The organism is Ruegeria sp. Ofav3-42 (assembly GCF_022347725.1).
GTDB lineage: Bacteria > Pseudomonadota > Alphaproteobacteria > Rhodobacterales > Rhodobacteraceae > Ruegeria.
On record NZ_JAKRGB010000007.1, the window covers coordinates 170,986 to 228,656 of the forward strand.

47 protein-coding genes, 2 tRNA genes and 2 pseudogenes (2 of these 51 only partly in view) are annotated in these 57,671 nt (G+C 54.7%); 24 read left to right on the top strand and 27 right to left on the bottom strand.

The window, feature by feature from the left end; genetic code table 11:
- Positions 1–303: the 3' portion of a DUF2794 domain-containing protein gene (locus MHN28_RS12495; protein ID WP_239340005.1), read on the top strand. 48 nt of this gene lie to the left of the window's left edge; 303 of the gene's 351 nt are visible here — the last part of the coding sequence; its start codon lies off the left edge, out of view; it ends in the stop codon at positions 301–303.
- Here the strand turns inward: MHN28_RS12495 and MHN28_RS12500 are convergent.
- From MHN28_RS12500 to MHN28_RS12510, 3 genes are all read right to left on the bottom strand, one after another.
- Positions 300–1,037: a C40 family peptidase gene (locus MHN28_RS12500; protein WP_239340009.1), complete on the bottom strand. Its 738-nt coding sequence runs from the start codon at positions 1,035–1,037 to the stop codon at positions 300–302. The two genes, MHN28_RS12495 and MHN28_RS12500, sit on opposite strands and share 4 nt — an antisense overlap.
- A complete protein-coding gene (locus tag MHN28_RS12505; protein WP_239340019.1) occupies positions 1,034–2,416 on the bottom strand; it encodes a M17 family metallopeptidase in 1,383 nt (460 codons plus the stop codon). The genes MHN28_RS12500 and MHN28_RS12505 overlap by 4 nt, the downstream gene beginning before the upstream one ends.
- A gap of 63 nt (positions 2,417–2,479) precedes the next feature.
- Positions 2,480–2,863, bottom strand: a complete 384-nt coding sequence (locus tag MHN28_RS12510) for a hypothetical protein (protein WP_370645709.1) — start codon at positions 2,861–2,863, stop codon at positions 2,480–2,482.
- 150 nt (positions 2,864–3,013) lie between these two features.
- On the opposite strand from MHN28_RS12510, the gene MHN28_RS12515 reads away from it, so the two are divergent.
- From MHN28_RS12515 to MHN28_RS12530, 4 genes are all read left to right on the top strand, one after another.
- Positions 3,014–3,664, top strand: a complete 651-nt coding sequence (locus tag MHN28_RS12515; protein ID WP_239340024.1) for a carbonic anhydrase — start codon at positions 3,014–3,016, stop codon at positions 3,662–3,664.
- Between the two features lie 103 nt (positions 3,665–3,767).
- Positions 3,768–4,304, top strand: coding sequence for an SRPBCC family protein (locus tag MHN28_RS12520; RefSeq protein ID WP_239340027.1), 537 nt, complete (start codon positions 3,768–3,770; stop codon positions 4,302–4,304).
- A gap of 112 nt (positions 4,305–4,416) precedes the next feature.
- Complete coding sequence (locus tag MHN28_RS12525) at positions 4,417–4,737, top strand: hypothetical protein (RefSeq protein ID WP_239340030.1); 321 nt, start codon at positions 4,417–4,419, stop codon at positions 4,735–4,737.
- A 224-nt stretch (positions 4,738–4,961) separates the two neighbouring features.
- Positions 4,962–5,159: a hypothetical protein gene (locus tag MHN28_RS12530; RefSeq protein WP_239340043.1), complete on the top strand. Its 198-nt coding sequence runs from the start codon at positions 4,962–4,964 to the stop codon at positions 5,157–5,159.
- Between the two features lie 204 nt (positions 5,160–5,363).
- On the opposite strand, the pseudogene MHN28_RS12535 reads toward MHN28_RS12530, so the two are convergent.
- Positions 5,364–5,621: pseudogene (locus tag MHN28_RS12535) on the bottom strand (Asd/ArgC dimerization domain-containing protein); the annotation flags it as partial.
- A 269-nt stretch (positions 5,622–5,890) separates the two neighbouring features.
- Here MHN28_RS12535 and MHN28_RS12540 point away from each other — a divergent pair.
- Positions 5,891–6,472, top strand: coding sequence for a hypothetical protein (locus MHN28_RS12540; protein WP_239340045.1), 582 nt, complete (start codon positions 5,891–5,893; stop codon positions 6,470–6,472).
- Between the two features lie 278 nt (positions 6,473–6,750).
- Here MHN28_RS12540 and MHN28_RS12545 read toward each other — a convergent pair whose 3' ends face one another.
- The 3 genes from MHN28_RS12545 to MHN28_RS12555 all read right to left on the bottom strand — a co-directional run bounded on the left by MHN28_RS12545 (position 6,751) and on the right by MHN28_RS12555 (position 10,127).
- The gene (locus MHN28_RS12545; protein WP_239340058.1) at positions 6,751–7,773 is read right to left on the bottom strand and encodes an aspartate-semialdehyde dehydrogenase; all 1,023 of its coding nucleotides are present in this window, start codon (positions 7,771–7,773) and stop codon (positions 6,751–6,753) included.
- A gap of 110 nt (positions 7,774–7,883) precedes the next feature.
- Positions 7,884–8,921 carry a glycosyltransferase family 4 protein gene (locus MHN28_RS12550; RefSeq protein WP_239340060.1) on the bottom strand — a complete coding sequence of 346 codons (1,038 nt, stop codon included), beginning with the start codon at positions 8,919–8,921 and terminating at the stop codon, positions 7,884–7,886.
- A 33-nt stretch (positions 8,922–8,954) separates the two neighbouring features.
- Positions 8,955–10,127 (bottom strand): MFS transporter, encoded by a 1,173-nt coding sequence (locus tag MHN28_RS12555; protein ID WP_239340062.1) that lies wholly within the window; start codon positions 10,125–10,127, stop codon positions 8,955–8,957.
- A 139-nt stretch (positions 10,128–10,266) separates the two neighbouring features.
- Between MHN28_RS12555 and MHN28_RS12560 the strand changes: the two genes are divergently transcribed.
- On the top strand, positions 10,267–11,409 hold the full coding sequence (locus tag MHN28_RS12560; RefSeq protein ID WP_239340072.1) for a DUF3095 domain-containing protein: 1,143 nt from the start codon (positions 10,267–10,269) through the stop codon (positions 11,407–11,409).
- 4 nt (positions 11,410–11,413) lie between these two features.
- Here the strand turns inward: MHN28_RS12560 and MHN28_RS12565 are convergent, their stop codons facing one another.
- Together MHN28_RS12565 and MHN28_RS12570 are read right to left on the bottom strand one after the other, a co-directional pair.
- Positions 11,414–12,184: an HpcH/HpaI aldolase/citrate lyase family protein gene (locus MHN28_RS12565; protein WP_239340074.1), complete on the bottom strand. Its 771-nt coding sequence runs from the start codon at positions 12,182–12,184 to the stop codon at positions 11,414–11,416.
- Positions 12,185–12,198: 14 nt separating this feature from the next.
- The gene (locus MHN28_RS12570; protein ID WP_239340078.1) at positions 12,199–13,611 is read right to left on the bottom strand and encodes a pyridoxal-dependent decarboxylase; all 1,413 of its coding nucleotides are present in this window, start codon (positions 13,609–13,611) and stop codon (positions 12,199–12,201) included.
- Between the two features lie 236 nt (positions 13,612–13,847).
- On the opposite strand from MHN28_RS12570, the gene hpaR reads away from it, so the two are divergent.
- On the top strand, positions 13,848–14,282 hold the full coding sequence (gene hpaR, locus MHN28_RS12575) for a homoprotocatechuate degradation operon regulator HpaR (RefSeq protein ID WP_239340081.1): 435 nt from the start codon (positions 13,848–13,850) through the stop codon (positions 14,280–14,282).
- 510 nt (positions 14,283–14,792) lie between these two features.
- Positions 14,793–15,485: a fumarylacetoacetate hydrolase family protein gene (locus MHN28_RS12580; protein ID WP_239340084.1), complete on the top strand. Its 693-nt coding sequence runs from the start codon at positions 14,793–14,795 to the stop codon at positions 15,483–15,485.
- 7 nt (positions 15,486–15,492) lie between these two features.
- Here the strand turns inward: MHN28_RS12580 and MHN28_RS12585 are convergent, their stop codons facing one another.
- Both MHN28_RS12585 and MHN28_RS12590 read right to left on the bottom strand, forming a co-directional pair.
- Positions 15,493–16,707, bottom strand: coding sequence for a winged helix-turn-helix domain-containing protein (locus MHN28_RS12585; RefSeq protein ID WP_239340094.1), 1,215 nt, complete (start codon positions 16,705–16,707; stop codon positions 15,493–15,495).
- 4 nt (positions 16,708–16,711) lie between these two features.
- Positions 16,712–17,737: a LacI family DNA-binding transcriptional regulator gene (locus MHN28_RS12590; protein ID WP_239340097.1), complete on the bottom strand. Its 1,026-nt coding sequence runs from the start codon at positions 17,735–17,737 to the stop codon at positions 16,712–16,714.
- A gap of 114 nt (positions 17,738–17,851) precedes the next feature.
- Here MHN28_RS12590 and MHN28_RS12595 point away from each other — a divergent pair.
- The 8 genes and pseudogenes from MHN28_RS12595 to MHN28_RS25010 all read left to right on the top strand — a co-directional run bounded on the left by MHN28_RS12595 (position 17,852) and on the right by MHN28_RS25010 (position 24,710).
- A tRNA-Arg gene (locus tag MHN28_RS12595) sits at positions 17,852–17,928 on the top strand.
- Positions 17,929–18,280: 352 nt separating this feature from the next.
- Positions 18,281–19,390: a tyrosine-type recombinase/integrase gene (locus tag MHN28_RS12600; protein WP_239340109.1), complete on the top strand. Its 1,110-nt coding sequence runs from the start codon at positions 18,281–18,283 to the stop codon at positions 19,388–19,390.
- 78 nt (positions 19,391–19,468) lie between these two features.
- The gene (locus tag MHN28_RS12605) at positions 19,469–19,984 is read left to right on the top strand and encodes a hypothetical protein (RefSeq protein ID WP_239340112.1); all 516 of its coding nucleotides are present in this window, start codon (positions 19,469–19,471) and stop codon (positions 19,982–19,984) included.
- Positions 19,985–20,145: 161 nt separating this feature from the next.
- A pseudogene (locus tag MHN28_RS25005) lies at positions 20,146–20,245 on the top strand (recombinase family protein); the annotation flags it as partial.
- Between the two features lie 858 nt (positions 20,246–21,103).
- The gene (locus MHN28_RS12615; RefSeq protein ID WP_239340115.1) at positions 21,104–23,206 is read left to right on the top strand and encodes a hypothetical protein; all 2,103 of its coding nucleotides are present in this window, start codon (positions 21,104–21,106) and stop codon (positions 23,204–23,206) included.
- A gap of 58 nt (positions 23,207–23,264) precedes the next feature.
- Entirely contained in the window at positions 23,265–23,726 is a 462-nt protein-coding gene (gene rnhA, locus MHN28_RS12620; protein ID WP_239340118.1) for a ribonuclease HI, read from the top strand.
- 304 nt (positions 23,727–24,030) lie between these two features.
- Positions 24,031–24,276 (top strand): hypothetical protein, encoded by a 246-nt coding sequence (locus MHN28_RS12625; protein WP_239340137.1) that lies wholly within the window; start codon positions 24,031–24,033, stop codon positions 24,274–24,276.
- Between the two features lie 38 nt (positions 24,277–24,314).
- Positions 24,315–24,710: an aspartyl protease family protein gene (locus MHN28_RS25010; RefSeq protein WP_370645712.1), complete on the top strand. Its 396-nt coding sequence runs from the start codon at positions 24,315–24,317 to the stop codon at positions 24,708–24,710.
- Between the two features lie 285 nt (positions 24,711–24,995).
- Here MHN28_RS25010 and MHN28_RS12630 read toward each other — a convergent pair whose 3' ends face one another.
- On the bottom strand, positions 24,996–27,905 hold the full coding sequence (locus tag MHN28_RS12630; protein ID WP_239340139.1) for a class I SAM-dependent methyltransferase: 2,910 nt from the start codon (positions 27,903–27,905) through the stop codon (positions 24,996–24,998).
- Between the two features lie 799 nt (positions 27,906–28,704).
- Positions 28,705–29,178, bottom strand: a complete 474-nt coding sequence (locus MHN28_RS12635) for a CmcI family methyltransferase (RefSeq protein ID WP_239340149.1) — start codon at positions 29,176–29,178, stop codon at positions 28,705–28,707.
- Between the two features lie 607 nt (positions 29,179–29,785).
- Between MHN28_RS12635 and MHN28_RS12640 the strand changes: the two genes are divergently transcribed.
- Entirely contained in the window at positions 29,786–30,451 is a 666-nt protein-coding gene (locus MHN28_RS12640; RefSeq protein WP_239340153.1) for a methyltransferase domain-containing protein, read from the top strand.
- A gap of 555 nt (positions 30,452–31,006) precedes the next feature.
- Here the strand turns inward: MHN28_RS12640 and MHN28_RS12645 are convergent.
- Together MHN28_RS12645 and MHN28_RS12650 are read right to left on the bottom strand one after the other, a co-directional pair.
- Positions 31,007–35,551 (bottom strand): glycosyltransferase, encoded by a 4,545-nt coding sequence (locus MHN28_RS12645; RefSeq protein ID WP_239340156.1) that lies wholly within the window; start codon positions 35,549–35,551, stop codon positions 31,007–31,009.
- A 363-nt stretch (positions 35,552–35,914) separates the two neighbouring features.
- Positions 35,915–37,714: an ABC transporter ATP-binding protein gene (locus MHN28_RS12650; RefSeq protein WP_239340159.1), complete on the bottom strand. Its 1,800-nt coding sequence runs from the start codon at positions 37,712–37,714 to the stop codon at positions 35,915–35,917.
- 613 nt (positions 37,715–38,327) lie between these two features.
- Here MHN28_RS12650 and MHN28_RS12655 point away from each other — a divergent pair.
- The 3 genes from MHN28_RS12655 to glf are packed head-to-tail and all read left to right on the top strand — an operon-like array spanning position 38,328 to position 41,165.
- Positions 38,328–39,128, top strand: coding sequence for a glycosyltransferase family 25 protein (locus MHN28_RS12655; RefSeq protein WP_239340166.1), 801 nt, complete (start codon positions 38,328–38,330; stop codon positions 39,126–39,128).
- Entirely contained in the window at positions 39,125–40,015 is an 891-nt protein-coding gene (locus tag MHN28_RS12660) for a hypothetical protein (protein ID WP_239340169.1), read from the top strand. The genes MHN28_RS12655 and MHN28_RS12660 overlap by 4 nt, the downstream gene beginning before the upstream one ends.
- A gap of 1 nt (position 40,016) precedes the next feature.
- Positions 40,017–41,165: a UDP-galactopyranose mutase gene (glf, locus tag MHN28_RS12665; protein WP_255732771.1), complete on the top strand. Its 1,149-nt coding sequence runs from the start codon at positions 40,017–40,019 to the stop codon at positions 41,163–41,165.
- 133 nt (positions 41,166–41,298) lie between these two features.
- Here the strand turns inward: glf and rfbA are convergent, their stop codons facing one another.
- From rfbA to rfbC, 4 genes are read right to left on the bottom strand one after another with little or no spacing between them, the layout of a single operon-like run.
- Positions 41,299–42,168 (bottom strand): glucose-1-phosphate thymidylyltransferase RfbA, encoded by an 870-nt coding sequence (gene rfbA / locus MHN28_RS12670; protein WP_239340175.1) that lies wholly within the window; start codon positions 42,166–42,168, stop codon positions 41,299–41,301.
- Positions 42,169–42,171: 3 nt separating this feature from the next.
- The gene (rfbD, locus tag MHN28_RS12675; RefSeq protein ID WP_239340178.1) at positions 42,172–43,050 is read right to left on the bottom strand and encodes a dTDP-4-dehydrorhamnose reductase; all 879 of its coding nucleotides are present in this window, start codon (positions 43,048–43,050) and stop codon (positions 42,172–42,174) included.
- The gene (gene rfbB, locus MHN28_RS12680; RefSeq protein WP_239340181.1) at positions 43,047–44,087 is read right to left on the bottom strand and encodes a dTDP-glucose 4,6-dehydratase; all 1,041 of its coding nucleotides are present in this window, start codon (positions 44,085–44,087) and stop codon (positions 43,047–43,049) included. The genes rfbD and rfbB overlap by 4 nt, the downstream gene beginning before the upstream one ends.
- A complete protein-coding gene (rfbC, locus tag MHN28_RS12685; protein ID WP_239340183.1) occupies positions 44,084–44,653 on the bottom strand; it encodes a dTDP-4-dehydrorhamnose 3,5-epimerase in 570 nt (189 codons plus the stop codon). Before rfbC ends, rfbB begins: the two co-directional genes overlap by 4 nt.
- Before the next feature lie 454 nt (positions 44,654–45,107).
- Between rfbC and MHN28_RS12690 the strand changes: the two genes are divergently transcribed.
- Entirely contained in the window at positions 45,108–46,922 is a 1,815-nt protein-coding gene (locus MHN28_RS12690) for a hypothetical protein (protein ID WP_239340187.1), read from the top strand.
- The gene (locus MHN28_RS12695) at positions 46,919–47,677 is read left to right on the top strand and encodes a hypothetical protein (protein WP_239340191.1); all 759 of its coding nucleotides are present in this window, start codon (positions 46,919–46,921) and stop codon (positions 47,675–47,677) included. The genes MHN28_RS12690 and MHN28_RS12695 overlap by 4 nt, the downstream gene beginning before the upstream one ends.
- A gap of 136 nt (positions 47,678–47,813) precedes the next feature.
- On the opposite strand, the gene MHN28_RS12700 is transcribed toward MHN28_RS12695, so the two are convergent.
- The 5 genes from MHN28_RS12700 to MHN28_RS12720 form a co-directional block, all read right to left on the bottom strand.
- Entirely contained in the window at positions 47,814–49,820 is a 2,007-nt protein-coding gene (locus MHN28_RS12700) for a hypothetical protein (protein ID WP_239340192.1), read from the bottom strand.
- Positions 49,821–50,085: 265 nt separating this feature from the next.
- Positions 50,086–51,114 carry an ACR3 family arsenite efflux transporter gene (gene arsB / locus MHN28_RS12705; RefSeq protein WP_239340194.1) on the bottom strand — a complete coding sequence of 343 codons (1,029 nt, stop codon included), beginning with the start codon at positions 51,112–51,114 and terminating at the stop codon, positions 50,086–50,088.
- The gene (gene arsJ / locus MHN28_RS12710) at positions 51,111–52,388 is read right to left on the bottom strand and encodes an organoarsenical effux MFS transporter ArsJ (RefSeq protein WP_239340195.1); all 1,278 of its coding nucleotides are present in this window, start codon (positions 52,386–52,388) and stop codon (positions 51,111–51,113) included. Before arsJ ends, arsB begins: the two co-directional genes overlap by 4 nt.
- Positions 52,385–53,383, bottom strand: coding sequence for an ArsJ-associated glyceraldehyde-3-phosphate dehydrogenase (locus MHN28_RS12715; protein ID WP_239340197.1), 999 nt, complete (start codon positions 53,381–53,383; stop codon positions 52,385–52,387). The genes arsJ and MHN28_RS12715 overlap by 4 nt, the downstream gene beginning before the upstream one ends.
- Complete coding sequence (locus MHN28_RS12720) at positions 53,380–54,213, bottom strand: helix-turn-helix domain-containing protein (RefSeq protein ID WP_239340210.1); 834 nt, start codon at positions 54,211–54,213, stop codon at positions 53,380–53,382. The genes MHN28_RS12715 and MHN28_RS12720 overlap by 4 nt, the downstream gene beginning before the upstream one ends.
- 224 nt (positions 54,214–54,437) lie before the next feature.
- Between MHN28_RS12720 and MHN28_RS12725 the strand changes: the two genes are divergently transcribed.
- Positions 54,438–54,513: transfer RNA gene (locus MHN28_RS12725), tRNA-Thr, on the top strand.
- Between the two features lie 86 nt (positions 54,514–54,599).
- Here MHN28_RS12725 and MHN28_RS12730 read toward each other — a convergent pair.
- From MHN28_RS12730 to MHN28_RS12740, 3 genes are all read right to left on the bottom strand, one after another.
- Positions 54,600–55,034 carry a hypothetical protein gene (locus MHN28_RS12730; RefSeq protein ID WP_239340213.1) on the bottom strand — a complete coding sequence of 145 codons (435 nt, stop codon included), beginning with the start codon at positions 55,032–55,034 and terminating at the stop codon, positions 54,600–54,602.
- Positions 55,035–55,206: 172 nt separating this feature from the next.
- Complete coding sequence (gene dxs / locus MHN28_RS12735; RefSeq protein WP_239340215.1) at positions 55,207–57,135, bottom strand: 1-deoxy-D-xylulose-5-phosphate synthase; 1,929 nt, start codon at positions 57,133–57,135, stop codon at positions 55,207–55,209.
- A 14-nt stretch (positions 57,136–57,149) separates the two neighbouring features.
- A protein-coding gene (locus MHN28_RS12740; RefSeq protein ID WP_239340217.1) for a polyprenyl synthetase family protein crosses the window boundary here: on the bottom strand, positions 57,150–57,671 show its 3' portion. 345 nt of this gene lie beyond the right edge of the window; the window shows 522 of its 867 coding nt (coding positions 346–867); its start codon lies beyond the right edge, outside the window — the gene reads right to left on this strand; it ends in the stop codon at positions 57,150–57,152.

The window sequence follows — 57,671 nt, forward strand, 5'->3', positions numbered from 1 at the left end:
CCAGTCGCGTTCGACCGGCGCGAGATGTCACATATCCTGTCCGTCTATGGCAGGATGGTCGCCGCCGGAGAATGGCGCGATTACGGCATTTCCAACCTGCGCGACATGGCGGTGTTTTCCATTTTTCGACGCACGGCAGAGCACCCGATTTATCGGGTCGAAAAGCACCCGCGCCTGCGATCAAGGCAGGGGATGTACTCGGTGATCGGTATGGATGGGCGCATCCTGAAGCGCGGCCATGACCTGCGCACTGTTTTGCGGGTCCTGGAACGCAAGCTGATCCGGTCCGTTGACCTTGATTAGAGCCTTTTATGGGCCGTCACAGGCCCGTCGCCCTGTTCGAGAATTCGCGTGATGGCCTGATCCATCGGCTCAAACGTCACGTCCATATGATAGGCATTGGCATGCAGCAACATGTTGTCGCCATAGACCCACGCCACGTGACCTTTCCAGAACAACAGATCGCCCCGCTTCGGTTCCGTCCCGGCGGGCAATGCCTCGCCCAGTTCTTGTTCCTGATCCCCGCTGTCACCGGGGCAGGCAACATCGCAGGCTAGCAACCCAGCCTGAACCAATCCCGAGCAATCGATACCGAAACGGCTGTTGCCGCCCCACAGGTAGGGCGTACCTACAAACAACTCTGCCACGGTGACCGGATCGGTGAGCCGCGTTGCGCTGAGTTTGGCGTGAATTGCCGGAATGAACCCCAGTTCTGTCTCAAGAAATTGATCCTGTTCGGACAGCACATGCAGTCTACTACCGAAACTCAGTGATACTCGGTCCGGGCTTTTCATATCCGGCCGTTCATAGGCATGGGTCGCCGGCGCGGTGACCCAGTGGGTCTCTGTTGCCTCCGGCCCCAGCTGTTCGGTCCGCACCCAACCGGGATAACCGTCCTTGTCCGAAGTTACCCGGCTCCATCCATCGGCTTCCTCGGCAACACCCACCGGGTCGCCAAACAACAGTTGCCGGTCCCGAGGCCCATTCGGACTGCGCAGCAGGTCCACAACCGGTGGTATGACGCGCCGGCGTGTCATAGGCCCAGAATCTCGGGCAGAGCGGTCAGCAATGCGCGCGGCCCTTGTCCCAGTCCGCCTTTGCTGCGTCCGGGGGCTTTGCTGGACTGCCAGGAATAGATGTCGAAATGCATATAGGCAGTATCGCCCACAAACCGGCGCAGGAACAGGGCTGCGGTGATGGAGCCTGCAAACCCGCCTGCCGGGGCATTGTCCAGATCAGCAATGCCGGGCTCTATCATCGTCTCATACGGTTCATGGAAGGGCATCCGCCAGACCGGGTCGGCGGCTTTCTTTCCCGCTCGTGCCAACGCCTCGGCCGCGCTGTCGATATCGGTGTAAAAAGGTGCCAGATCGGCGCCTACGGCAACCCGGGCCGCGCCAGTCAGCGTCGCCATCGAGATGATCAGGTCTGGCTCACCCTCGTCCGCCAGTGCCAAAGCATCTGCCAGAACTAACCGTCCTTCGGCATCGGTGTTATTGATCTCAACCGTCAGGCCCTTGCGTGAGGTCAGGACATCCCCAGGCCGGAACGCATTGCCAGACACAGAATTCTCGACCGCCGGAATCAGAACGCGCAATTGCACCGGTAGCTTCAGCGCCATGATCATCCGCGCCAGACCCAGCACATTGGCTGAACCACCCATGTCTTTCTTCATCAAAGCCATCGAGTTGCCAGGCTTCAGGTTCAACCCACCGGTGTCAAAGCACACCCCCTTGCCGACCAGAGTCAGCTTAGGGCCAGCGTTGCCCCAGGTCATCTCGATCAGACGCGGAGCTTGCGCGGCGGCGCGACCAACCGTGTGAATCAATGGGAAATTCTGATCCAGCAGGGCGTCGCCCGTAACCGTGGCGCACGTTGCACCGAATTCCTGCGCCAAACCCTCGGCCGCCGCTTGCAGCTGATCCGGCCCCATATCCGAGGCCGGAGTGTTGACCAGATCGCGGGTCAGTGCCTCGGCTGTGGCCAGAGCTTCGATCCGTGTGGCATCAACGCCTTCTGGCGCGACCAGTCCCGCTTTAGCAGGTGATTGCCTGGCATAACGGTCAAAGGCATACCCCGTAAGCAACCAGCCCAGGCACTCGGTGCTCAGCACATCTGCGGGTACGCCCGACGCGATGTGATAGGACCCTTTCGGCAATGCCTCGGCGGCGGCGGCCAACGGGAACCGTTTGCGCGCGCGCCCGCTGCTTTTGCCATAGCCGGCCAAAGCCATCTCGGGCGTGCCATCCGATTTCGGGATCAACAGCGCTTGCCCCATGGCCCCGGTAAACCCGCTGGCTTCGACCCATGACGAGACGCGTTCCGATTGATCTTTCATCCAATCGTCGAGATCGGGTTGCGAAATGACATGCAGCGGAACGGACGGTTTGGACGGGGAAGCAAAGGACAGAGTCATGAATATCTCGGCTGGTTCAATTTGCGACCAGCCTAGCCACCCACGGTCCGTCCGCAAGCCCTGTCACACGGAAAGATCCTGCTGATCCCAGATTACGGTTAGCGATTTCTCACCGACACGGATCAGCCGCGACAGGGTGGCACCGGTTGCAACGGCATCCCCTGCGTCAACGTTTTGCGCCACATCACCAGCGACGCGGGCCAGCGCGGTCATGCCGATCTGTTCGGCTATGGCCACCAGCGAACGCGCGCATTTGCGCAAGCCAGCCCAGTCACGTTGCCGCCAGTACCGTTCACAGTTCGACAGCCGCACGGCCAGTTCCTCGACGGTACGACACAATACGTCCAGAGCATTCTTGTCGCCCAACTGGTGATGCAACCCGCTCAGCCGGTCCGAATCCAGTCGCACGGTTTCTTTGTGTTCAAGCGTGATTATGTTATCCACCACATTTACCCCAATTCTTTACGCCCCCACGGCATAGCTGGACTTTGGTGGTATAATCCTTTGCAAAACCTTGCGTCGGTGTTTGAAAATGGGTCGAATTTTTCGCGAATTCAGTTTACAGCAGCCGACAGACACAAGAACAGGGATACGAGAATGGAATTAGCCAAACCTCTGCCGACCTATCTGGTCAAGCGGTACCACGGCTGGAAAGCCACCACCTATTCGGAAAACCAGGTCTGGTATCGCCGCCTGGCCACCGAAGGACAGCGCCCGCGTGCGATGGTGATTTCCTGTTGTGACAGCCGGGTTCACGTGACATCGATCTTCGGTGCCGATCAGGGCGAGTTTTTCATTCATCGCAATATTGCAAACCTCGTGCCACCGTATGCGCCCGATGGTGATCACCACGGCACCAGCGCGGCTATCGAATACGCGGTCACTGCGTTGAAAGTTGCGCATCTGATCGTGCTGGGTCATTCACAGTGCGGTGGCGTTCAGGGCTGCATCGACATGTGCAAGGGCAAAGCGCCACAGCTTGAAGCAAAGGAAAGCTTTGTTGGCCGCTGGATGGACATCCTGAAACCGAAATACGATCTGGTTGCCGATGTTGAAGACAGTGTCGAACAGGCGCGGCAGTTCGAACGACAGGCGGTTGTGGCCTCGCTGGAAAACCTGATGACATTCCCCTTCGTATCTTCGGCGGTTGAGGATGGCTCGCTCAGCCTGCACGGATTGTGGACCGATATCGGTGAAGGCGGGCTGCAGTGCTATGACCCACAGGAAAAGAAATTCGTGGTTGTCTAGACGACCCGATATCTGAGAGTTTTTTGTGGCGCGGGTCAGGTCCCTGATTTCGCGTCATTTTTTGTTATGGTTAGGGTATATCTTTTCGGATCAGGAGCGCACTATGCGAATTGTTAAACGTATTCTCGTTACTCTGCTTATCCTCATTCTGGTTCTGATCGGCGTGTCCTATCTGTTGCCCGGCAAGGCCGAAGTGTCGCGTAGCATCACGATTGACGCACCGGCCAGCGCGATCTTTCCGTATGTGAATTCGATGCAGGAAACCGAAAAGTGGTCGCCCTGGCTGTCGCGCGACCCGGAAACCCAACTGTCTTACAGCGGACCCGAAGCGGGTGTCGGCAATACCTTGAACTGGACTTCGGAGCACCCGCAAGTTGGTACCGGATCGCAGGAAATCGTCGAAAGCGTTCCCGACCAGACCGTCAAAACGGCGCTTGATTTCGGTCCGATGGGAACCGCCCAGGCGTCCTTCGATCTGAGGCCCGAGGGTGATCAGACTCAGGTGACCTGGGGATTTGAATCCGATCTGGGAATGAACCCCATGTCGCGTTGGATGGGTCTGATGATGGATAACTGGGTCGGCGGAGATTATGAGCGCGGTTTGACCAACTTAAAGGCCCTGGTTGAAGGGCAGGGATGATCAATCGCGGGCGCGGCATTTGTTAAGAATCGTCGGTGGCAGTACCCTGATGAGATTGGCCTGTAGAGCGACCAATTCTGTCGCAGGTTATTTCAAATCAGGAGAATTTGTTATGCCTCACTATATCAATCACTTCACCTGTTCGGCCGCCGCGTGGCCCAAAGACCGCGAAGGCGAGATCGCAGCCTGGACCGATATGGTCGGAGACGCAAGCGAGCTTGTCGACGGGGAAGGCCCGGTCAAATTCACTGGTTGGATCAGCAACACGGAAGGCTACGTTCTGCTAGAGGCGGATTCCAAGGCCGAAGTCATCGGCATCTGCGCGCAATTCTGGCCGCTTTTTCACAATGACATTATGGAAATTGTTCCGACAGCCGAGGCCGGACCCGCCATTCTGGCAGGTGCAAAACGCGGTTGGGAAAAAAGGACGTAACCTTCAGGTTTCACGGGGCTGAGCACGTTTCAGCCCCTCGGCCCGGACGTTATAGTTCATCAATTGGATCGAGAGCCAGCCGCCAGCACATTTCGGCAAAAACCGGGAAGCTCGAGATTGTATCGCGCCCATCTGCGCAACAACACATGCCGCCTTGAAACACACGCGACCGAACCTGCTTGGACAATCAAAAGCCGGTCCGAGGTTCGTATTGGAAAATGTCTGTGCCCCAGATCGACAACGACCAGGCGTTTGCTCATATCTCCTCCGGGCACCTGGATAACGCTGATGACATCAACTTTTTGATACTCAACGTCCAAAACAAGACCCTTGATGAGAAGGACAAGAACCAAGAACAGAGTTACAATTGCCAAGCGTTCGGCGAACCGTTTCAGAACGTCCTTGGCATGATCTTTTGTTAAGAACTTCATGGACTCTAACACTTTGAAAAATCCTGTTAAAACACAGGCATTACTTCAAAGTATTTTGTCAAAACTAAGGATGCATCCGTGGTGAGGTTTTATTCAAATCCGAAAACACTCAGTTGGGTTGAGTTCCGCAACATGCAGGCACAAAAAAACCCGCCGATGGCGCGGCCGGGTCTTTTTTAGTGATTTCTCTGGGCATTAACGCCTCTTCAGAACTTCACGGCCCCGCAGTTCGGCAATCGGGACCGCGTTCAGCGCAGCACCTTTGCGCAGGTTGTCCGAGACGCACCACAGGTTGATGCCATTCTCAACCGTCGAATCCTGACGGATACGGCTGATGAAAGTGGCAAAATCACCCGCGCATTAGACCGGTGAGACATAGTCACCGGCTTCGCGTTTGTCGATCACCATGATACCCGGTGCTTCGCGCAGGATGTCGCTGGCTTCGTCTTCGTCGAACAAGGTCGAATTGCCCAGTCAAAACCGTCAAATGCACTGCATTGAACGGCAGTTGGAGAGTTGGCAATCAAAGGTCTGAAGTGTGAATTACCTGTGGTACTCTTTAGAAGTTTGTTTTTAGGACCAATATGTGATAAATATTGCAATTATTACTGTGATTGATGCCGAGTAAATTGGGGGTATTATTGATGAGATCGACACTGTTATCAGCTCTTGCCGCAGGCGTGCTGACTTTTTTTTCATCGGGTAGCGCCAGCGCTATAACCATGGACTTTGATATTGATCTGGCAAATTCGAATGTCAGCCTCACGCAGACCGGCTCAGGCCTGGCGTGCAGCTTTACGTCTTGTGGTATCAGTGCGTCGCTTGCGCCGGGGCTGGGCGGAGCATTCTCGCTTGGCGAAGGCGATTCGAGCACATTCGATTTCCTACAATTTGAGGGAAGCGGTTACGGCGGCACAACATACGATATCGTAGCGACCCTGGCTTTCACTCAACCGGCCGGAGGAAGCACTACGAGTGGTGGGTCTGGTGGTGCGCTGCTGATCAACGGCTATATCGCCGGAGGAAGTCTCTTTTGGGATAGCGTTCCGGCCACAACCACGCTTGCAGACGGGTCTATGTACACGGTGGATTTCCAAGGCGGAATCGCGCTGCTGGCGGGTAATTCGATCACAACGTCCGCTACGGTAACCGCGGATAAGATCATCGCGCCGGTACCTCTGCCACCTTCAGTTTTTCTGATGATTGCAGGCTTTGGTGTTCTTTTCGGCCTGCGCCGCAGGACGGGCACCGCGCGGCGGTTTTGGCCGGGCAATTTTCTGGCACCTCGCGCCGTAGCAGTCTAAGGACCTCTTTGGTATCAGTCAGATGGTAAGAAGAACGCCGCCTTCCAGGGCGGCGTTTTTGACTCGTTTGCGTACAATAAAGACGCTGCCTTTGGGCGGGGCGGAAGTTTTTCCGCGAATGTGGCAATTGATCAGCCGATTATGCTGCGGCTCCGCCGTCACATGGCCTTGATCACTAAGACCGTCTGGCGGGGTCTCAAAATAGCCTCGCCAAAAGATTGGCGAGGCGAATTTCTCATTGAGCTCTCAAGTGCTTTCCCGGGGTCCGCCCCCTGTAATCACCCTTTTTTCAGAACTTCACGGCCCAGCAGTTCGGCGATCTGCACTGCATTCAGCGCTGCACCTTTGCGCAGATTGTCCGAGACGCACCACAGGTTGATCCCGTTTTCAACGGTCGAGTCTTGGCGGATGCGGCTGATGAACGTGGCGAAGTCGCCCGCGCATTCGACCGGCGAGACGTAGCCACCGGCTTCGCGCTTGTCGATCACCATGATGCCCGGTGCTTCGCGCAGGATGTCGCGGGCTTCGTCTTCGTCCAGGAACTCTTCGAACTCGATGTTCACGGCCTCAGAGTGGCCAACAAACACGGGAACGCGGACGCAGGTGGCGGTGACCTTGATCGACGGGTCGACGATCTTTTTGGTCTCGACAACCATCTTCCACTCTTCCTTGGTCGAGCCGTCTTCCATGAAGACGTCGATCTGCGGAATCACGTTGAAGGCGATCTGTTTCTGGAACTTCTTAGGTTCAACTTCGGTGGTAGGGTTGTAGATAGCCTTGGTCTGATCCCACAGCTCATCCATCCCCTCTTTGCCAGCACCCGAAACCGACTGATAGGTCGACACGACGACGCGCTTGATCTTGGCGCGGTCATGCAGCGGCTTCAGCGCGACAACCATCTGCGCGGTCGAGCAGTTGGGGTTGGCGATGATGTTCTTGTTCTTGTAGTCGTGAATCGCCTGCGGGTTACATTCCGGCACGATCAGCGGAATGTCCGGGTCATAGCGATAGAGCGACGAGTTATCGATCACCACGCAGCCAGCCGCGGCCGCCTTGGGGGCGTAAACCTTGGTGGCCTCGGAACCCACGGCAAACAGTGCCATGTCCCAACCAGTGAAATCGAATGTGTCCAGGTCTTTGGTCGTGAGGGTCTTGTCGCCAAAAGTCACCTCAGTTCCCAGCGAACGACGGCTTGCCAGGGCGGCAAGTTCATCGACAGGGAACTGGCGTTCCGCCAGGATGTTCAGCATTTCGCGGCCCACGTTACCCGTGGCGCCGACGACTACGACGCGATAGCCCATTTCATGTCTCCAAAGTTAAGGACGCGCGTTCATAGCCGCGTTGCAGCAAAGAAAAAAGAGGAATCGCGCTATTATTCCGAGGATGACGGCGATTTGAGGCGTTTCCGGCCTCAGTCTTGCGCTAACAGGGATCGATACACCTTGACGATCTCTTCTGCCTCGCCTTCGATTCGAAAATTCTGTTCGATATGCTGGCGTGCGGCGGGTCCGGCGGCGGCCATCTTATCCGGGTCGCTCAGCATGTCCTGCAAGGCCTCGGCCAGCGCATCAGCGTTGTCTTTTTCCACCAAACGACCGGTTACGCCGTCTAGAATCTGTGCGCTAAAAGCACCGACACCGTGGCAGGCAATGGCCGGAACGCCCGATGCCATCGCCTCGAGCGGTGTCAGGCCGAACCCTTCGTGGCGGGCCGGGGCGACGAACAAATCCAGTGCGCGATAGGTTTCGACGATTTCCTCCCACGGGCGTTCGCCCAGAAACCGGACGCGGTCGGCCAGTCCGGCCTGTTTCAGACTGGCTTCCTGTTCGCGCTGGAAAGCTTCGAACTCTTTTGTGGCGTTGCCGGTAAAGACAATTTTTGCATCAGGAAAGGATGGCAGCACCTTAATCGCCGCATCAACCAGCAGATCAACCCCTTTTTGGGGCCGAATGCGACCGAAACATCCAATCAACGTCCCCGTGGGCAATCCCAGCTTGGCACGCAGGACTTCTTTATCCTTTGCCGGGTGGAAGATCTGCGTATCAACGCCATGCATGATCACCTTCGACGGGTGTTGCAGGAATGAGGCCGCCTGTGGTGTCGTGGCAATCAACGCATCCATTTTCGAAATCAACTTTTTGGTAAATCCCGAATGGTCACGCTGTGCGGCCGACGTGAACAGCATTTTATAGTTGCGCCGTAACACGGACTTCAGGAACAGACCCATCAGCATCTCTGTGTTGCGACGAGCATGCCAGACAATGGGCGCACGATTGGGCAAAAACAGAGTCTTCAAAAGGGGAATATGCGGAATATCGTCCGGCAGCCCTGGCCCCGTGGCGCGGATGTTGATCATCTTTGCCTGGATGGGCAGCAGTCGGATAACAGTTGTGGTCACTCCCGAAAGACTATGTTTCAGGTTCGGCGCCAGAACTTCGATATCCTGCATTGAGCTCTCCATACCCGATGATCCGAGGCGGGATCAGTCTATGCTGTCGCGGCTAAACAGATAGATCACGCAGCCGATAACAAGCGCGACCGCGAAAAAGCCGAATATCGCTGTGTAGGGCGCGGTTGGGCTGATGTCCACCGTGGCCGCGTGTATCCGGCCGGTGACAAATTGGGCCAAACCTGCGCCGCCGATGCCAAAGAGATTCAGCAGGGTCATACCGCGCCCGACCAGATGTGGCGGTACGAAGGCGCGGCCATGGGCCATGATGACCGGAAAGCTCGCGCCCAGAAACCCGATCGCAGCCATCAGCACCACGGACAACCAGACCGCGTTGTCGATCCAAAGACACATCAGGACCAAGCCTGCCGCACCCAGCGCGTTGCCGCCGAAGATTACCCATTTTCGGGTGCCCAGGATCCGATCCAGTGGACCATAGGAAAAGGTGCCCGCAATCATCGCCGCGCCCATGATCAGGGTTGCGGTTCCAATCTGAGTGGTGCTGAGGCTGAAGATATCGCTCAGGTATGGTCCGGCCCAAAGGCCCCGCGTGGCCGCCGAGGGCGCGTAAGCGACCAGCATCAGCGGCAGGATGGCCCACAGAGCAGGTTCTTTCAGCAGATCCAACACCGAGCCACGATGCTCGGTCTCGACACGTTTGGGGTCGTGCACGGTAAACAATATGCCCAGTGCGATAGCGCCGGAAAACAGGGCCAGCACCCACATCGTTGCGCGCCAGCCCATCAGTTCCACCGCCAATGCAGTCGGGTAAGAGGCCACCAGATTGCCGACGGACCCAACACCCAACATCACCGCAGCCAATGTCGCAAAGCGCGCTGGCGGGTATTCCCGTGCAAAGATGTAGTAAGACGCCATCAGGACCGGAGAGCACCCGATGCCGATCAGCCCCATGGCGATCGCAATGTGAAACGGCGTGCTGGCCAGCGCGAACAACGCCGCACCGCCTGCGCCACCAACCAAAAGCAGGATCGCGGCCGTCAGGCGCGGCCCGACCTGATCCAGTGCCCAGCCCACGGGCAACTGCATAGCGGCAAAGACCAGGAACCAGAGGCCGGAGGCAAAGGCCAGATCCTCGGGGGTGGCACCAATGTCCCGTCCCAGATCGACGCTAAGCACCGCGAGAAAGGCGCGAAAAAACTGGCTGAGTACATAGCCCAGACACAACACCACCAGACCTGCCTTCATGAAAAGCCTCTTCCCCGAACCTGCGCAGAAATGCTTGGCACGTCACGGTGCCACACACAAGCGCGTGTGCTATACTGTTTTCACCGGACAGCGATCACATTCGGGCTATTCTTGTCCCTACCGAACATCCGAGGTTCCAATGAAAGACGCCCAGGCCGCGTTCTATGAAAGTCTTCCCCTGTTGCGGGATTTCAACCGCCTGGTGGAACCTGAACGATTTTCGGCAGTGCCCAGCGATTGGGCGCTGGGCATCGCGGATATCGTCGACTCCACCGCCGAAATCGCAAAGGGTCGGTACAAGACGGTGAACATGGTTGGCGCAGCCGTGATCTCGGCCATGATCAATGCGCTTCGGGGCAAAGAGTTTCCTTATGTTTTCGGCGGTGACGGTGCCGGATTTGCTGTCCCTGCCAGCGAGATTGACACTGCGCGTACTGTTCTGGCCGATGTCAGGCGGTGGGCGGAAGAAGAGTTTTCGATATCATTGCGCGGGGCGATAGTGCCGGTTTCAAGTATCCGTATGGCAGGCAAGGACCTGCGGGTCGCGCGCTACGCGCCGTCCGACGGTGTGGACTACGCCATGTTCTCAGGTGGCGGTCTCGCTTGGGCCGAGGCGCAGATGAAGGCTGGCGAATTCACCGTCCCAGCTGCCGAGCCCGGCGCGCAACCGAACCTGACCGGTCTGTCCTGCCGCTGGTCCAACAGCAAGGCGCGCAACGGCCAGATCGTGTCGGTCGTCGTGCAGCCAACGGCATGGGCGACCGAGAGCGATTTTGCCGATCTCGCCCGATCTGTTCTGTCGGCTTCGGAAGGCTTGGAACGTTCGGGACATCCGGTTCCGGAAAACGGGCCGCCGATCAATTGGCCTCCTCCCGATGTCGGTCTGGACGCCCGCGTATCGCGGGCCGGGCGTAACCTGCTTGTGCAGCGGGTCAAGTTGCTGGGGCAGAACTTGTTGATCGCGCTGCTGTTCAAATCAGGCAAACGATTGGGCAATTTCGAACCCGAACACTACAAGCGCATGGTCAGCCGCAATGCCGATTTCCGAAAATTCGACGATGGGCTGAAAATGACGCTGGATTGCGACCCGGCAACATTTGCGCAGATCCAGACGATGCTGGAACAGGCCCGGGGTCGGGGAAAAATCCGCTATGGGCTGCACGCGCAGGACGAAGCGATGATGACCTGCTTTGTCCCTTCGGCCACGCGTGACGACCATGTCCACTTCGTGGACGGAGCCTCGGGCGGTTATGCGCAGGCTGCCGCCGCCATGCAGGCGTAACGCCTCACTTCGCCTTCCATTCTGCCGCCAAGGCTCGCGACGCTTGCGCCAGTAACATGACGTCAATTCCGACCGCCAGAAACTGCGCGCCCATGTCCAGATAGGCTTGGCTCGCTTCAGTGTTGGTGCCCAGAATACCGGGCGCTTTGCCCGCAGCGCTGATCCGCGTCATGGCATCGGCAATGGCGGCGCGCACTTCAGGCGCAGCGCTGTTGCCGTGATACCCCATGTCGGTGGACAAGTCGGCCGGACCGATAAAGACCCCATCAATGCCGTCGACTTTCAGAATATCATCCAGCGCTGCCATCCCGGCGCGATTTTCCACCTGAACCAGCAGACAGATTTGATCGTCGGCGGATTGGATATACTCGGTGATCGATCCGTACATTGTCGCTCGGGCGGCACCAGCCCCAACACCGCGAACGCCTTGCGGCGGATACCGGCACGCCTGTACCAGTTCCCGCGTCTGTTCAGCGCTTTCGACCATCGGCACCAAAATCGTTTGCGCGCCGGCATCGAGTACCATTTTGATCAGGGCGGTATCGCCCACCGGCACCCGCACCACCGGGTGCGAGGCGCTGGCCGACAGCGCCATCAACTGGTTGCGGACCGAGCGGATGTCGTTCGGCGCATGTTCACCGTCAATTACCAGCCAGTCGAAGCCGGCGGTGCCCATGATCTCGGCCGTTACAGCTTCGGCAAAGCTCATCCAGCAGCCGATTTGCCTGTCCCCGTTCCTGAGGGCTTGTTTGAAGCGATTTGTCGGGGCAGGCATGTGGAACCTCCTGTCTATGTCAGCGAGCGGGCGATTTCGGTGATGACGTCAAAGGCCATTTTAACATCGTCTTCGGTCGTCTCGAACTGGCCGGCCTGGAACCGGATAACCAGATCACCATCGACGCGGGTTTGCGTCAGATAAATGCGGCCATCATCGTTGATAGCATTCACCAGCCGCAGGTTCAGATCGTTCAGATCAGCATGACCCGATGGAGCATACCGGAATGTCCACAGCGACCACATCGGTTGGGTCACGATTTCAAAATTCGGTTCAGTTGCCAACCGGTTGTGAAGGGCTACAGACCAATTGACGTGGTTGCGCAGCCGTTCGCGCAACCCTTCCAGCCCATAGGTGCGCATTACGAACCACAGTTTCAGCGCCCGGAACCGGCGACCCAATGGCACAGACCATTCCGAGTAGTTGATGATCCCATCCTTACCGTGCGTCTTCAGGTATTCCGGGCTGATGGCCAGCGTTTGGACCAGGTCATCGGGGTCTTTCAGGAAATGCGCGCAGCAGTCGAACTGAACGCCCAGCCATTTGTGTGGGTTGAAGACGATGCTGTCGGCCTGATCCACCCCCGGCCAATAGTGGCGATACTCGGGGCAGATCATGGCCGAACCTGCCCAGGCTGCGTCCACATGGGAATAGAGACCATATTTCTGCGCGATCTTCAGGCAGTCATCGACCGGATCGGTCGCCCCTGTCCCCGTACCGCCGACACAGAGAATGACGCCAGCCGGATGCAAACCAGAGTCTAAATCGGACTGAATTGCCGCTTCCAGAGCTTCGGGGTCCATCCCGCGCCAATCCCCTTTGATCGGAATACGCACCAGATTGTCCTGCCCGATCCCGGCAACCCAGATGGCGCGATCGATAGATGTATGCACTTCGGCCGAACAATAGACACGCAGCGGTTTCCGCCCGAACAGCCCTTGTTGATTTCCCTGCCATTTCAACGCTTTCTCTCGCATCGTCAAAACGGCTGCCAGTGTCGCGGAGGAGGCGGAATCTTGTATGACACCTGCAAAACCATCGGGCAGGTCCAGCGCCTGACGCAGCCAGTCCATCATCCGCGTTTCCATCTCGGTCGCGGCGGGCGAGGTCTGCCACAACATGCATTGGGGCGCGATGGCGCTGGCCAGGAATTCCGCCAACACCGATGGGGCCGAGGCGTTCGAGTTGAAGTACGCAAAGAACCGGGGATGCTGCCAATGGGTGATCCCAGGCATCACGATGTCCTCGAAATCGCGGAAGACATCCTCCATCGGCTGCGCCTGCTCAGGCGGATGTTCGGGCAGCGCGTTGAGAATATCCCCCGGTTCGGTCCGGGCGCGTACGGGTTTGTCACCGACCGTCAGGTGATAATCCTGTGTCCACTCGGAAACCCTTTTGCCCCAGTCCGAAAACTCATCCCACTTCATGCTTAACCTCAGATTTCCATCAAACCCGAGGCCTCCCCGGATTGAGTTTCTTTACAGTGCCAGTCATGGTCATTCAGCGCCAAAGGTCAATATTAATTGCTATGTTTACTAAATCTGGCGCTGACTTGACGCTGGTTAGCGCCATTCACTTAGTCTCTAATAAACGAATTTCAGGTAAAAATGCACGAATTTGACTGGTCAGTTGCAGTAACGTCCAAATTCGGCAAAGATTCCGTATGACCAGCGACTTACCTAAAACGTCTCGCTCATTGCCGATTGCATTGCTGCGGGCGCGCGAAAGGGTCATGGGGCCCATTCGGAATATGCTGGCTGATGCGGGTGTAACGGAACAACAATGGCGTGTTTTGCGCGTTCTGAAAGAAGAAGGCCCGCAGGAGCCAACGCGTATCGCGGATCGTGCGTGCCTATTGCTGCCCAGTCTGACGCGAATCCTGCAAAAACTGGAAGCCAAGAGTTTGATCCGTCGCCGAGCTCATTCCGATGACAAGCGTCGCCAGATTGTCGATATCACGGCCAAAGGCGAAAAGATTATACAGGACAACATGCAGGTGACGCTGCACCTGGCCGAAGACATCAAGGCCAAGTTGGGACCCGACCGGCACGAAGCCCTGTTGGATCTGCTGAATGATCTGCATGATCTGAAGACCTGATCGCGTGCGCTGCAGGATGCGGGCACAGCCCCCGCCGGAGAGATAGGGGGTATCCTCCGACGGGGTGGCCAGACTTTGACTGGACTTTCTGTCTGGCCCCGCGGCCAGATGTTCCAGGTTGCCCTTTCCCATCCAGCTCACGTTTCAGAGAAACAGCCGACCTGAAATTAGGCGGACATCCGGACGCAAAGACCGTGTTGGGGGGTGATGATCTTTGGCCGTCGTTCTCTGATACAGTTGCACCCAACAGCGGGTGAATGGCTTCAGCTGCGGCGGGCGTCTTTAGGTCAACGTTAGGTCTCCGGCTATATGTCTCCGGATTCGCATGACTTTCTTAGTTTGGTCACATAGTTCGCGTTGGGTGCTTGCCAAGGCGAAAAAACCAATTGTGAACACGCGGCAAAAACTGCCCTTTCCCGAAATGGTGATAAAGGGTGGAATCCCACGCGGCTTGTCCAAGCGGTCATGCCGACTTAGAAACGACCTGCCTGTTGCAGTTAGGGGGCTTGGATGCCGGACAATCTGTTTTACTTACCCGAACCGGTCGCAATTCCGGTAGAGGGTGTTTCGTCAACATATTCCGTAGGTCGAATTTTCTGTGTCGGACGCAATTATGCGGCCCATGCGGCGGAAATGGGCAATGAAATCGACCGGGAAGCGCCCTTTTACTTTACGAAATCAGCTCCGAACGCGGTTTTGTCCGGTGCGACAGTGCCTTATCCACCGGGCACAGACAATTTTCACTATGAGATGGAGTTGGCGGTCGCGATCGGCAAATCGGTATTTCGTGCAGGCAGTTCCGAGGCGCTGAGTGCCGTTTACGCCTATGGATGTGCCCTGGATATGACGCGCCGCGATCTGCAAATCCGCGAGCGGAACAAGCAGCGTCCTTGGGATTTGGGCAAGGATCTGGAAAATGGCACCGTATTCGCGCCCTTGACCCGCGCCGCAGATTGGACCCCGGACGACGACAAACGAATTCACCTGAGCGTGAACGGCGAGACCCGGCAAGACGCGACGCTGGAAGAGATGATCTGGAAGATTGACGAGATCATTTGCCATTTGTCTGGTTTCTACCACCTGCGACCCGGCGACCTGATCCTGACCGGCACCCCGGCAGGCGTCGGCCCCGTCCAGGCAGGCGACGTTTTGGAAGGCGGAATTGATGGGTTACAGCCAATCAGCCTGACTTTGGCGCGGTAAAAAGACTCTATTTAGGGTCTTTCAGCCAATCTGCAGCGAATTCCACGCTGTCGAGGCCGGTAAATCGGCAGACGCGACCGAGTTCTGATTGCAACCTGCTGGTCCGTGCATCGGACCAGCGCACGGATCGTTCCGGCCATAACGCGTTGATCTGAAGCACGCCGCGATCCCGTTGTGCCTTCATGTCTATGCGACCGATCATTCGGTCACCTTCTAGCAGCGGGAACACGTAATATCCGTAAGTCCGCTTTGCCGCTGGAACGAACACCTCAATCCGATAGTGGAACCCGAACAGCCGCTCGGCGCGGTTGCGGTCCCGCAGCATGGGATCAAACGGACTGAGGACACGGATGCGGCCAGACGGGCGTGGCACTGTATTTGCAACTTCGGTAAGAGGCGGGCGAGCGATCACTTTGCGCAGCTTTCCGTCCGCACAATTAATCTCGACTTCCTCCAACACACCCTTTGTTAGACCCTTTTCGCACCAGGATTTAGCCTCGGCAACAGAAACAGTATCCCAGAACGCGGCCAATTCCCCCGAAGTGGCAAACCCCAACCGATCCAACGCTGCATTGCACAGCCAGTTCACTGTTTCCTCGGCGTCGCAGGGCGCATTCCCAGGGCACAGATGTGTTTCGATTACCCGCTCTGTAAGGTCATAGCGTTTTTGAAACCCCTGCCGCCCGACAACTGTCAGCGCGCCCGAGCGCCAGAGGAACTCCAGCGCGGTTTTCGAAGGGTGCCAGTCCCACCAGCCGCCCGAGCCCTTTTTCTCATCCTTGCCAACATCGGATGAGGACACGGGTCCATGGTCGCGGATGTGCTGCAGGACCGTTGCAAACTGTTGTTCAAACCCGTCCCGGCGCCAGTTCTTCCACCGGGATTTCAGCAAATCCGCATCGCGCTGAAAGCGCAGGTGCCAATGGGGATAAAACTCCATGGGAATGACGGCTGCGTCATGGGTCCAATGCTCAAACAAAGCCCTGTCGCGTTCGTACAGGCGTTTGAGATTGCCCGCGCGATAGGATGGCCGCCGCGAATACAGGATCATGTCATGCGCGCGCGCGACGGTGTTGATACTGTCCAACTGCACAAAGCCAAGCCGATGGATCAAATCCAGCAGGTCCGACCCTTTTGCGCCGCCAGACGGCGGCTCAGCCAAGGCATGGCGATCCATGAACAGCGCGCGGGCCGTCCGGTTGTCCAGCCGTTGAAGCGCCATTAAATTAGCGCCGCTTCAGCGTGTCGCCATAGCTGATCTTGGGAGTCAGGGTTATACGCGCGTCGACTTCGGCTGTGGGATCGGCCAATTGCGCCGCGATGATTTCAGCTGCTTTCCGGCCAATCTCCAACCGGCAGGCGTCCATTGTGGCCAGTTTGCGTGGCAGACCCTGCAGAAGCTCGACATTGTTGAAACCCGCCAGACCGATCTGCCCCGGCACGTCGATCCCCTGATCCAGCAGGTATAACAGCCCGCCAGCGCCAATCATGTCGTTGGAGTAATACAGGAAATCCAAATCCGGGGAACGCTCCAGCATGGCTTGGGTCATCTCGCGCCCTTTGGCCAGAGCCGACCCGCCGGAATAGAACTCGCGATCCTCTATCTCGACTCCGTGTTTTCCCAGAACTTCGGTAAAGCCTTCGAACCTTTTTCGCGCACGGTGGTCCAGCGGCATCTTGGTGCCCATGAAACCGATATGTTGATAGCCGGCTTTCAGGATCGCCTGCGCCATCTCACGCCCAGCGCGGCGATGAGAGATCCCAACCATGGCATCCACAGGCTTGCCGTCTGTATCCATGACTTCGACCACCGGAATACCCGCAGAATCCAGCATCGCCCGCGCCGCCTCTGTGTGTTCCAGCCCCGCGATGATCACACCGGATGGCCGCCACGAGAGCATCTCGTACAGCACCTTTTCCTCTTTTTCCGGCATATAGTCGGTGACGCCTACGACCGGCTGCAATTCAGTGTCTTCAAGCACCTGGTTGATACCTGTCAGCACCTCAGGGAACACCATGTTCGACAGCGAAGGGATGATCACCGCCACCAGATTCACCCGGCTGGAAGCCAACGCGCCTGCGATCTTGTTGGGCACATACCCCAACTCTTTCGCGGCGGCCAGAACGCGCGTCCGTGTGGCGTCCGAGACGTCACCCCTGTTTCGCAGAACCCGGCTGACCGTCATTTCCGACACTCCGGACGCTTCCGAGACATCACGAAGGGTAAGCGGGCGTTTGGTATCTGTTGTCACTGGGGCACCTGCGATGTTGTTTTGCCCGATGGTAGCGTGAACAGAGGAAGTTTTACAACCATTGTGCAAAGGTCATGACAACCCCGAAAAACCAAGGTACAGAGGGCGTTGCGCGGCCCCGTGGCTCAACTGGATAGAGCAGCCCCCTCCTAAGGGGCAGGTTGCAGGTTCGAATCCTGCCGGGGTCGCCAGCGCCGTTTTCCCCTTATTTTATTGACGTTTGACTTTCCGTGGTGGTACCAGTCGTACCACATATTTACACCACGGAGACCCCGAAGAATGAGCGACACGAGGAACCTTGAGCAACCACGTGGACCCGGCACGGCTTGGCGGGTACGCATGTCGACGCCGAAAAATCTTATCGGGACTGAGAACCCAGAGACAGGCGAACCTTTCGGTCGCACCATCATACGCAACCTTGGGGGCTGCCGACACTTAGCGACAGCACGGAAACTCAGGGATATTGAGATTTCCAAGATACGAAAGCTGGAACTACAACGACAGCGCTATGGGGACGCAGCGGCAGACCGATGGGCAGAGGCTATGGCAGACCCTGACCCAGAGGCAGCAATGCTGGCCCGTGATGTGTTCTATGATGAAGTTGAAAGATCGCCCAAAGAGGTGCGGGCGGCATTTGGTGCAAGAGGTATGGCCAAGTCCAAACCTTTGGCTGAGATGGTGGAGAAATTTATTGAGGCACGTGCGCCGGGGAACGCCGCTGGGTACACCCCTCTGAAGGGCTCTACAGTCAACGACTTCAGGACAGCGATACGCTATCTGGTCGACAACCTAGGCAGTGACATATCCAACCTGCATGTAGACGATCTCGCGGACGTTGAGGCGGTGGCATTCAGGGAATACCTAGGGGGCATCGTGTCTGAGCGGACAAAGCAACCACTGGCAGGGGCGACCATTCAGAAGCTCATGACACAACTGCGCATGTTCTGGTCATGGACGGTCGAGACAAAGGCCACAAGCCACACTTCAGTGGAACCCTTCACGCTGCCCAGAGGTGTCACTCGGGTGGCTGCTACGCCGAAAAAAGAAAGGGTGATGTATAAACCGGAGCAGACCAGCGCTTTGTTTGAGGCGCGGCCACAGGGCACACCTATGGGCGCTCTGATGCGGTTGGGGCTAATTTTGGGTACACGTATCTCAGAACTAGTGCGAGTCACTGTTCAGGATGTAGACGCCGATGGCGCTGGGCTAAAGATCATCGTTGGCAAAAGCGAAAATGCGAAGCGATGGACGCCGATACCTGCAGAGCTTCAAGAGATGGTGGCTATGCTACGTGAGGCGGCTGAGGATAGTGAAGGCGATAAGGGGCGACTTCTGGGGGCGTTCAGTTTGGACAAACGGACGGGCAACAGCAAGCAAGCCAGCCAGTCATATAGTCGGCTTCGGGATGATGTTCTGGGCCGACCCGAAGGCAACGTGATGCTGGACTTTCATTCGTTCAGGCACACGTGGCGGACCATCGCACATAGGGCGGGCGTTGACGACAGGGACGCTGTGCAGCTTGGTGGCTGGTCTAAGGATGAGCGCAGGGCCAGCGAGATATACAACCACGGGCTAGGGCGTGATGAGTTGCGGCAGGTGCAACGTAAGATCGTCGATAGGATGCAGACTGATGGGTACCTTAAGGCGCTGTAAGCGTCACTTCACTGCGGTACTCAAAACCATTCCAAGTATGCCAAGCACAGTTTCAAAGAAGGTTATGGGAGATATTCGATGGGCGCAATTGATGGGGTGCCACTACTTCTTTCTGCAGGAGAGACTACGGCGCGGCGGGTAGAAAATACAGTGACTGAGCTTCACAATCTAATTGATGAGCAAGGAGGACGGACTGTCTTCGTGAATGGTCTCCGGCTGGCCACTGCTCAAATTGAGATCGCCGCAGTTGGTATCTTTTCTCTGTTCGAGGCGCGGCTGCAGTCCCATTTCCCCCAAGGTTCGTTTTTCAAGAAGCTCAAAACGCATCTAAATGACCTAGGAGAGACCGACCTCTCAAATGACATCTGGCACTACTACTTGGCAATCAACGTACTGAAGCATGGACAAGGTGGCAGTTACGAGGAGTTGTGCAAGTCCTCTAACCTCCCGTTTTCAATAAAGCTGCCGGGGGAAGCCTTTTTCAACGAAGGCGACGTCGCCGAACCAGAAGGGTTGATAGACGTTACCGCAAAGGGCTTTTTCGAGGGGCTTCTTCATACATTGGAAGAGGTTCGAGTGTCATTGGAAGGTTGATCGAATGTCAACCGTGGGTGACAATTTGCGTTGGTCGCTGCGACATGCCCCGGGGTATTTTGGCAAAAAAATCTGAGTGCCAGAGATAAAAAGTAGTGCTGCGCATACCCCCCGGTGGGGCCACCTCAGGACCAGCTCTCTCCACCTGCGGGAAGTTCCCTTTAGGGGCCGTTGCTCAGTTTGAACGTGAGGTGATGCTTGAGAGGCAGCGGGAAGGGATTGCGAAGGCCAAGGCTGAAGGGAAGTTCAAGGGACGCCCCGCAATGGATGAGGACAAGGCAACAGCCATCCGTGAGGCATTCCAGAGCGGTGTGAAACCGAAAGACATCATGGCTGAGTTTGGTATCAGTCGAGCGAGCGTTTACCGCATCGGGCGGAGTTGACCCTCATACAAGCAGAAAACCAATTTACCCACATCATTGCCCTGTACCACGTTAGTATCTGCCTGACCTACTGATTGCATCCGAAGGCGTGATTTGCCCCCACTATAGCCGTACACAAACGTCTGACGAGCTAGTTAACCCCCATACAAGCCGTACATACAATTTCCGAATTGCCTCGTTCCATGGAAGTGCGAGGCGATGTCAGCGTGGCGTTATCACCGACCGTCAAGGAAACTGATAGCAGACCATCTGTGGTGGGGCGTCCTGCATGCTGGACGTCTCACCCTAGCATATCCCGTGAGTTGTCCCGTGGGCTTCCCTGAAGCGGAACCTATCGGGCACTTCATGTGTGTTTCCATTCATTGTTGTCATGAGATGGCGGGGCTTAGGTCCCGTCAGATTACTTCGACGTGTCTGTGCATTAGGGCGTTATCAGTTGAAAAGCCAAGTTGCACACAACTCATGAAGCGAACCCTCAACCCTTGTTAATTGGAGCCAAGAGCAATGAAAGCCTCTGAACTCAACACTGAGAATGTCGCGACCACACGCGACAACATACCTGTCACGTCAATAGCAAAAGACCCCCGATTCTGGTTTCGCTCTGGTGAAGCACCCAGCACCAACCACATCGACACCCTAGCGAAAGCCTTACGGTCTGGTCGAGAACTGGACCCGATACTGCTCTGGCGGGAATGCGATGATACAGGCAGCCATACCGGGCGATTGATCATCATGGATGGGGGCCTCAGGCAGCGGCGTTACCGGGTTCAGCGTGGATGCCCTACTGGGCGACCTATACGGTCAGCACGCGACCAACAAAGACCGCATCAACATGAACCTAGAGAACACGACCGACCAGCTTGCCGCTGAACGTGATGCTCTTGGCACCAACTACACGCGCACCGTCGCAAGCCTTCCGTCAGTCCAGAAGCCAAGAGCGCTTGGATATGCGGCTGAACGCAAGCGCGCCATCGTCGACGAGTACAATAACAACTTCGACAAGGACAACGGCGACATTGACGCCTTCCTTGCCCAGTACGCCGAGAACGACTTCGCGGCCTACGGGGACAACCCCTTTATCATGTCAGGCTACCGGGAAGGAATGGGGGGGCTGTTTAATGCGGTCAAAAACCAGCACTCCGAATACCAATCTGGTCTGGTCAAAGAACAGACAGGCACCAACTTTGTTAGCGTCACTCGGGGAGCAATCGACACAGCCATTGCAAGCGGCGGGGACATCATGCCTCACGTTCGGGCCATCTACACCGACCATAAGAAAGCCCTCGGGTTGACCTATGCGGAGATGGATGACCACGTCATGATGGTTGCTGCCGAGTACGCAGCAGCCGGTGACTTCGCAACGGTGGAAGCAATCCTGAACTATGAGGCTGTCGGAGACGACGGCACCAAAGTGGGTTCCTTCTCTCAGCGCCCGAAGTATTCCGAGAAAGCTGCCCAGCTATTGGAAACCGCCAAGGCCAACCAAGGGAAGCACCTGAGGGAAGCCAACACTGCGACTATGGTGGACCTGAGTGTTGCCGCTTCGGTGGGTGGGCTGTCACCTGAACAGATCGTCCAACTGGATACACTGAAGAAGAGTGAACAGATCAGCCAAAGGGAGCATGAGGGTTTGCTTGAGCAGAACCGCAAGGCTCTGAAACGACAGACGGCTGAAGCGTGGTCCGACAACATCAAGCTGGAAGCAGGTAACGAGGCCCTCAAGATGGTGCTTGAAGGACGTGCTTGGCAGATCATGGACCAAGAGGTGGTTAACCCTCACACAGGCGATACGATCAGTATCACCCGTGAGGAACTGGTTCAGAAGAACGCCGAACACATCATGATGACGCTGGAAGGCAAAGGTTCCACACCGGCAGTCATGGCGCAACAACTCGGCGCGATGGGTATCGACTACAAGTATCCCAAATGGCAGGCGGCTATGACCTTTGGGCACATTGCAATCACTGACGCTCTGGCTTCAGTCGACGCTAACGGTCAAGTTGAGCTACCTGAACGGGCAACCGTTGGGTACGACCTTTACAAGGGCCTGAGCGACAACCCGCAGGTTCGTGGACGCCATGTTTCTGATGAGGCGGAAGCGATCTACCGTGACGCTGAGTTGTTGGAGAGCCTTGGATGGGAGCCGAATGAGGCCCTTCTCAAGTCCGCTACGATTGACCGTAAGGGTGGTCGGAAGTCCCTGTCATCCTCTGTTGAGCGGGGCGAGTTCTATACCGCCGTAAAAGGACTGGTGAAACGCCGTGGGTTCCTTGGCTTCGGCGAGAATGTAGCCAATGGTCAGCGAGTATCTCAGGATATTGAACACATGGTCCGCGTTCAGATGGACCTCGGCGTCCCGATGGAGAAAGCTATCGATAACTCGGTCGAACTCTGGGAACAGAGCCACACCGTGATCAACGGTGCTGCCATCAACACCCGCGACATCTGGGTGCCGGGCAACATGGATGAAGCCTCCACGGCCTACCTGACAGCATTCGCTGCGGCCTCAGGGGACGACGTCGATGAGCTGACCCTCATGCCTACGTTCGATGGTTCCAACTATTGGGTGGTCGCCTACAAAGGCAACGTGGCTCACTCAGCGGACGGGACGAAAGAACTGCCCAACCGCATCCACATCACACAAATCCAACAGGCTGCCGTCGATGCTCTTGAGAGCGCAGGGCCATCCTTGGACGACGTGAACTCCACCATCCAGAAACGCTCTGACTTCATCGCTGAACAGGAAGCCAACCCTCCTGAGCAGACGAAGGTCACCATCTCACCGGACATCTCAGCGAACCCGCTGCTGGCTCCGATCAACAGAGGTGAAGACCGATAAAGGTTCCCGCTTAGGCGGGGGCCTCCCCATCCTCCTAACGAACGAAGAAGAACCCCAAATGAGAAACACTGAAATCACCATTCACACCGACGGTTCTTGCCGTGGCAATCCCGGTCGCGGTGGCTGGGCGGCAGTCGTCCGAAGATACGAGGACGGCAACGAAATCAAGAAGCGGCCCGTCTGTGGCAGTGTCACACACACCACAAACAACAGGATGGAAATGACAGCTGCCATCAAAGGCATTCGTCAGATCAGACGCGACGAAAAAGCCCAGATCACGGTTTATTCCGACAGCCGGCTGCTTATCCAAGGGATGACCAAATGGGTGCCAAAATGGCAGACTAACGGCTGGCGTAATGCGGGTGGGAAACCCGTCGAGAACCGCGACCTTTGGGGAGAGCTTTTGGCCGCATCAGACGGATTGAACGTGCAATGGGAGTGGGTGCGGGGACACGCTGGGGACCCAAGGAATGAAGAAGTCGATGGGTTGGCGGTAGCGGCAGCCAACAAGGTCGCGTGAATGCCTATGGAAAGTAGAGAATACATCTCAAGCTGTCCCCGTTCCGAGGGGGGCAGCAGTGTTTTAACCACTGAAACTCGCCACGAAAATTTATACAGATAGGTTAAACAACAGTCCCCGCCGTAGCCCCCGCCGTGACAACTTGTGGAGTGCAAGAACCCGCGCACAATATGTGGAGAGCTCACAAATTTTTTCTTTGAAAAATGGACAATTTGCCATTTTATAAACACATAGTGCTATCAATTACGACGAGACTTGCTTATTCGGCGGTAAACCCGTTAAGCGCTCTCGGGGGAGATTCGATATGACAAAGCTACTTGAGATTGAAATCCAAACATACAACGAGAAGCTTCCCGAGCTTCTTGCACACGCTGGCAAATTTGTCCTCATCAAGGAAACAGAAGTAATCGACTACTTCGACGCTTACGCGGATGCCCTAAAAGTTGGGTACGAAAAGTTTGATGATGGCGTGTTTCTGGTGAAGCGTATTGCCCCGTCCGAAACTGTTGCGTTCTTTACTCGGGATATCGTCACTGAATGCCGAGTATAACACTGAACTACGGAGCTGCTGGACCTCTTCTACAGGTCATGGTCGGTCTCAGCGCCCCGCATTCGGCGGCGCTAACACGCCAAGGAAAAACCCCACCAATTCCCGTTCTGGGCACGTTTCTGGTCGACACAGGCGCGTCAGGTACGTGCGTCGACCCCGGATTGGTTGCACCTTTGGGTCTGACCCCAACTGGGTCTGTCGATATGCAAACACCATCAACCAATGGAAAGCCAGTTTCCTGCCCTCTGTATGACGCAAGCTTAATCGTACCAAACGGCACAGCAGGAACACTACCGTTCGTTATTGATGCGCTTCCCGTAATGGAAACAACCCTACGACCTCAGGGAATTGACGGTCTGATCGGGCGTGATTTCTTATCGCAGTGCGTTTTGATCTGTAACGGCCCGACGACTATTATGACAATTTGCTACTAGCCGCGCAGGTCAGGTTTTGTATGTAATTTGACGTAGTGTAACTATCATCACACCAGATTTACACTACGTCAAATTCAGACATTATCCTTGCTTTTCAATTGCCTATCTTGAGGGTTTGCGCTGGCGCGAAAGCTTCCTGCCGGGGTCGCCAGATTGCCCATCAAGACAACCTCTTCTAAGTGCCTTAAAAAGCTTGGTTGCAAAGGTACCGGTATCTATGCCCTGTCAGCGCGGTGTTGAGCCACCACAAACCGATTTCGCCAATTTGACGGAAAACGTAGGGCGTTAGCCCCACGCTTCCGATAGTATCGCGCGGAATTCCTGTACGATCCACTCTGCGGACGAGCGGCGACGAACTGACTCCATTATTTCCTGAGCATACTTCCACGATGCAGACCCGTAATCGTCGTTTAGCTCGAAAAGGAAACGCTCAATCTCGTCCAACTCGGTGCTAGGTACATAATACGGGTAATCGTCGCCCAAATAAAACCGGTTGTCGCCGACATCGCGTTCGCAAAGGATCACGGCACCGCATTTTGCGGCGACAAAACCTTTCGTGAACGGCTTGAAGCCATCAATCTTGCGAACGTTTCGGACCGCAAAGTGGGCGTTGTAGTTGCCCAATTTGGTCAACCAGCTGTCTTCAAGTTTGTTTGTCGTTATCAGGTTGTAGTCAACGAGGTGCCCGAGGGTTTCGCTGCCAACCGTATTTACCAGCTCGCCAAAATACCCAACCCTCAACTTGTCTTCCGGGGCCGCGGCGACATCAATTCTGAGATCCGCATGGTGTGTCAACAAGTAGCTGGGTGTCGATGAAGAGGTGGCTCTGATACTCTCAAGACCGTTAAGCGATGCCGCGATGATCATATCATAATGCGAAGCCTTCTCAGGCGATACCACAGCGTCTACAGGGTCAGCTGCAATCGCAACATTACGCATTCTAAGATCGTGTATCTGGCTATCGCTGATCCGGTCCATAAGACGCTTTCCAACCACGACAAAACTATCCTCCACCGAGGTTAGGTCGGTCGTACATGAAACGGCAGCCGTATCCTGCAACTGTTCTTTCAGCAGCGATGCCAACTGATTGGATCGCATAAATGCAGACCCAAACGAGCGGCTTTCTTCATCAAACAGAAATGCCACCTTTGGCTGCTGCTTCGGTTTTGTTAGTTTCCTTTGAACGCGCGGTTGGTGCGGCAATTTAGTAAACAATACGTTGTTGCGGGAGTCTCCCAGAGAATTGGGGAGCGCAAGCGGCTTCGGCCCTTTTTTGTGTACCAATTGGTAAAAGCTGATCTGCTCGCGGCAGGACTGCGTGGTTACTTCCTGCCACCAAGCTTCCATCAAGTCCTTGATTTCCGGGTTATGGTGTTTGCGCCAGATAAAGGAGCATTCGTAGAGGCCGGCGTTGCGTGGAAAACCCTCCGCTTCATATTTTGCCATCTGATGGCTGACAATTTCAGGATCATCCTCGTTCATCAGGATGATCGTTTCGGCCTCATCAACGATATCATCCCGGCTTGGGTGCCTCCACATGACAAAGTCATGCGCTTGCAGCCATTTGGCGACAAAGGAATCCAGGCGCCCCTTAAAGAGCGTATTCGCATCGACAAATAACGAATATTCCCGGTCGGGGAAAACCTCATGTGGCATCAGTTTGAAATATTTTGCCGCAAGGTTCGAACTGGTGTGCGACGGCTCTCGGCGTTCTATCGTCCATCCAGGCGCAGAGATATCTTGATCGGTGAAGCAGACAAACTCAATACCGTTGTGCTCCGTGCACACGGGCGGCAGCTGATCGTAGTCCCCAAACAAAGACGTATAGATGACCAACCCGTCAGGGATTTTGGTCGACCCAACGAAGTTCTGAGGCCGAACTATCGGCCCTTGCTGGGACGTACTGCTTGTGTTGGCCAAAAAGCGTGGAAGCATCGATTGATCAAAGCTTTGGCCTGCGGTTTCAATCTCTTGGCTCAGTTTGGCAAATTTTTCCAGCGAGCCACGAAAACCAAGGCGGCGCTCGGTCAAGATTGCATCCAGCGCTGCGGAATACACAGCGGACATTTTTAGCCGGCCTTCGAGTTGAACAAACGCGTGCCGGTTATGAATGATGTGCGTTTCAAGCGCAGCAAGTTCGCCATTCAAACTGCGTTTGGGGTCTCGTTTTGCGATGCTCTTCCGAATACGCCGACGTGTTTTTTCGCTTAACGGCAAACGGCTTCTGGCCAGCTTCTTGAGAATGCTATAGCGAAGTCGGTCTTTCATAAGTTTCGACGGGCGTGATCGTGCCTTAGCGATTTCTTCGCGAAGTTCGTGGCTTCCGTTGGCTATGCGCGCCGTCACATCCCAGGCTGAATTCAGATCCTTGCTGTATTCGTTGGTTACAGTTTTAACTTTTTCTGCAAAATCCGCCCGGAGTTCATTGATAATCTGAGAGCTTGCGGCGTTTTGGCTTTCCAGCTTTCCTAATTTCTCGCTCCACGAAAGATCGTTCTTTCCTAATTTCTCGCTCCATGAAAGATCGTTGCTCTGGGCGTAAAACAACGCATAGATAGCATCACGTCCGGCTTCAGAAGACGCTAACTGCCTAAATTCCGAAATTTCCGGTGTCGCATCGCGGCCAAAAAACAGAACCCCAAGCCCGTGCTGAAACGGAAAGTTGATCGTCGTGTATTGGGTTTCAAGCTCCGCCCAATACTCAATTACCCCGAAGTCTCCGCGGCGAACTTCCGTGTCGTGAAACAAGACGATTGCATTCTGAGAAAGCTTTGGAATCCAGCTTTCGAAATCCTCCTTGACATCCGAGTAACGATGTCGGCCGTCGATATGCAAAAGGTCGACTGATCCATCCGGAATATCATCCAACGCGTCGGTGAAAGTCTTTCTTAGCAGCGTGCTAAAGTTGCCGTACTTCGCATTCTCCGCTTCAACCGTTTCAAAGACGTCATTATCGTAAAATCCTGCGTGTTCGTCACCCTGCCAGGTATCTACAGCAAAGCAGCGTGTCTGCAGTTCATTTTCTTTCACAGCCTGGCAAAATGAAAAATAGGAAAACCCAAAATGCGAGCCAAGTTCGACAATCGTCGACGGGCGCATTGCCTTGACCAACCAAGAGGCAAAATGCCCGTGACGGAGCCAGGCTGACGTTGGAACGTACGAAGGCATTGAAGCTGCTTGACCCAGAAATTTCATTAGATTTCTACTGACTTTCGCTTTGTAGGTGACAATTTACGACGCCTCGTTATTCCAGCTGTGCAGCAAAAACAACTGTGTCATCGGAAATGCCACAGCCTGTCATTCGTGGATACAGGTTTTGCCTTGTGTGCAAAATTAAACCGCATGCATTCAACGGTGTCCAACATGGTTTCAATGCGGGGATCTCAACTTTCCGCTGCGATTGAATTTACAAGATGGCTTTCTGTCAAGAACATAAAATTAAATAATAAAATAATGAAGCGGATGGGTGAGTTTGGCGCGCCGTTCGGTCTCGGTATTTCGGCACCGGCTTTGCGGGTCAGTCGCTACCAAACTTCCCTGCCGCAGAATGCCCGCCTGTCATGCCCTCAGACAGCTTGTCCAGCCAGATCGGCGCGCGAGCCGGATCGTCAGCTTGGCGGGAATCCGCCTGCGAGTTCTGCGTTTTGAAAAGTCGGAACACGGGCCTCCCGGTTCTGATCTGGCGGGCAATTCAACGCGGGTGCTTTGGTTTCCGCAGCCTGTCAAGTGAAGCACCATTGATGCCGGTGCTAATACCAAAGAACGGTGGCGAACCGATCAGAAACGAAGCAGGCTAGTAGAACCCGAGCCTGCAAAGACCCAGCGCGGCTTGGATCACTTGATGCCGTTCATCGGGCCAGTAATTGGGACCTGACGGTGGCCTTGTGGTCTCCGCTCGAAGGCGACGACGCTGTCATAGCAGGCAATGTAGTCTGTCGACCGGGTGAATTCAGTCTGGGGCAGCGCGCCACGCGTATGTATTACGTTTATTTCGTCAAGTTTTGATTTGACGAATTCCATAAAGCTGCCTTCCGCGCCAAAGCCGCCGTGATACTCGGGCCAGTAGCATGTGTGTGTCTTCTACGATACAACAGCCATTTTTGGTCAGCCGATGATAAAGTGGCTCAAACGACGCGATCATATGCGGCATCATGTGGCTCCCATCGTCGAGAACGACGCCAATTTCAGGGTATTTGGTCGAAATCTCTTCGATAAGTTCCGGATCGTTCTGACTACCGATGAATATTTCGATGTCCGTATATTCGTGCTCTTTGCATTCCGGATTGATGTCGATTCCGATAACCTTGCACCCTAGGCCAAGATATTCCTTCCACATCTGCAGGGACCCGCCTCCAAAGACACCAATTTCCAGCATGACAGGCGACTTGATTCTGAATCTTTCCAAGTGGCGCTCGCAAATGTTGAAATAGTGGACCCATTTGTGCAGGCGTTTGTTGGCGTTGTTCAAAAAGCACCTGTGAAGAGAATCTATGGACATTTCTTCGTGCTCCGCTTTGCATCTGCTGACAGCGACTAAGCCAGTTTCCGGAGGCTATCAACAAGCTGGCCGAATTTTTGAACAGCGTAATCGAGCACGGAACCTGTTGAATGGGCATCGTCATCAGATCTTGTTTCTGATCGTCTTGGGGATGCGTGCCCCCGGCGCGATGCTCTGTTTCCAACAAAAACAGGAAAACGGGTTCGTTATAAGAAAACGTTTCTGAAATTTGGTGGCCAATCGGCTATGGCAGCCCCATTCGTGCAAAGTTATGTGTCACCTTCATCCATGCGCCAATCGCAACTGTGACGTTAGTTATAATGGGCAGCAAATCTCAGCCTGAGGTGGCTATCCTACCGTTCTGTATGCACGCTACAAGCTGGTCAAATTAGCAACCTTGCGCTTAACCTTGTATGCGCTCACCTTTCGAGTTAGGGAGGCGGGATTGCGGAAAGTAACTTAGAGGGTAGTGCGTCGCATGAAGTGCAATTGCTGCGGTTCGGAAGATTGGAGAGACATGGGTTCCAGGAAGGGAGTCCGATGTGGCCAGTGTAATTCACTGGAACGAACACGGTTCGTGAAACTCCTTCTGGACAAAAACGAACTTCCCCGCCCCGGTATGCGGGTGCTGCATTTGGCGCCGGAAAAATCGCTTGCTGGCATACTAAGTCGCGAAAACATTGACTACGATCCCATTGACATTGAACCCGGGAATTTTCCCTTCTGTACCGTGCGCAAATTCGATCTTTGCGAGGATGCCGCAAACCTTCCCTCCAACCACTACGATTTAATTATTCATTCACATGTGATGGAGCATATACCCTGTAACGTCACGGCGGTGCTTTTTCATCTTCACCGTGCACTGAAGCCAAGCGGGATGCATTTCGTATGCGTGCCGTTCATGGGCGGGACATCCGCTGAAGACCTGGGCGATATCAGTAAAGAGGATGCCATCGCTTGGTTTGGGCAAAATGATCACGTAAGGCGGTTTGGTGCAGCTGATGTTCACCGAAATCTGGGTATGATATTTAACATTCCCACAACTTACTCCATGCTTAACTACGCCACGGTCAAGGAGTTGGACGAAGCAAACATTCCGGAAAGGGAACGCAACGGATTTACCGGCTCATCAGTATTTCCACTTAAGAAAGACGATCTTCTTCTACAGGTTTCTGAGCCGCACAAACAACTCCAGCCTCAAGAAAGCCCGAAACTCTTCTCAAAGATTTTTGGTCGAGCGTAGCGTCGGTTGGTACCGTTTGCTTGGAGTGTGCTTTGCAATTGCACCCGGTTAAGCTGAGATCAAAGCCAATGTCAGGACACGTACCCAGTAAATTTCTATTGCTGCGAGAGTGATGAAAAAGAAGACCTGTGGTTGCCTTTCGAACATGGTCTCGAGTCGGTTGCGCAGTTTGTGCCTAAATTTGTCTTAATTCGCGGTTGCCTTGTGCGGCGTGTAAGCGGGGATGCAGGTATGCATCCCCCTGTCTTTCAAAGCTCCTCTATGCCAGTAGACGTCATAGCTTCGATCACCAAGCAGCCAATCAACACGTGACCGGCTCCTCCGCAACGCCGTTACGTCGATGTGGTTACGGGGCCGTCTGGCTCTATCTCACGCACAGAGTTTTTCTGACGAATTTCTTCATTGCGAAGAAATGGCACTTTATGTGACCCATTACTTTTGCGCAGCCCTGGTGTTCAACACACAGGCCAGCGTATCACTGGGTTTCGAAAAACCGCGATACATGAGTAACAAGGAGGGTTCTCTCATGCCATTCGTTGAACTTTTGCAAAACCGCTAACTATTAAACAAAGCGTTCTTCTGCTTTTCGTAAAGCCGTTCAACACTACGCTCATTGTAGCAATAGGTTCGCGCCGCATCTCGGATGGATTCGAGCTTTTCCCGATCCTCAAAAAGGTCGCTTAGTGCCGCGATCCAGTCAGCCTGTGTGTTTTCGACCAGAATTCCGCAACCATGTGTCTCGATCGTCGAGCGATAAGACACAACATTGGAAACCACGGGGGCAATTCCAAGTGCGCCGTAGTCCAGCAGTTTCAGATCGGACTTTGCTGAATTGAATGCGCTGTCTTCCAGCGGTGCCAGCCCAATGGCGAATTGCCCCTGCTCTCGTAGCCAGCGAACAAAACGGGGGTAAGAACCCTGCGATGGGTCTGGCGAAACAACATTCAGCCAAGGACGCTTGGGAGCGTTGGAAGTTACTCCGATCAAAGTAAGAGAAAAGTCGTAGCGCGCAGCCAACGACTCCAACGCGCCAAATATCATAGCAAAGTCAGAGTCGTGCGTGCGGGTCCCCGCATAAATAAGGCGCAATGCATTAGATCCTAACGCGAAATCGTTCCGGTAGTTTCGCCAGAGTCTGGGATCGATGCAGTTTTCCAATACGGTTGGATTGAACTCAGCGTAACGCTGCGCCAAAACGTTTGTCGAAACCCAAACCTGTTCGGCGGCGTTCATCACCGTTTCAAAGGCTGCGACCTTTGGCTTGTAGAACTCAAACTCTGGGTGGCGTTCGTCGATCAGCCTAAAATCGTCATCGTTGTCCATGATGAGCCGTGTACCCGACGCTTTGCACGCACGGATAAAATCATCGGCCTGCTGCTCAGTGTCGAACGCGGTCCGCTGCACGATAGCCACATCGCCTGATGCCTCCGCCTCGCGCGCGGGAATGAGACCGAATTCGACCTCTTCAAACGCGCTTTCGCTCGTCAGCGGGCAATACAGTCGGATAAACGCGCTGCTTTGAGGATAGCTACCATCCTGCCGGATGATGCCGTTTACTCTGAGCGTCCTCTTTCGCAAAACCGCCGGTGCGGGATTACGCACGTAGGAATATTGGCGCAACGTGGACACATCACCAAGAATGACCTGAGCACGCTTGTCGAAACTATAACTGTTCCTAACCAGTTCCGAGAGCTCATCGGTGTTCGCTGCCGATTCAGAAACTGCTTCTTTAAGGTCATCGGGACCGGCAACCTGCCGAACCCCGGACCCAAGCGTATAGGAAACTGCCGGAATTTCGTCCGAGATCAGCCGCCCGCCGCACGCCAGAACATCAAAGATCCGGTTGGAAATAAAACCAAACTCCCGCATGGATTGCCAATGATCATTCAAAACCGCCGTTGCGCCTTTGTAGTATGACGGCAGTTCCGCGTTGCTTATGTTTTCGCCTTTGATCATGCGGGCCGGTAGGAATTGATCCCAAAGCGTCCCGTAAACGTCGACATCCACGTCTGCGTCCACCGCCCAACGCACGATCGGTCTGTACTCATTGCGCGAGTTTCCGACGAAGAGGACATTGGAACCATTGGTTGCGGCTTTGACCGAAGGTCTGAACCGATCCGTGTCTGTTGCCTGAAGCAAGGGTTTGACGGTTGTCTGCACGATGGGTTGCAGGAAATTCGCGTAACTGAGAGATGCCACATAAACCAGATCGTATTGTTCCATCTCTTCAAACGAGACCTGATCAGGATGGCTTATGACCCAAAGGACGTTCATCTGGCCAGAAGGCGGTTCAAATCGGCTTAACCCTCGAATGCACAGGTTTACGTCATCGCCACGTCGCGTTTTTCCCCAATCCTCCAAGAAATCGATGGAAACCTGACAGCCAAGTTCACGACATGATTTTGCCAGGGCCTCGGCGTAGTGGTAGTCTCCCCATTGTTGCTTTTTTTGCTCTGGCGCGGGAATCTTGATCGAGATCTGCGCGGTTTCGCTATGCTTTTCGACAGGCAGAAGTATCCCCATTCCCTCCGCGATACGGTCGAGCGTTTCGTGCATTGGTTCTACGCTACCAGAGGTGACATTCGCAATTTTGACCCCACGGTTGTCGGAATCCACCAAGCCAACTTTTGACGCTGGATCGGATGCCATCGACATGCCGATTACCCTTTCCAGCGTTTGTTCTACCTGACCGTCATTTGTGGCGCGACCATGGTATACGGGTGTTTCGAATAAGTACCCCGAAATCTCGGCCAGAAGGTTTGGTCGAATCCAGAACATGGACCCGGCAAAAAATCCCCAAGGCCGCGAAGTGTTTTCTGAAATCTTCAGGCCGCCGGTCAATTCCCGCAGCAACCTTTTTGTCTGATCCGAAGTTGCAGTTTCCCACATCTTGTAGGTTTCCTTAGGTCCCACCGCTTGAACCAACGGGTCATCGAAGGATGACAGGATAGAACGTACCAGTTCCTCAGAACCAAGTACGCCATCCTTCATAGTATCCCGCCAGGCGCTGCCCCAAGGATCTACGTTGCGCTTGGTGTGAAGCTTGCAAACCAGATCGTAGTTGAGCAGTGTCGGAATGATGTCCAGGAATGGGCCGATATCTTGGCCAACGTTTGGATAATATTGGATAACTGCGTCTGGATGCTGGGATTTGATCCGAGCGATTTCCTGACTGTATTCTTGCAGTGGTGTGGTCACGATCAGATCGAATGGTTCTGGGATATTCGACAACTTATTCAAAAATTCATCAATGTACTCCGGATCGTGCACGTGAAACACGACCGCGATACGCCGTCGCTTGTCGCTTACAGTATAGCCACGACCTTCATACAATCGCTGAATCGCTGCGAGCTGAATACCACGAGCCAGGTTCTGGTAATCCGTGTTGTTTGCATACTCACTTTTTGAAATTCGATCTGTGCGTGAGTCGTTGCTGTAGTCCACACCTATATACGGGGCGCCAAGTATTGGCGTTTTCGAGGCGACCCTAAGAATAAAGTCCCAATCGACTAACCTGCGAATGGACTCATCATATCTACATTTCGCATACATACGGTGCATGCAAAATGCGTTTTGGTCGATGTAGTTTCCCTTGATGCACGTCGTCAGGCTAAAGTTTTGGAATAGGTAACGAACCGGGGTTTCTTCCCCTTCGTGCAGAGAGATACCGCAATAGGCCGATTTCAGATCATGAGCGCGCAGAAAGCGAAGCATGGTCTCCAAGTAGTCCGAGCGCCAAGCGTTGTCAGAGTCAAGGAAGAAAACCCATTCGTTCCGAACGCGTTCAAGCCCGGTATTCCGTGCTGCAGAAACACCACCGCGTTCAAGCTTTTTGAAATAACGAATTCTGCCGTCGTCTAGAGACTCAACGACCTCCGCCGTATTGTCGTCGCTGCCGTCGTCGACAATGATCAATTCCCAATTCGCATGGCTTTGGTGCAACACGGAATTGATCGCAGCGGTTAGCAAATTGGCGCGGTTATACGTCGGCATGATCACGGAAACGGTCATCTCTGCGACCGAAGGTACTCTTTCCCGCAATCTGTTCAGGAATTTCGCTTCTTCCTCGAAATCCCAGTTTTCGTGAATAGTTTTTTTAATTCTATGGCAGTATTGAGATTGGCTAACCTCGATCTCAATTCGCTTTGGATCACGTTTTTTAGCAGAGCTTAAGAATCGGTCGCGGCGACGCTGCGAAAAAATCCAATCTTTCTTCGACAGAGAATACAGCATACGCGAAACAACTTTTCGCTTGAACTGTTTCAATGGCTTGATGCGTGCGTCTATCAAACTTTGACGCATCTCATCTCGATCTCTTTCAAGTTGATTGTGAGAAACCTGCAATGAGTGGTTCTGTCTACGCAACATTTGATTTGCCATCTCACGCGAGGCCAGCTCTTCGTCTAGATGGGTAAGTTTCTTACTTGTTTCACCAAGTTTGCGATCTGCAGTCATGAGGCCGTCGATTGAGGAAAACAGCGTTAATATTGTATCGTTTTTAGCTTCATTTTTTGCGTATTCATAAAGATCGGTTAGTCCTTCTGCGGCTTCGTTTCCCCAAAACAGAACGCCTAGGCCGCCGCCATGCGTGAAATTCAATGATGTTCGACCATCGCTGATCTCACTCCAGTAACGATTATTTCCAACGTCCAGACCGTGACCTTCCGTTCCGTGAAGCAGGATCATTGCAGTCGACGAAAGCTTCGGAGCCCAAACTTCAAGACTGTGTTTAACAACTTCGTACGAGTGTTGCCCCCCAAAATGAAGTAAATCCACACTGCCATCTTCAAAATCTTCTGGCGCCTCTTCAATGGTCTTGCCCAGCAAACGGCTGAAAGAGGCATATTTTTCATACTCCTCGACAATCCTACCAGCGTGCTCGTCCATTCCCAAAGCGTTGATGACAAAGCACTCTGTGGCAAGGTTCGATTCGCGGACCGCCTCGCAAATTGCACAATAAATATAACCTGAATTACCAAGCTCGACGATGCGCTTTGGCTTCATCGCCCGGGTAAGCCACATTAAGAATGGGCCATGTTCATACCCAGAAGCTTCGGCAACGTAGGTAGGAAAAGTGATTTTGTGATTGAGAAAATTCAAGACGTCTCGTCCGGCTTAGTTTGCTATTTTTGGCCTGCTTAAGTACGACGCCCTGTATCCATACATTTCAGTTTGAATTCCAGCTATTCGTGCGTTGCCTGCTATTCGAACGCCAAGCATTGGTGCGCCTACCTCTGTCGTATTTAAAGCCCATTGCAGTTGGATGACCAGATTAAATCGTTACCAAGATCGAAAAAAACAGAGGTAATATGTTGCCTGCTGGCGGGCGTTGGAGGAACTTTTGCTGAGTGGCTTAGAGCAACTGATCGGGCCGCGAGGCGAGGAGTGGATTCAATCATCGGGCGGGCAGGCGGCTGAAAACAACGACCCCCTCATGTCTCAAGGTGCCAGCGTGTTTCCCGGCTACTGAGACTGGTCTGCGATTTCAGCAACGGCCTTCGGTTCACTTTTCCTGAATTGCTGATCGAAAAGACTGCGGAAACTTCCGTTCATTTGCATCAGCTCTTCCAGATTACCCTGTTCGACCACCGCGCCGTCCTGAACAACCATGATTTTGTCGGCTTCAAGAATGGTCGAGAGGCGATGTGCAATAACGATCACCGTCATACTCTGCGTCAGGGCATCCAGTCCTTTTTGCACCAAAGACTCCGACTCTGCGTCCAGCGCGCTGGTGGCTTCATCCAGCAGCAGTATCTCGGCGTTGCGCAAAATCGCGCGAGCGATGGCAATTCGCTGCTTTTGACCACCGGACAAAAAGGTTCCGTTCTCACCGACAGGCGTGTCATAGCCATCAGACAGTTCACAGATGAAGTCGTGCGCGTGCGCGGCCCTTGCAGCCTCGATTACCTCGTCGTCTGTCGCATCAGGCGCTGAACAGCGCAGGTTTTCCATCACGGACGCAGAGAACAGGAACGTGTCCTGCCCCACATATGAAATTTTTTGCCTCAGCGAAGAATATCGGGCGTCCTGGATATTCTGGCCGTCAATTTCAACGCTACCTTCATCCGGGTCGTAGAACCGCATGATAAGGCCGAATATCGTTGATTTTCCGCCGCCGGACTGTCCGACCAAAGCAGTGGTTTTCTGGGCTTCGAAAGTCACATTCATGTCTTCGATAATCGGCATTGATCCGTGATAGCCAAAGGTAACGTTTCGCAAGGCGATCTCGCCCGGACCTTCAAGCAGGTCGCGTGCCTCGGGGCTTTCCGGCATCGTGTCTTTCTGATCCAGAAGTCCGAACAGCATGCCGACACCGACCATGGCGGTCTCGATCTGAACGCGCATCCGCGACAAACGTTTCGCAGGCTCGTAGGCCATAAGCAAAGCGGTGATAAAGGACATCAATTGCCCTGCCGTCGGTTGTTCACTGCCCGCAATTCCTAGCGTGCTGACGACAAGAACACCGGCAACGGCCAGTCCGGCCAGAAATTCCATCAATGGGCTGGCGATTGATTGCAGGCGCGCAATGTCATTCGCACGATCTTCGACTTTCCGAATGGCCGTATCCATGCGGGTGATCATTTTATCTTCCAGCGAAAACACCTTGATCACCTTGATCCCAGCAGATGTTTCCTGCAGGACGCGGATGATTTCGGCCAAAGATTTGAACTCGGCCTGCATAATTGCACGTACGCTTTTCAGAAGTTGCCGGACACCGAACAGGGCAACGGGGCCGACAACGAAGAACATGACCGACAAAACGGGCTGCTGATACACCATGACGATCACAAGGCCCACCAGTGTCAGTGCATCGCGAACGAAGCCGGTGACAATGACATCGATAAGCCGACGCGCGGCCTGCGCACCATGCGTTGTACGCATGAGAAGATCTGCGGATTCGTTCTCAGCGAAGAATGAAACGCCGTGCCGAAGCAGCTTGCGATAAACGCGGTCCTGCTGCACCGCAACAATCCGGTTGCCCGCACGCGCAAGGTAGATGGCCTGCACATAGGAAGCCACCGCTTTGGTCAGGAACAAGAGAACGACGCCGAGAGCGATCATTGCAGCCCATTCGCGCATGTCTGGGCTGATCATCGCATCGACGATGTACTCCATCATGTAGGCAGAGCCAGCGGTGGTCGCAGCAACGGCGATCATTGCTACGATGGCAACAGCATAAAGGCCCCCTTGAGCAAAAAAGCTCTCGCTGATGAGGCGGCCCATGTAGCCTGATCGCCACTCGGTCCAGGCACGCTTAATCATTGAATTCTCCAGATCATGAAATCATGCGCTCGCTCAGATAACCTATAATCGATCCTGTCTAAAGGGCAGATCAAATGACGCGACAGAGTTGCCCATTTCGTACGGGGCACAGAGTCTCACGCAAATAGGTTTATGCGGCGGGTCGCGCAAGTGCCTGTTGCTGAATTGGATGACTGCGACGTTGCGTATTTATCGCAGGGTGCATGCGACATGCGCGTAAGAACTGGCCGAAACGGCGGAATTTGGCACTTTCAATTCAACACAATACCACATTTGCACAACTTTTGAGCGTTCCGAAGGTGTCTCCTGAGCAGGTGTAGACTCTGGGTCGTAAATGAAAGGGATATGGCCGGCAAAACTCTGCACAGGGGCACTTGGCAGCGCCAAACGATTTCCTTCGTAGTTTCATCGTGATATGTTAACGTCAGGAGGCAAGGATGGCTCGATGTTTCAGGGCCAGGCATTGGAATGTGAATTCGTTAGTGGCTTGTGGGCGGTTTTCTGCCGTTTGAAATTGTTGATGTGTCATGGAAAAAGGGATCGACCTTTTACGCTTGTGCTTGGTAAATACGGTCCATACTAACGCCGTGGAAAAATTAATGGTAATAGGTAAGTGTCGATCAAGGCCGTCATTCTGAGTCTGCCCAACGACGTGGAGCGGCGACGTTTCTGCGAAGACGAGTTTGCGCGCCTTGGCTTGAGTCACGAATTCAGCGACGCCATTTCTGGTGGCCAGTTGAACAACTCGGAGTTGCAGAACTTTTATGATGCGGAGATGAACCGCATCAAGTTCAAACGACCGCTCAGCCGCAGCGAAGTCGCCTGTACCTTGGGGCATCGCCAGATATGGCAGGAGATTGTGGATTCTCAGGACCCTGTAAGCCTTGTTCTGGAAGATGATGCCACATTCGTGCAGGATCCCAGGCCATTTTTTGAGGCGCTTAACGAATGTGGCGAGTGCTTTGAAGACGTCATGATCAAGCTGGACGGCGTGTCCGGCAACAACGGGCAAGTGATAAAATCCGTTGCAGATCAGGACCTTGTTCTTTCAGATCGCCTTCCGCCCAGAACCACGGGTTATATCATTGGCCGTCGGGCGGCCGCGCGCCTTCTGGCACTTGACGCTCCGATTGCGCGACCGATTGATATCGATCTGAAATTCTACTGGGAGCACAATGTGCCAATCCTGACGCTTGGGCAGAAGATGGTCGCAGAGCGCGAAGAGTTCGACAGTACGATTGACCATTGCCGAAGCAGTACCAAACCGGGTTCGACCTTGGCCAGACTCGTTCGCAACTTGCTCTATCAGGCCAAATACACACACGGACGGTTGAGCCATCCTTTGAACCCGGACATGATTGAGGGGCTCGGCCCGTTAATGAAGGCCGATAGTCGGGTCCGGAATCGCGTATGAAGAAAAGCCTTGTGGTTGTCCGTGCGGGCAGCAACTCATTGCACCATCGGTGGCAGGAAATCCCCTACGAAGATCGTGCCTATGATCTTCTTATCAGCTATTTCTCGGATGAGGCTTTTGCCGGGTTTGAACCCGAGCCGGGCGTCGAGGCCGTTCTGGTCAAGGGTGGCAAGTGGGATGGCTTGTACAAAACTCTAACGGACCGGGACCTTGACCAATATGACTATTACTGGCTGCCGGATGACGACCTCGACATTAGGGCAGAAGATGTCAACGCGCTGTTCGATGCTATGCAGGTGTATGGATTGCGTATCGCGCAGCCATCCCTGACCCCTGAAAGCTATTTCTCGCATTTCGTGTTCAGCCAATGCCCGGGCTTCGTGTTGCGATACACGAATTACATCGAGATCATGGCCCCTTGCCTGCATCAGGATATCCTGAGGAAAGCGCTGCCGCTGTTTCAGGGCACGATGAGCGGCTACGGCCTGGACTATATCTGGTGCCGCTGGGCCGAAGCTGGCGCCTTCAGAACCGCGATATTGGATGAAATCGCGATGCACCACACGCGGCCCATCGGTAAAAACCTCAAGGCAGCGATGGCGGCGTCCGACAACCTGAGTTCCGAGGAAGAAGAGGCGGTGCTGAAAGAGATGTTCGATCTGTCGCAGCGCACGGTTCCTGTCGTTTTTGCGGCCATCCTGCGGGGCGGTCAGCCGATCTCGGGTCGTCTGCCGGTGGGATGGCGGATGTGCCGGGCCTGGATGTCGGTCTTGCCGAAGTTCCGTAGCGCTAGCGAGGCGCGCTCGGGCATTTTCAAGATCGCGCGACGCCAGTTGATCAAGCGTCTCGACATGACAACGATTTCGCTGAAACGGGAAAGTGCCTGAGATGCGGTTTTTGATGGTGGGGGCAGGGCTGTCCGGAGCTGTGATCGGCCGGGAACTTGCCGAACAAGGCCACGAGATCACAGTGGTCGACAGCCGCGACCATATCGGCGGCAATTGCCACACCGAGCGGGACGCCGATACCGGTGTCATGGTCCATGTATACGGGCCGCATATCTTCCATACGGACGACGAAGAAGTCTGGGAGTATGTGAACCGCTACGCCAACTTCCTGCCCTACAAGAACCGCGTCAAAACCACGTCTCAGGGCCAGGTCTTTTCCCTTCCGGTGAACCTGCACACGATCAACCAGTTCTTTGGCAAGACCATGCGCCCGGACGAAGCACGCGCGTTTATCACCGAAGAGCAGGCTGACACGTCCATCACCGAACCGCAGAGTTTCGAAGAACAGGCGATGCGGTTTGTCGGTCGCGATCTTTATGAGGCGTTCTTCAAGGGGTACACGATCAAGCAGTGGGGTTGTCACCCATCCGAGCTACCGGCGTCGATCCTCAAGCGTCTGCCGGTTCGGTTCAACTACGACGACAACTACTTTTTCCATAAATTCCAAGGCATGCCCGAGAACGGCTATACCGATATGATTGCCGGTATCCTCGACCACTCAGGAATCACGGTTAAGCTGAACACCACCTTCGACCGCAACATGGCGGAAGACTTCGATCACGTGTTCTACTCCGGCCCGTTGGACGGCTACTTTGACTATGAGCTTGGCCGTCTGGGCTATCGTACGCTCGACTTCGAACGGTTCACCTATGACGGCGACTATCAGGGCTGCGCGGTGATGAACTATGGCGAGGAAGGCGTGCCCTATACCCGGATCACCGAGCACAAGCATTTCGCGCCATGGGAAATGCATGAAGGCTCGGTCTGCTATCGTGAGTTTTCCCGCGCCGCTGGTCCGGATGATATTCCCTACTACCCGATCCGTCAGGTGAAGGAAAAGGCATTGCTGGGTGAATATGTTGCCCTGGCTGATGAGACCCAAAACGTCACATTTGTCGGTCGTTTGGGCACCTATCGGTATCTGGATATGGACGTTACGATCCGCGAGGCTCTCGACACCGCGCGCGCTTCGTTGGACGCGATTGCAGCGGATCAGGACCTGAAACCGTTTTTTGTCGCGCCGGTTTAGACGCGCCGGGCCGTTTCGGTCCAGCGCCTACGCGTTTTACGTTCTAGCCTGATCGGATCGAACATCTTTGTTCCGCAACCAACGTGGATGCGCATCACGTGTGGTCGTCTGGTGCTCCGGCGCGGTGTCGGGCCTAATCGCTCAGCAAGGAACCAAGGTAGGTGCCATAGGTCGATTTTGCGAATAGCTTGGCACGCTTCTCAAGAGCGGCATCATCGATCCACCCATTGCTCCAAGCGATCTCGTCCAGGCTACCGGTCTGCATTCCCTGGCGTTCTGTCAGAGTTCGCACAAAGCTCCCCGCCTCCAACAAAGTGCCGTGCGTACCTGTATCCAGCCATGCAAAACCCCGGCCCATTGTTTGAACATCAAGCAGGTTTTCGTCCAGGTACATCTGCAAAAGCGACGTAATTTCAAGTTCGCCGCGCTCAGAAGGTTGGACTTGCTTTGCCCGGGCCGGTGCATCGCCATCCAGGAAGTACAGGCCAGTGACCGCATAGTTTGATGGCGGCACTTCCGGTTTCTCAATAATCTGGTGCACCTTTTTACCCTCGAAGGCAACGACGCCGTAACGTTCCGGATCGGCCACGCGGTACGCAAAGACTGTGCCGCCCTGTTTGTTGGCATCAGCATCGGCCAAAAGGCTCGGGAGGCCGTGGCCAAAGAAGATGTTATCCCCCAGGATCATCGCTGAAGGAGCACCCGCGAGGAAATCTTCTGCCAAGGTATAGGCTTGTGCCAGCCCATCGGGAGAGTCCTGCACAATCCAGGTCAGTGACAAGCCATATTGGCTACCGTCACCAAAAAGGCGGACGAACTGCTCCTGATCCTGCGGTGTTGTGATGATCGCGACCTCGCGAATCTGCGCCAGCATCAAAACGCTGAGAGGGTAGAAGATCATCGGCTTGTCGTAGACCGGTAGCAGCTGCTTCGAAACAGCCATCGTGATCGGGTAGAGCCGTGTTCCCGAACCTCCGGCAAGAATAATTCCCTTACGTTGCATGCGCTAACCTTTCGAAGGCGGGTTTTTGACCTGATCTGACTGCGCCAGCACGTCCGCAAGGCCTGCTTTCCAGTCAGGGCGTGACAGCCCGTAGACCTTTTCCAACCGCGAGCAATCCAGCCGCGAGTTTTGAGGGCGCTCAGCGGGGGTCGGGTACGCGCTGGTCGGGATATTTTCGACTGAGGTCGCAAGCCCTGCCTGCTGAAAAATCTCACGCGCGAAATCTGCCCAACTGGTATCCGGCGCGCCGGTATAGTGGAACAGGCCGCCATCGGCCTTTGATCCCTTCTCGGCCATGGTCAATAGCGTGGCGGCGATATCCGCCGCGGGCGTGGGACCGCCAATCTGATCTGCGACAATGCTCAGTTGATCACGGTTTTCGGCCAATCTCAGCATCGTCTTCACAAAATTATTTCCGTGCGCCGAGAACACCCAGCTCGTACGCAGGATTCCATGCCAGCCACCGGCCGCAGCCACCTGTCTTTCGCCTTCCAGCTTGGTGCGTCCGTACACGCCAAGCGGACCTGTTGGGTCTTCTGTCGATCTCGGGGTGTCACCAGACCCGTCAAAGACGTAGTCGGTCGAGACGTGGAGAAATGGAATACTACGCGCCGCTGCCGCGTGCGCCATAGCTCCTGGTGCGTCGGCGTTTACCACTTGGGCAATATCGCGCTCACTTTCGGCCTTGTCGACAGCAGTATAGGCGGCGGCGTTAATCACGACATCCGCATCCGTATCGCGAATGCGTTCGGCGCACATCGCCGGATCGGTCAGATCGGCTTCCGATCGTCCCAGCGCTTCCACCACTATGCCACGTGTGGGCGCTTGCTTTTGCAGTTCCGTGGCGACCTGCCCGTTTCGACCAAAGACAAGAACTTTCATTTGGCCACACCAAGTCGTTCACCGACGCCGTCGCGTGCCAAAAGCGCGTTCAGCCATGCTTCGTTGTCCAGGTACCACTGAACCGTCTGCTCCAGACCGGTTTCTGGCGTATACGCCGGATGCCAGCCGAGGTCCTCGACGATCCGTGTCGGGTCAATCGCATAGCGACGGTCGTGACCGGGGCGATCCGTGACGAAAGTGATCTGTTCAGCATAAGGTGTTTTGGCCGGACGAAGTCGATCCAGAATGCCGCACAGCAATTTGACCAGATCAAGATTTGTCATCTCGTTTTCGCCGCCGATGTTGTAACTCGAGCCGGATGAGGCTTTTTCGAGCACCAGCAACAGCGCTTCTGCGTGATCTTCAACATGCAGCCAGTCGCGAATGTTATCGCCTTGTCCATAGATCGGAATCGGCTGCCCTGACAGAGCTTTCAGGATCACGACCGGAATCAGTTTCTCGGGAAATTGGAACGGGCCGTAATTGTTGGAACAATTTGTTAGAACGATCGGCAGCCCATAGGTCTCGTGCCACGCGCGGACAAGGTGATCCGAACTCGCCTTCGATGCCGAATAGGGCGAGTTTGGCTGATACGGGCTGTCTTCGGTGAAAAAGCCGGTCTCCCCCAGAGACCCAAAGACCTCATCAGTCGAAATGTGGTGAAAGCGAAAGTCTGCGGGCTTGCCAGCCTCGTTCCAATAAGCGCGCGCGGCTTCCAACAAAACGTAGGTGCCCGTCACATTGGTATCGATAAATGCGGCAGGGCCATCGATAGACCGATCAACATGGCTTTCGGCCGCAAGATGCATGATCGCATCTGGCTGGTGAGTTTTTAAAACGGCTGCCATCGCTGCAGCATCGCGGATGTCGGCATGTTCAAAGGTATAGCCCGGCGCATCCGCGACCATCGCGACATTGTCGAGGCAGGCTGCATAGGTCAGCGCATCCACATTGACGACCGAGTGGCCCTGCGCAATTGCACGGCGAACAACGGCGGACCCAATGAAACCGGCGCCTCCGGTAACCAGAAGTTTCATTTGGCATCCTCAAAAGTAAAGGGGGATTCTTGACCCGATAAGAGCAGCGCCGCAGCGTCCTTGTCCGAGAGCTTTACCTCGGCCGGCTTCAGCGGCCATTCGATGCCGATGTCAGGATCGTCCCAGCGTATGGCGCCTTCGGTTTCGGGGGCGTAGGTATCAGAGCACTTGTATACGATTTCGGTGTCAGGCTCCAACGTCATGAACCCATGGGCAAAACCTGCAGGAACCAGCAGCATGCACCCATTTTCGAAACTCAGTTCTGCTCCAACCCATTTACCAAACGTTGGTGATCCCTTGCGAATATCTACAGCGACATCGAAAAGTCTTCCACGTCCGCAGCGTACAAGCTTTGCTTGTGCCTTCGGTGGCGCCTGAAAGTGGAGGCCGCGGACAGTTCCAAGTTCGCTGGACATAGAGTGATTGTCTTGGACGAAAACTGTCTCGATCCCGGCAGAGGAAAACTCGTCAAAGTTGTATGTTTCTTCAAAAAAGCCGCGATGATCGCCAAATCGCCTTGGCGTAATCAGCATAACCTCTGGTATGGTGAGGGATTTGAATTCCATAATAAACAGTACCTATCTGTGCCAGATTACTACGCAAGCAGGGTCAAGAATGGGCTAGCGCAATCGGCATCGCTCGACAATATCGAAATAAGCCTAAATCCGAAAATTGGGATTAGGAAGGAGTCCACGGGGTCTGCTAGGCGTTCATCGTAATTTTCTTGGTGATCGGCTTTTTATCAGGACCCGAACAGTGGTGGGCCGATCATCAGCTCTGTTTGCCGAACTAGCTATAGCGGAAACGGCGGTCTGTCCCAATCAATCACTCGGTCAATCCGATTCAAAAAAGAACTGATCTCAAGCTATGGGTGGCCTTTTGTGCTTTTGTTTTCCTCCGCTTCCACCCTTAGACGATCTGGAACATTATTCCTCAAATTCTGTGAGGCCTCTGGTCGCCAATATCAATACTTGGTATCACGCGTGTTGAAGTTTACTCGCATCGCATGCTGGAGGGTACATGCCTTCGCTAGAACGAAACAAGGCTGAGGTCGTTCGACGGACGGGGTTTACATTTTCCACCATCTCCAATCTGATCGAAAACCACGATGTCATATCGTTCGATGTTTTTGGTACACTGTTGGCAAGCTACCTGTTCAGTCCGGATGGGGTTTTGCGATACATGGAGCAGACTCTAGGCGTAGATGGCTTTGCCGCTGCAAGATTGAAAGCAGAACTGCTTGCCCGGCGACGATTCGGGACGCGCGAAGCGCCTGAAGCCAGCCTGAACGAAATCTACGAAGTTCTTTCAGTTCTTTTACCGAGTCATGGTGTCACCCCGGGTGAAGAATTGGAGTTTCGGAAAAGTCTGGCCTATGCGGATCAGTCCATTGGGCTGCTTGCAAAGGTCGCCCGGGAAAAGGGCAAGCGGGTAATCGGGGTGAGCGACACCTGTTTAGACAAAGCGCAGTTGTCGAATCTGCTGGACTCGCACGGGATTGAATTGGATGTGTTATACACCTCGTTGGATCACCGGCGCGATGCGCTTGGGAACGTCAACGGACGCATTTTTCCACACGTAGCTGAAAGGGAAGGGGTTGCACCACACCGTATCCTGCATCTTGTAGAGAACCAATCCAATGACTTGGAAAACGCCTTAGCGACTGGATTGACAGCGATTCACGTTCGAGCGCCTCATGAGTGCATGAAGCAGGATGAAAGTCCGTTCGTTCAAATCAACTGCGGCGAAAACACGCTGACTGAAGAATTTATCCAGGGCCAGATTGCAGCTCGCATGCCGCAGGTCGACCCCAAGGAGCCCGACCTCTATTCATATGGATTCAATGTGTGTGGGCCGTTGCTGCTCGGGCTTTGTGACTTTGTTGCAAACCGTGCAAAACAGGATGAGGTCGAGCAACTCCTTCTGCCTGAACATCAAGGTTACATTGTGGGACAGGGATTGAAGATCCTGCAACTTCCGGTGCCGAAAGTTTCGACCATCGATACCAATAAAGTATTGAGCGATAGCCCCTCAGCAGTCTCTGATACCGAGCAGAAACATCTGCGACGCCATATTGAAAATGTTATTGGGCAACGGAAACAAAACGTTGCAGTTCTGGATATCGACTGCAGTCTTCCAACTTTCGGTTCGGAGGCGCGGCCTTATATGTATTGGTACTGTCTAATAGGGCAGAGAGGCTCGGGCGATGGGTCAAATACCTCGGCCTACTTGTTCGACGAACTGAGTGCAGCGAGCATAGAAATGTTTGAAACGAACGTCGTCGAGCCGGTTTACTTGCTGTTTTCAAAGTCAAACTCAGAATGCGGTGAAAGCACGCCTTCAAGTGCAGAAAACAGTGCAGCCAAGTGGGTCAGAGGACTCGCAGCTCAATGCGTCCAGCGAGGTGCTCTTGATTTCCTTCGAGCGATTTCTCCCAGCAAAAACGTCATAAACCGCCGAGAGCTGGCAGATTACAACCGGCAGTGCTTTTTGCGTCTAACGGCGAGACCGACAGAACGAGAACACTGCGCTTTCGAAGGTGTTCCGTTAAACATAGATGGCGGTGAAAAGGCCCGAAGAACTATTGGGGCATCTTGGAAACCTGAGATTGCAACGCCTCAGAATTCTACCTCCTTGCGGGGTCAAGATGACGAGCGGCAACTGCATAACTATGAACTGCTGCTTCCAAATGCCATCAAACAACTGTCTCTACGTGATGACATCGGTCAATTGAATTGGTTTCGCATAATGTTTCGCCATCCGTTGAAAGTTTCATATTGGAACTCCGTCCGGCGTTACCTACGTCGAAAAAAGACGAGGTTGGGCCATAAATGAAGGTTGCCAAAAACGATCCGTTGAAGATTTTCGTTCCCTTTGTGAATGAACGAATGGCAGGTGACCTGTTCTCCAAAAACCCAAACTTACGGGACGTAGATGTTAATCTGATCGACAATCGTGGTCGTTCAGCGGGGCTGCCAGAACTCTACAACGAGATCATCGAGAAGCACTTGGGTGAGGATGCGTGGCTGTTCTTTGTACACGAGGACTTTGAAGTTCAGGGCGAATTGTTTGATACAAAAAACTTGGCAATCGAGGCAATATACGGCACCTTCGGTGTAAAATTGAAGGGGCATGTCCCGGTCAGTTTTGGTCGACATAAATGCAGCGAGAAAGATGGCACTTCGGTGCTGCAGGTTGGTTTGCCGGTGACTTCGCCGACCTGGGTTGAAACGTTGGACTGTGTGGCGGTCATGGTTCATACCCAGCTTGTAAGGGATCGCCCGGGATTGCGATTTGATGAGGTTCTGACTTTCGACCTTTATGCTGAGGACCTCTGCATCAATGCGCAGGAGAATTTTGGTATACCAGTTTTGGTTTTGCCTGTTGAGTTTCAACACTACTCAAAAGGCTTTGTCACCGAGCGTTATTGGCGCGGAGTACAGTACTTGGGTGAAAAATACCCAAATGTTGGTGTGCCCGGGAGCTGCTCATTCATTGGTGGAAAATCGCAAGAACTAGAAGACCATTTCACATATGACATTCCAGCTAACAGAAAAAAACGCCATACCCGTGAGGCAAGGAAAGTTTGATAACCTCTGAACGCACTGGTCCCTTTCACGGGCAGCGTAAGCGCTTGGATGGCCGTAGCGGTGTCATCCGGTTTCAAGTTACTCTGTGGCGAAATCTGTATCTAAGACTAGGATACCTGCTGAGAAAAGCACGCGGCTATAGCTTGATTTTCTTTCTTTTTCGCAAAACAAACTTTAGTAGGGCATACGTCAAGGGATTGAGTTGAGCTCCGTATGCAGCGCGCCACCGGCTGTTTTTGGCATTGCGGTAATGCGTATTGCGTTCACCAATTCGAGTCAGGCTTTCACCAGTTGTATCACCCACCCCAGCAAAGACTCTGACGTCCTTGAACCTGAGTGCGTCCTGACGATGAGGTTTACTCAGAAATTGACGCATGTCCCGTTCATCTTTCGATGCGGCATACTTGGATAGTGTCTCCACGGGCATGGCTTGCAATACGGATTCGATTGCACCCAGCGCGGCATCTTGAATTCGTTTCGCCCGTTCGAAGTTGATAGCTTCAAGTTCGCTAACCTCCGCTAGGTCCCAGGACATTTCGCCGGTTTCATCTTCGCTTATTCTGAGGACGCTGCCATGATCTGCTGAGCAAAGGAACTCTACGATGTCCCGGAAATCATCCGCCCAAGGTTGCAATGTGGAGGGCAGTCCATTTGATGTTGCATAGCTTTCGTATTCTAGACCGTTACGTCTGAGAATCGTCGTTGCGTGCCAGCCTGTTCCGAAATACAAGCCCAAGATATCAGCTTTGGGTTCCACGATCTCGCAAATGGAACGTTGTAAGCTTCCGCGCCAGCCGACATCAAAAACAGCGGTTTTTGAACCGGCAGGAAACGCCGAACGATAATACTTTGTCAGTACGGCGCGTTCGTTTTCAAAGGATTCATAGAAAACGTCGGGGTTGTCCTTCAGAAGCCCCAAAACCCTTTTCCGACCTTTTCGTGACAGTTGCTCAGCGGCATCGAAGTTGTTGTTAGCGAACAATTCCTTGAGTTTTGCACCACCAGAGATTTTGGTCAAAAAATCATCCAGTGACGCAGACCCCTCCAATGTGGCGTGTAGCATTCCACCAATGGTCTCGGGGTCCAGAACCGTAAATGGCAACGTTAGCAAGCGCCGGGATGCGGCCACATATTGGGTGTCATATTTTTCCGGCCACAAAAGCTCAAAGGCCGCCTTCGGAAACAAACCGTCACGGGCCAGAAACGCGACGCGTGAAATGTCCTTTTTGTCCATCTCCTGTTTCATCCAAATCAACAGTGAGGTGATCCATGGAGCGACTAGAACCGCTCCGAAAGCTTCGAAGTACTGTTCTTCGGACAGGCTTCGAAAATCCAGCTTCTCAGAGTCGCAGTGATGCGTTTCCAGAAAATTCGCAATAAAAATTTGTGAAATAGGGCGGGTTCCCGCAAGCAGATTGGAATGGCGCTTTGGCTTCGGGGACCTAGACGGTAAGTCCTTGCTGGCGAGCACCACGTGAGATTGCATGCCGACACCAGCTGCCATTTTGCCATCGGCATGCCGGTTGTCTCCGATGTGCAAAATGTGGTCTTTCGGAACCCCGAAGTATTCGACTACGTCGTCGAACAGGCTGCCTGTGTGTTTGGTTTTTCCTTGCTCATTCGAAACGAAAACACGCTCCCAGCCAGTTATACCTTTTGCGAGCAGAACACGTTCGAGATAGTCCTGCGGTAGGTACATATCCGATGTGATTACGAACCGTTTTTTGGTCTTCTTTATTTGCTCTACCAGCTTGCTGCCAAAAGTGGTTGCGTGAAGCAGGTCCATTTCTGTTTCCAGTTCGAGCTTTTTTATCTGCTCCGCCTGCTCGTAGGAGCAATTCGTGAACTGCTGAAAACAAAGATATATCTCGTCGAGAGAAACGTCTTCCAATCCTTTCTCACTTGCGTCTTCTCGGGCCAACTGTTCGGCCGCCACGCGGTAGTCTTTGAAGTGCTCGGTTACTTGTCTTGTTTGCGTATGCTCTGAAACGAACTCGAATGCATCTATGGGAGACTTGCAGTGACGAAAAAGGAGCGTGTCGAAAATATCTACAGACAGGAACTCATAGTCCCCAACCTTAGCAAGCACCTCTTCGCTGGGAGATACAATGATGTTTTTTCTTCGGTCGTTTTTGGGTGCCAAAGTAGTCTCACATTGATTAGGTTTGCCTTCCATGATGCTCGGTCAAGAGAACGACAAAAGCTCGAAATTACGTTTGCGCAGTTATTCGTTTAACGGGCTCGGATTATCAAGCTGAAACTGACCCGAACTTCTTGATAGCGCCAGTGAGAAACAGTACTTTCTGCGAGATTTTTGCTTTGATACATTTAAGCGTAGCTTGAGGTCCAAGTGGCAATCTTGGACGAATCGGACAACTGTTCAAGCCGATTGTCACAATTGATCTGCCCTATGGTGTTTGCGCAGCTGGTTCCGGGAACCGTGCGCGCGTGCGGTTAGCAAAAGCGACAAGCGACAGCATCACCGGAACTTCGACCAGTACGCCCACGACCGTGGCCAAAGCGGCACCCGAATTCAGACCGAACAGGCTGATGGCTACGGCGACCGCAAGTTCGAAAAAGTTCGATGTCCCAATCATGGCGCAAGGTGCGGCGATCCGGTGCGGGACCTTCAGTGCATAGGCGGCACCGTAAGCCAGAGCAAAGATGCCATAGCTTTGGATCAGGATCGGTACCGCGATCAACACGATCACCAGCGGTTTGGCCAGAATGGTCTGGCCCTGCAGACCAAACAGGATGACGACCGTAGCAATCAGCCCCATCACCGACCATGGTTTGACGCGGGCCGAGAACGCATCGATGGCCTCCTGTGATCCGAGTCTTTGGCGCGTAATCAGACCGGCAATCAGAGGCAGAACCACATAAAGCACAGTTGCCAGAACCAAAGTCTGCCACGGCACCTGAATATCGGTCACACCCAGCAGGAAAGCCACGATAGGTGCAAACGCAACCACCATGATCAGGTCGTTCACCGAGACCTGCACCAGCGTATAGGTCGCGTCACCTTTGGTCAGGTGAGACCAGACGAATACCATCGCGGTGCAGGGTGCCGCACCCAGCAGGATCAGCCCCGCGGTGTATTGGGCCGCGTCTTCGGGCTGAATCCACGGGGCAAAGACGTAGTCAAAGAACAGTACCGCCAGAAAGGCCATGGTGAACGGCTTGATCAGCCAGTTGACCACCAAAGTCACGATCAGGCCACGCGGCTGGCGCGCGACGCCTGCAACCGCGCCGAAGTCGACGCTGACCATCATCGGGTAGACCATCGCCCAGATCAGGATGGCCACGACGAGGTTGACGCTGGCCACCTCGGCAGAGGCGACCAGTTGGACCAGGCCGGGCGCGGCGAGGCCGATCAGCACGCCGCCGATCATGGCGAGGGCGACCCAGACGGTCAGGTAACGTTCGAAGATGCTCATGTATATGCCTCATTCGTCTGATCGGTCAGCTTGCCGGATGTCAGCGCAGCCAACGCGACCATGATTGCTGCTGTACCCAAGACGAGGGCAAGCCCGCCGATTTGATATGTCAGACCTGACAGAACGGTGCCCACCAGGCGGCCCGTTGCGTTGGCCATGTAGTAGAATCCGACATCCATCGTGACCCGCTCGGACTTGGTGAAGGCCAGGATCAGGTAGGAATGAAGGGAGGAATTGACCGCAAATATTGCGCCAAACGCCAACAGGCCCACGACCAGTGTTGCGGTCAGCCATGTCTCGGGGCCTGACGAAAACAGGACCGCGACGGTCAAAGCAGCCGGAACACAAAACAGGGCAACAGCCCAGTTGCGGGCGGCGCGGATCAGGACGCCTTCGGTCCGTTCATTCGCGCGCAGGATTTTGGGCGCGCTGGCCTGAACGGCTCCGTATAGGATGACCCAGACGGCCATGAACGTGCCGATCATAAAGAACGCCGCGCGGTTCCCTTCCTCAGTGCCGTCCGAAAGAACGGCGTAGAAGTAAATCGGGATACCGACTACGAACCATACATCCCGAGCGCCGAACAGAAAGACCCTTGCTGCTGACAGCCAGTTCACGTTGGATGATTTTGAGAAGACCTCGGAGAACTTCGCGCCTTTGCGTCCCTTCGGCAGGCCCGGCGGCATGAACAGGATGACGGCGATAAGGATCACCGCCAGAACAATCGCCATGGCCAGCGTGGCCCAGACAAAGCCGAGTGTTGCCAGCAATGCAGCGCCCAGTAGGAATCCCAGTCCTTTCACCGCATTTTTTGAGCCGGTCAGAACCGCAACCCAGCGAAACAGACCGCCACCCTCGGTAGGTGCCAGCAGTTTGACGGCAGATTTCGAGGACATTTTTGCCAGATCCTTGGCGACCCCACTGGCTCCCTGAACAGTCATCACAAAGACAACTTTGGCTGGAATTGCCCAATTAGGATCTAGTTGCGTGAGCACAAGCAACGCCCCAACCTGCAGCGCCAACCCAGCATAGAGCGTCGATGCCAGCCCGAACCGGGCCGCGATCCAACCCGCCGCAAGGTTCGTTCCCATACCGGCGATTTCGTAAAGAACAAACAGATATGCCAGCTGAACCGGCGAGAAGCCCATTGTATGAAAGTGCAACAGCACCAGCATACGCAGGGCCCCGTCAGTCAGCATAAAGGCCCAATAGGCCGCCGTGACAGCGATATAGGCCGACAGACCTTCGGGCCTCTGTTCGGGCCCCCTTGTCACAGCGAGGCACCAACCATCAGGGCAACATCGACCAGACGATGCGCATAGCCCATTTCGTTGTCGTACCACGCATAGATCTTCACTTGCGTGCCGTTCACCACCATGGTCGACGGCGCATCAACAATCGAAGAGCGTTCGTCATTGGTGTAGTCGGTCGAAACCAAGGGCCGCGTTTCATAACCTAGGATCCCCTTAAGCTCACCTTCGGCGGCAGCTTTGAAATACGCGTTGACCTCTTCGACTGTGGTTTCGCGTTCCACCTCGAATACGCAATCCGTCAGCGATGCGTTCAACAACGGGACCCGCACGGCGTGGCCGTTCAGCCGTCCTTTGAGTTCGGGATAGATCAGCGTGATCGCTGTGGCCGAGCCTGTGGTGGTCGGGATTAGCGAGTTCAGCGCTGACCGCGCCCGGCGCAGGTCCTTGGCCGGGCGGTCCACAATGGTTTGGGTGTTGGTCACGTCATGAATCGTGGTCATCGACCCGTGGCGAATACCGAGGTTTTCGTGGATCACCTTGACCACGGGGGCCAGACAATTAGTTGTGCAGGACGCTGCGGTTACAATGCGATGCGCGGCGGGATCGTAGGTGTCATCATTGACGCCCACGACGATGTTGGCGGTCGGGCCATCCTTGACCGGGGCCGAGACGACAACCTTTTTCACACCAGCTTCGAAATACGGTGCCAGCTTGGCTTCGGTCTTGAATACGCCAGTGCAGTCGATCACCACATCGACGCCGTCCAGCGGCAGGGAACCCAGATCCTTGGTGCCAATAAACGGCAGGCGGGTGCCGTTGATGGTAACACTGCTTTCGTCATGCTCGAATGCGGCATCCCAGCGCCCATGCACGGTGTCGAACTCCAACAGGTGTGCATGCATTTCGGGGTCACCGACCGCGTCGTTGATCCAGGCGACATTTGCGCCTTTCTCAAGCAGCGGTTTCAGGGCCAGTTTTCCCATCCGGCCCAATCCGTTCACAGCGTAGGTGGTCATTTCATATCCTCAGCAGAAGTTCTGCCGATTTCGTCGACAGCAGATTGAAGTGCGATCCGGTCGAGGCTTTCGACCGGCAAAGAGGTAAAGGCCTCGATCCGGCGCTTGAGCGCGCCGTAGGCATTCTGAAACGCCAGGCTTTTTTCGGCATCCGTTCCATGGGCCTTGACCGGATCCGGCATGCCCCAATGGCCGCTGATCGGCTGGCCTTCCCAGGCCGGGCATTCTTCATTCGCGGCTTGATTGCAGACGGTAAAAACGAAATCCATCTCAGGCGCGCCGGGCGCGGCAAATTCGGACATATGTTTGGACCGCAGGACCGATGTGTCATGCCCTTTGTCGCCAAGAACCTGTACGGCGAACGGGTTGAGCTCGGATGTGGGCTGCGTTCCGGCCGAATACACATTGAACCTTTCGCCGCCGAGGGAACGAAGCAACGATTCAGCAAAAATCGAGCGGGCAGAGTTGCCCACGCACAAAAACAATACGTTGTATTTACGGTCTGTCATTGTCTCATTTCCTTGAGCGAAGGGCATGCAGATGTCAGGGCGACCACGACAGCAATCGACGATCAGGTAATCGAGCATTTGCTGCACGTTTTTCATTTCAATCGAATAGAGCAGAGACGTTCCCAAGCGCTCCTGTTTGACCAGGCCCGATCGCTGAAGCGCGTTCAGGTAGTTCGACAGGGTACTGGCCTTTATGTCGAGCTCCGCCGCCACCTCTCCTGCAGGAACGCTGTCAGGAAAACGTCGCATTAACATGCGAAACACAGAGATACGCTGCGGATGACCCAGTATGGCTAATTGGTCTGTTACCTGTTCTGTCATATTTCATGAATTATTGAAATATAAGGTCCTGGTCAATCGAAATTGTGTGGCCGGCGAAACTTCAGGTAAAACCCTGAAAAAGAGTGAGTTTTCGAACCGGGATATCACCCCTGGAGGTCCTCACACGGCCAGGGCCGAGGGAATCATCCTCAAAGTCGCCTATGGTGCCTTGAGATTTCGAGGCTTGCACGTGCCAGCACGACCGTTTAAACGAACCTTCGTTTGCCTCAATAGCTCAGCTGGTAGAGCAGGTCCTTCGTAAGGACAAGGTCGGGGGTTCGAGTCCCTCTTGAGGCACCATTCTTCATCAAAACTCTGACGAAGAATTCGGTCAAAGGCGTTGGAATGCTCTCTGTTTGGCTGTCACAACCTGAGCGCACAAAGCCCTAAACGCATTCCTTTATGCCCAGCCCTATCAGGTATTCACCAGAAACAAACAGAAGCTCATCCGGACCCGCAAATCTGGCTTTGGACATAAACCAGTTTCGTATCGGATGAGGGTAGTACCGGGAAAGCGAAGCGCTTTGTCTGTCGAATTCATCGACCGTCATTTTTACTCTCTTGAATCGATGGGGGCCATGAAAGCCAAACATCGTATCTGGTGAAATGCAGACATCATCCGCGCCCAGCAACATGGTGCAGCTGGAATGGCAATACTCTCCAATGATCTGGAATTGCGCGTTGGTCTTGTTGGCGATTTCAATCTGTACCATGCGGTCCACAATTCGTCCGCCCGGATCATCGACAACCTGTATCTCATTCGATGCCGCCGGCACACTCATCAGAAAGAGCGCTGCCAACGCTGCTGTAGTGCCTCTCATCCGCCCGCCTGCTCAAAAGGGTGGAGTTTTTTGGTTTTCAGCAGGTTTAACAGAAAATTGGGTACGCAGAAATACACCCTAGAAACGAGAGAAAAACCTGTGGGGACAAGGCCTCACTCGGCGACGGATCGGAATATGCGCGCTGCGCGATGGTGCGTCTTGAACAGGCGCCTTAAGCTCGTTTCTCGCCGATGGTTGCGACACCCAGAACGGATAGCACTTTGGCCTCGATCTGCTCGGCATTCAAACCCGCGACCGCATACATATCGGCGGGGCTGGCCTGATCGATGAATGTGTCGGGCAGCACCATCGAGCGGTACTTCAGCCCGTGATCGAACACGCCTTCGTCCGCCAAAAGCTGCGCCACATGGCTGCCGAATCCACCAACTGCACCTTCTTCGATCGTGATCAGGGCTTCGTGGTTTGTCGCAAGGTCCAAAATCAGGTCGCGGTCCAGCGGTTTGGCAAAGCGAGCATCGGCGATGGTGGGGGTGATCCCCCGCGCAGATAGAGCTTCAGCTGCTTTCTGAACTTCGGCCAGCCGGGTCCCAAAAGACAGTAGCGCGACGCGTGCGCCTTTCTGGATGATCCGGCCCTTGCCGATCTCCAGTACTTCACCGCGCTCGGGCAGGTCGACGCCCACGCCTTCGCCTCGCGGATAGCGGAAGGCAATTGGGCCGTCGTTGTGCGCGGCGGCTGTGGCCACCATATGCACAAGCTCTGCCTCATCGGCAGCGGCCATGACGACCATGCCCGGCAGGTTGGCCAGATAGGCGATGTCAAAAGATCCCGCATGGGTCGCGCCGTCAGCACCGACCAGACCAGCACGGTCGATGGCAAAACGCACCGGCAGGCGTTGGATCGCCACGTCGTGCACGACCTGATCGTAGCCGCGCTGCAGGAAGGTGGAATACATCGCACAGAAGGGCTTCATGCCCCCGGCGGCCAATGCAGCTGCAAAAGTCACGCCATGTTGTTCCGCAATCGCAACGTCAAAACAGCGAGACGGGTAGCGGTCGGCAAACAGGTTCAGGCCGGTGCCGTCGGGCATCGCAGCAGTCACGGCGACAATCTTGTCATCGCGCGCTGCTTCTTCGACTAAGGTCTTGCCAAAGACCGAGGTGTAGGACGGTGCATTGGACGGAGCCTTCTTCTGCTCACCGGTCACGACGTCGAATTTCGCCGTGGCGTGGCCCTTGTCGCGGGCCTGCTCGGCGGGGGCGTAGCCTTTGCCCTTCTTCGTCAGCACATGGATCAGGATGGGTCCAGTAGCCCGCGCCTTGACCGTTCGCAAAACCGGCAGCAACTGGTCCATGTCGTGGCCGTCGATAGGGCCGATATAGGAGAACCCAAGCTCTTCGAAGAACGTACCGCCCATCGCCATGCCCTTGAGCATTTCCTTGGCGCGCTTTGCCCCCTCGCGGAAAGGCTCCGGCAGCAGTGAGACCGCGCCCTTGGCTGCGGCCTTCAGATCGTGGAACGGTGCTTCGGTATAGATCCGGGACAGATAGCTGGACAACGCGCCAACCGGCGGGGCAATGCTCATCTCGTTGTCATTCAGGATGACGATCAGGCGTTTCTTCAGATGGCCCGCGTTGTTCATCGCTTCAAAGGCCATACCGGCGGACATCGAACCATCACCGATCACGGCAATCGCATCGCCCAATCCTTCGGGCGTCACGCCGCCCAGATCGCGAGCGACGGCAAATCCCAACGCAGCGCTGATCGAGGTCGAGCTATGTGCCGCACCAAACGGGTCATAGGGGCTTTCGCTGCGCTTGGTGAAGCCGCTTAGCCCGTCTTTCATCCGCAGGGTGCGGATACGTTCGCGTCGCTCTGTCAGGATTTTATGCGGATAGCACTGGTGCCCGACATCCCAGATGATCTTGTCGCGCGGTGTGTCGAATACCGCATGCAGTGCTGTGGTCAGTTCGACCACGCCAAGTCCCGCGCCCAAATGACCGCCGGTGACGGACACGGCCGAGATCGTCTCGGACCGCAATTCCTGCGCCACCTGATGCAACTGCGCGTCCGAAAACTGCTTGAGATCCGCAGGGCGGCTCACAAGGTCCAGCAGGGGTGTGTTCGGGCGGTCAGACATTTGGCGTTCCTGGCTTAGCTGTCCCGGGCAATAACGAAGCGAGCCGCGTCCTTCAAGGTTTCAGCCTTCGCACCGTACTCATCCAATGCGGCACAGGCCTGATCAATCAACTCTGCGGCGCGTGATCTGGCTGCGTCCAAGCCCAGCAGGGAAACAAACGTGGCCTTGCCCGCCACGGCATCCTTTTGCAGTCGTTTACCGGCCTTCTCGGCATCACCTTCTACATCCAAAATGTCATCAGCGATTTGAAAAGCAAGTCCAAGCGCTTGGGCATATTGGCGCAAGGGTTCAGGGTCGGCCTGCGCCAGACGGGCCCCTGCACAGGCCGACCATTCGATCAGCGCGCCGGTTTTGCCGGCCTGCAGAGTCGTGATCTGCTCAAGTGTCAGAGGCTCAGCCGCCGTCTCGGCCGCGATGTCCAGCGCCTGACCCAATACCATCCCCTGCGCACCGCTGGCTTTGGCCAGTGTTAGAGCCAAATCGGCGCGAACCTCGGCATTCCCTACCTCGGGTCGGGTGCACAGCTCAAATGCCAG

Coding starts and splice junctions, on each gene's coding strand:
- rfbB (WP_239340181.1), bottom strand. CDS start 44,087: ATGAAACTTCTGGTTACCGGAGGCGCCGGTTTCATTGGGTCCGCCGTT.
- arsB (WP_239340194.1), bottom strand. CDS start 51,114: ATGAGCATCTTCGAACGTTACCTGACCGTCTGGGTCGCCCTCGCCATG.
- MHN28_RS12515 (WP_239340024.1), top strand. CDS start 3,014: ATGGAATTAGCCAAACCTCTGCCGACCTATCTGGTCAAGCGGTACCAC.
- MHN28_RS12630 (WP_239340139.1), bottom strand. CDS start 27,905: ATGAAATTTCTGGGTCAAGCAGCTTCAATGCCTTCGTACGTTCCAACG.
- MHN28_RS12545 (WP_239340058.1), bottom strand. CDS start 7,773: ATGGGCTATCGCGTCGTAGTCGTCGGCGCCACGGGTAACGTGGGCCGC.
- MHN28_RS12520 (WP_239340027.1), top strand. CDS start 3,768: ATGCGAATTGTTAAACGTATTCTCGTTACTCTGCTTATCCTCATTCTG.
- MHN28_RS12540 (WP_239340045.1), top strand. CDS start 5,891: ATGGACTTTGATATTGATCTGGCAAATTCGAATGTCAGCCTCACGCAG.
- rfbC (WP_239340183.1), bottom strand. CDS start 44,653: ATGGAATTCAAATCCCTCACCATACCAGAGGTTATGCTGATTACGCCA.
- glf (WP_255732771.1), top strand. CDS start 40,017: ATGCGGTTTTTGATGGTGGGGGCAGGGCTGTCCGGAGCTGTGATCGGC.
- MHN28_RS12550 (WP_239340060.1), bottom strand. CDS start 8,921: ATGCAGGATATCGAAGTTCTGGCGCCGAACCTGAAACATAGTCTTTCG.
- MHN28_RS12690 (WP_239340187.1), top strand. CDS start 45,108: ATGCCTTCGCTAGAACGAAACAAGGCTGAGGTCGTTCGACGGACGGGG.
- MHN28_RS12650 (WP_239340159.1), bottom strand. CDS start 37,714: ATGATTAAGCGTGCCTGGACCGAGTGGCGATCAGGCTACATGGGCCGC.
- MHN28_RS12555 (WP_239340062.1), bottom strand. CDS start 10,127: ATGAAGGCAGGTCTGGTGGTGTTGTGTCTGGGCTATGTACTCAGCCAG.
- MHN28_RS12565 (WP_239340074.1), bottom strand. CDS start 12,184: ATGCCTGCCCCGACAAATCGCTTCAAACAAGCCCTCAGGAACGGGGAC.
- MHN28_RS12580 (WP_239340084.1), top strand. CDS start 14,793: ATGCCGGACAATCTGTTTTACTTACCCGAACCGGTCGCAATTCCGGTA.
- MHN28_RS12505 (WP_239340019.1), bottom strand. CDS start 2,416: ATGACTCTGTCCTTTGCTTCCCCGTCCAAACCGTCCGTTCCGCTGCAT.
- MHN28_RS12695 (WP_239340191.1), top strand. CDS start 46,919: ATGAAGGTTGCCAAAAACGATCCGTTGAAGATTTTCGTTCCCTTTGTG.
- MHN28_RS12730 (WP_239340213.1), bottom strand. CDS start 55,034: ATGAGAGGCACTACAGCAGCGTTGGCAGCGCTCTTTCTGATGAGTGTG.
- MHN28_RS12720 (WP_239340210.1), bottom strand. CDS start 54,213: ATGACAGAACAGGTAACAGACCAATTAGCCATACTGGGTCATCCGCAG.
- MHN28_RS12615 (WP_239340115.1), top strand. CDS start 21,104: ATGGGGGCCTCAGGCAGCGGCGTTACCGGGTTCAGCGTGGATGCCCTA.
- MHN28_RS12570 (WP_239340078.1), bottom strand. CDS start 13,611: ATGAAGTGGGATGAGTTTTCGGACTGGGGCAAAAGGGTTTCCGAGTGG.
- MHN28_RS12715 (WP_239340197.1), bottom strand. CDS start 53,383: ATGACCACCTACGCTGTGAACGGATTGGGCCGGATGGGAAAACTGGCC.
- MHN28_RS12600 (WP_239340109.1), top strand. CDS start 18,281: ATGGCAGACCCTGACCCAGAGGCAGCAATGCTGGCCCGTGATGTGTTC.
- rfbD (WP_239340178.1), bottom strand. CDS start 43,050: ATGAAAGTTCTTGTCTTTGGTCGAAACGGGCAGGTCGCCACGGAACTG.
- MHN28_RS25010 (WP_370645712.1), top strand. CDS start 24,315: ATGGTCGGTCTCAGCGCCCCGCATTCGGCGGCGCTAACACGCCAAGGA.
- MHN28_RS12500 (WP_239340009.1), bottom strand. CDS start 1,037: ATGACACGCCGGCGCGTCATACCACCGGTTGTGGACCTGCTGCGCAGT.
- rnhA (WP_239340118.1), top strand. CDS start 23,265: ATGAGAAACACTGAAATCACCATTCACACCGACGGTTCTTGCCGTGGC.
- rfbA (WP_239340175.1), bottom strand. CDS start 42,168: ATGCAACGTAAGGGAATTATTCTTGCCGGAGGTTCGGGAACACGGCTC.
- dxs (WP_239340215.1), bottom strand. CDS start 57,135: ATGTCTGACCGCCCGAACACACCCCTGCTGGACCTTGTGAGCCGCCCT.
- MHN28_RS12525 (WP_239340030.1), top strand. CDS start 4,417: ATGCCTCACTATATCAATCACTTCACCTGTTCGGCCGCCGCGTGGCCC.
- MHN28_RS12605 (WP_239340112.1), top strand. CDS start 19,469: ATGGGCGCAATTGATGGGGTGCCACTACTTCTTTCTGCAGGAGAGACT.
- MHN28_RS12625 (WP_239340137.1), top strand. CDS start 24,031: ATGACAAAGCTACTTGAGATTGAAATCCAAACATACAACGAGAAGCTT.
- hpaR (WP_239340081.1), top strand. CDS start 13,848: ATGACCAGCGACTTACCTAAAACGTCTCGCTCATTGCCGATTGCATTG.
- MHN28_RS12560 (WP_239340072.1), top strand. CDS start 10,267: ATGAAAGACGCCCAGGCCGCGTTCTATGAAAGTCTTCCCCTGTTGCGG.
- MHN28_RS12585 (WP_239340094.1), bottom strand. CDS start 16,707: ATGGCGCTTCAACGGCTGGACAACCGGACGGCCCGCGCGCTGTTCATG.
- MHN28_RS12660 (WP_239340169.1), top strand. CDS start 39,125: ATGAAGAAAAGCCTTGTGGTTGTCCGTGCGGGCAGCAACTCATTGCAC.